Source organism: Coleofasciculus sp. E2-BRE-01, assembly GCF_040221695.1.
Taxonomy (GTDB): domain Bacteria; phylum Cyanobacteriota; class Cyanobacteriia; order Cyanobacteriales; family Coleofasciculaceae; genus Coleofasciculus.
This window is the reverse complement of sequence record NZ_JAVKEA010000174.1, coordinates 1-45309: the sequence shown is the minus strand read 5'-3', so window position 1 is coordinate 45309 and position 45309 is coordinate 1. Positions and strand designations below refer to the sequence as shown.

The 45309-nt window shown below is 45.9% G+C and carries 41 protein-coding genes and 2 pseudogenes; 20 read left to right on the top strand and 23 right to left on the bottom strand.

What is annotated here, in order from left to right; translation table 11 throughout:
* Positions 1-159 precede the first annotated feature (159 nt).
* Both RIG66_RS21475 and RIG66_RS21470 read right to left on the bottom strand, forming a co-directional pair.
* Positions 160-816 carry an AAA family ATPase gene (locus tag RIG66_RS21475; RefSeq protein WP_446380765.1) on the bottom strand — a complete coding sequence of 219 codons (657 nt, stop codon included), beginning with the start codon at positions 814-816 and terminating at the stop codon, positions 160-162.
* Between the two features lie 298 nt (positions 817-1114).
* Positions 1115-1906: an RNA ligase family protein gene (locus RIG66_RS21470; protein ID WP_446380764.1), complete on the bottom strand. Its 792-nt coding sequence runs from the start codon at positions 1904-1906 to the stop codon at positions 1115-1117.
* Between the two features lie 201 nt (positions 1907-2107).
* Here RIG66_RS21470 and RIG66_RS21465 point away from each other — a divergent pair, with 201 nt between their 5' ends.
* Positions 2108-2461: a DUF433 domain-containing protein gene (locus tag RIG66_RS21465; RefSeq protein WP_446380763.1), complete on the top strand. Its 354-nt coding sequence runs from the start codon at positions 2108-2110 to the stop codon at positions 2459-2461.
* Positions 2436-2798 (top strand): DUF5615 family PIN-like protein, encoded by a 363-nt coding sequence (locus RIG66_RS21460; RefSeq protein ID WP_446380762.1) that lies wholly within the window; start codon positions 2436-2438, stop codon positions 2796-2798. Before RIG66_RS21465 ends, RIG66_RS21460 begins: the two co-directional genes overlap by 26 nt.
* On the opposite strand, the pseudogene RIG66_RS21455 reads toward RIG66_RS21460, so the two are convergent.
* The 7 genes and pseudogenes from RIG66_RS21455 to RIG66_RS21425 form a co-directional block, all read right to left on the bottom strand.
* Positions 2792-2974: pseudogene (locus RIG66_RS21455) on the bottom strand (RNA ligase family protein); the annotation flags it as partial. The gene RIG66_RS21460 and the pseudogene RIG66_RS21455 overlap by 7 nt on opposite strands.
* Before the next feature lie 313 nt (positions 2975-3287).
* The gene (locus RIG66_RS21450; RefSeq protein ID WP_446380761.1) at positions 3288-3917 is read right to left on the bottom strand and encodes a hypothetical protein; all 630 of its coding nucleotides are present in this window, start codon (positions 3915-3917) and stop codon (positions 3288-3290) included.
* 231 nt (positions 3918-4148) lie between these two features.
* Positions 4149-5075 (bottom strand): hypothetical protein, encoded by a 927-nt coding sequence (locus RIG66_RS21445; protein WP_446380760.1) that lies wholly within the window; start codon positions 5073-5075, stop codon positions 4149-4151.
* 268 nt (positions 5076-5343) lie between these two features.
* Positions 5344-5448: pseudogene (locus tag RIG66_RS21440) on the bottom strand (fatty-acid oxidation protein subunit alpha); the annotation flags it as partial.
* 54 nt (positions 5449-5502) lie between these two features.
* Positions 5503-6147, bottom strand: coding sequence for a TIGR02646 family protein (locus tag RIG66_RS21435; protein WP_446380759.1), 645 nt, complete (start codon positions 6145-6147; stop codon positions 5503-5505).
* Complete coding sequence (locus RIG66_RS21430; protein ID WP_446380758.1) at positions 6131-7504, bottom strand: AAA family ATPase; 1374 nt, start codon at positions 7502-7504, stop codon at positions 6131-6133. Before RIG66_RS21430 ends, RIG66_RS21435 begins: the two co-directional genes overlap by 17 nt.
* Before the next feature lie 174 nt (positions 7505-7678).
* Positions 7679-7819, bottom strand: a complete 141-nt coding sequence (locus tag RIG66_RS21425) for an element excision factor XisH family protein (protein ID WP_446380767.1) — start codon at positions 7817-7819, stop codon at positions 7679-7681.
* Positions 7820-8001: 182 nt separating this feature from the next.
* Here RIG66_RS21425 and RIG66_RS21420 point away from each other — a divergent pair, with 182 nt between their 5' ends.
* Together RIG66_RS21420 and RIG66_RS21415 are read left to right on the top strand one after the other, a co-directional pair.
* The gene (locus RIG66_RS21420) at positions 8002-8859 is read left to right on the top strand and encodes a bile acid:sodium symporter family protein (RefSeq protein ID WP_446380757.1); all 858 of its coding nucleotides are present in this window, start codon (positions 8002-8004) and stop codon (positions 8857-8859) included.
* A 394-nt stretch (positions 8860-9253) separates the two neighbouring features.
* Complete coding sequence (locus tag RIG66_RS21415; RefSeq protein ID WP_446380756.1) at positions 9254-12370, top strand: poly(A) polymerase; 3117 nt, start codon at positions 9254-9256, stop codon at positions 12368-12370.
* A 358-nt stretch (positions 12371-12728) separates the two neighbouring features.
* On the opposite strand, the gene RIG66_RS21410 is transcribed toward RIG66_RS21415, so the two are convergent.
* On the bottom strand, positions 12729-13133 hold the full coding sequence (locus RIG66_RS21410) for a hypothetical protein (RefSeq protein WP_446380755.1): 405 nt from the start codon (positions 13131-13133) through the stop codon (positions 12729-12731).
* A 190-nt stretch (positions 13134-13323) separates the two neighbouring features.
* On the bottom strand, positions 13324-14667 hold the full coding sequence (locus RIG66_RS21405) for a CmpA/NrtA family ABC transporter substrate-binding protein (RefSeq protein WP_446380754.1): 1344 nt from the start codon (positions 14665-14667) through the stop codon (positions 13324-13326).
* A 69-nt stretch (positions 14668-14736) separates the two neighbouring features.
* On the opposite strand from RIG66_RS21405, the gene RIG66_RS21400 reads away from it, so the two are divergent.
* The gene (locus RIG66_RS21400) at positions 14737-14949 is read left to right on the top strand and encodes a hypothetical protein (protein WP_446380753.1); all 213 of its coding nucleotides are present in this window, start codon (positions 14737-14739) and stop codon (positions 14947-14949) included.
* A gap of 16 nt (positions 14950-14965) precedes the next feature.
* Here RIG66_RS21400 and RIG66_RS21395 read toward each other — a convergent pair whose 3' ends face one another.
* Together RIG66_RS21395 and RIG66_RS21390 are read right to left on the bottom strand one after the other, a co-directional pair.
* Positions 14966-15538 (bottom strand): hypothetical protein, encoded by a 573-nt coding sequence (locus RIG66_RS21395; RefSeq protein WP_006102018.1) that lies wholly within the window; start codon positions 15536-15538, stop codon positions 14966-14968.
* Positions 15539-15809: 271 nt separating this feature from the next.
* A complete protein-coding gene (locus RIG66_RS21390; RefSeq protein ID WP_446380752.1) occupies positions 15810-16580 on the bottom strand; it encodes a gamma-glutamyl-gamma-aminobutyrate hydrolase family protein in 771 nt (256 codons plus the stop codon).
* Positions 16581-16689: 109 nt separating this feature from the next.
* On the opposite strand from RIG66_RS21390, the gene purU reads away from it, so the two are divergent.
* A complete protein-coding gene (gene purU / locus RIG66_RS21385) occupies positions 16690-17559 on the top strand; it encodes a formyltetrahydrofolate deformylase (RefSeq protein WP_446380751.1) in 870 nt (289 codons plus the stop codon).
* 216 nt (positions 17560-17775) lie between these two features.
* On the opposite strand, the gene RIG66_RS21380 is transcribed toward purU, so the two are convergent.
* The gene (locus tag RIG66_RS21380) at positions 17776-17934 is read right to left on the bottom strand and encodes a hypothetical protein (protein WP_446380750.1); all 159 of its coding nucleotides are present in this window, start codon (positions 17932-17934) and stop codon (positions 17776-17778) included.
* Between the two features lie 225 nt (positions 17935-18159).
* Here RIG66_RS21380 and RIG66_RS21375 point away from each other — a divergent pair, with 225 nt between their 5' ends.
* Positions 18160-19095, top strand: coding sequence for an NAD-dependent epimerase/dehydratase family protein (locus RIG66_RS21375; protein ID WP_446380749.1), 936 nt, complete (start codon positions 18160-18162; stop codon positions 19093-19095).
* Here RIG66_RS21375 and pgsA read toward each other — a convergent pair.
* From pgsA to RIG66_RS21355, 4 genes are all read right to left on the bottom strand, one after another.
* Positions 19041-19598 carry a CDP-diacylglycerol--glycerol-3-phosphate 3-phosphatidyltransferase gene (gene pgsA, locus RIG66_RS21370; RefSeq protein WP_446380748.1) on the bottom strand — a complete coding sequence of 186 codons (558 nt, stop codon included), beginning with the start codon at positions 19596-19598 and terminating at the stop codon, positions 19041-19043. The genes RIG66_RS21375 and pgsA overlap by 55 nt on opposite strands.
* A 404-nt stretch (positions 19599-20002) precedes the next feature.
* The gene (locus RIG66_RS21365) at positions 20003-20638 is read right to left on the bottom strand and encodes a sugar transferase (protein ID WP_446380766.1); all 636 of its coding nucleotides are present in this window, start codon (positions 20636-20638) and stop codon (positions 20003-20005) included.
* A 748-nt stretch (positions 20639-21386) separates the two neighbouring features.
* Positions 21387-23117 carry a hypothetical protein gene (locus RIG66_RS21360; RefSeq protein WP_446380747.1) on the bottom strand — a complete coding sequence of 577 codons (1731 nt, stop codon included), beginning with the start codon at positions 23115-23117 and terminating at the stop codon, positions 21387-21389.
* A 429-nt stretch (positions 23118-23546) separates the two neighbouring features.
* The gene (locus tag RIG66_RS21355; RefSeq protein WP_446380746.1) at positions 23547-25898 is read right to left on the bottom strand and encodes a hypothetical protein; all 2352 of its coding nucleotides are present in this window, start codon (positions 25896-25898) and stop codon (positions 23547-23549) included.
* A 456-nt stretch (positions 25899-26354) separates the two neighbouring features.
* On the opposite strand from RIG66_RS21355, the gene RIG66_RS21350 reads away from it, so the two are divergent.
* From RIG66_RS21350 to cobT, 5 genes are all read left to right on the top strand, one after another.
* Positions 26355-27062 (top strand): Crp/Fnr family transcriptional regulator, encoded by a 708-nt coding sequence (locus RIG66_RS21350; RefSeq protein WP_044208048.1) that lies wholly within the window; start codon positions 26355-26357, stop codon positions 27060-27062.
* A gap of 134 nt (positions 27063-27196) precedes the next feature.
* Complete coding sequence (locus RIG66_RS21345; protein WP_446380745.1) at positions 27197-28030, top strand: DUF2232 domain-containing protein; 834 nt, start codon at positions 27197-27199, stop codon at positions 28028-28030.
* A gap of 211 nt (positions 28031-28241) precedes the next feature.
* Positions 28242-28745: a DUF4278 domain-containing protein gene (locus tag RIG66_RS21340; RefSeq protein WP_446380744.1), complete on the top strand. Its 504-nt coding sequence runs from the start codon at positions 28242-28244 to the stop codon at positions 28743-28745.
* A gap of 34 nt (positions 28746-28779) precedes the next feature.
* Positions 28780-29742 carry a cysteine synthase A gene (gene cysK, locus RIG66_RS21335; protein ID WP_446380743.1) on the top strand — a complete coding sequence of 321 codons (963 nt, stop codon included), beginning with the start codon at positions 28780-28782 and terminating at the stop codon, positions 29740-29742.
* A 41-nt stretch (positions 29743-29783) separates the two neighbouring features.
* Positions 29784-30890, top strand: a complete 1107-nt coding sequence (gene cobT / locus RIG66_RS21330) for a nicotinate mononucleotide-dependent phosphoribosyltransferase CobT (RefSeq protein ID WP_446380742.1) — start codon at positions 29784-29786, stop codon at positions 30888-30890.
* 13 nt (positions 30891-30903) lie between these two features.
* On the opposite strand, the gene RIG66_RS21325 is transcribed toward cobT, so the two are convergent.
* A complete protein-coding gene (locus tag RIG66_RS21325) occupies positions 30904-31323 on the bottom strand; it encodes a hypothetical protein (RefSeq protein WP_446380741.1) in 420 nt (139 codons plus the stop codon).
* A 430-nt stretch (positions 31324-31753) separates the two neighbouring features.
* Between RIG66_RS21325 and RIG66_RS21320 the strand changes: the two genes are divergently transcribed.
* Positions 31754-32947 (top strand): extracellular solute-binding protein, encoded by a 1194-nt coding sequence (locus tag RIG66_RS21320; protein WP_446380740.1) that lies wholly within the window; start codon positions 31754-31756, stop codon positions 32945-32947.
* Between the two features lie 60 nt (positions 32948-33007).
* Here RIG66_RS21320 and RIG66_RS21315 read toward each other — a convergent pair whose 3' ends face one another.
* From RIG66_RS21315 to RIG66_RS21305, 3 genes are all read right to left on the bottom strand, one after another.
* Positions 33008-34660 (bottom strand): pentapeptide repeat-containing protein, encoded by a 1653-nt coding sequence (locus RIG66_RS21315; RefSeq protein ID WP_446380739.1) that lies wholly within the window; start codon positions 34658-34660, stop codon positions 33008-33010.
* Between the two features lie 347 nt (positions 34661-35007).
* A complete protein-coding gene (locus RIG66_RS21310) occupies positions 35008-35151 on the bottom strand; it encodes a hypothetical protein (RefSeq protein ID WP_446380738.1) in 144 nt (47 codons plus the stop codon).
* Between the two features lie 103 nt (positions 35152-35254).
* Complete coding sequence (locus RIG66_RS21305; protein WP_446380737.1) at positions 35255-36040, bottom strand: hypothetical protein; 786 nt, start codon at positions 36038-36040, stop codon at positions 35255-35257.
* Positions 36041-36470: 430 nt separating this feature from the next.
* Between RIG66_RS21305 and zds the strand changes: the two genes are divergently transcribed.
* From zds to RIG66_RS21285, 4 genes are all read left to right on the top strand, one after another.
* Entirely contained in the window at positions 36471-37940 is a 1470-nt protein-coding gene (zds, locus tag RIG66_RS21300; protein ID WP_446380736.1) for a 9,9'-di-cis-zeta-carotene desaturase, read from the top strand.
* Positions 37941-38174: 234 nt separating this feature from the next.
* Positions 38175-38624, top strand: a complete 450-nt coding sequence (locus RIG66_RS21295; RefSeq protein WP_446380735.1) for an SRPBCC family protein — start codon at positions 38175-38177, stop codon at positions 38622-38624.
* A gap of 337 nt (positions 38625-38961) precedes the next feature.
* Positions 38962-39984, top strand: coding sequence for an acyltransferase family protein (locus tag RIG66_RS21290; RefSeq protein WP_446380734.1), 1023 nt, complete (start codon positions 38962-38964; stop codon positions 39982-39984).
* A gap of 160 nt (positions 39985-40144) precedes the next feature.
* Positions 40145-40381 (top strand): hypothetical protein, encoded by a 237-nt coding sequence (locus RIG66_RS21285; protein WP_446380733.1) that lies wholly within the window; start codon positions 40145-40147, stop codon positions 40379-40381.
* A 56-nt stretch (positions 40382-40437) separates the two neighbouring features.
* Here RIG66_RS21285 and lipA read toward each other — a convergent pair whose 3' ends face one another.
* Entirely contained in the window at positions 40438-41367 is a 930-nt protein-coding gene (gene lipA / locus RIG66_RS21280; RefSeq protein ID WP_446380732.1) for a lipoyl synthase, read from the bottom strand.
* Between the two features lie 302 nt (positions 41368-41669).
* Here lipA and RIG66_RS21275 point away from each other — a divergent pair, with 302 nt between their 5' ends.
* The 3 genes from RIG66_RS21275 to RIG66_RS21265 form a co-directional block, all read left to right on the top strand.
* Positions 41670-42224 carry a response regulator gene (locus RIG66_RS21275; protein WP_446371903.1) on the top strand — a complete coding sequence of 185 codons (555 nt, stop codon included), beginning with the start codon at positions 41670-41672 and terminating at the stop codon, positions 42222-42224.
* A gap of 36 nt (positions 42225-42260) precedes the next feature.
* On the top strand, positions 42261-43034 hold the full coding sequence (locus RIG66_RS21270) for a tryptophan-rich sensory protein (protein WP_446380731.1): 774 nt from the start codon (positions 42261-42263) through the stop codon (positions 43032-43034).
* Between the two features lie 179 nt (positions 43035-43213).
* Positions 43214-45309, top strand: a 2096-nt coding sequence (locus RIG66_RS21265; protein ID WP_446380730.1) for a CARDB domain-containing protein, incomplete at its 3' end; no start/stop codon positions are given.

The following is a 45309-nucleotide window of genomic DNA, read 5'->3' as shown; positions in this document are numbered from 1 at the left end:
TCAAACAGGTTCCGTTTAATACATAGCTCCCCAAAATTGCTCGCTTTCCCCCACACCCCACACCCCATACCCCACACCCAGTATCCTATCGTGGGTAATGTGGCTTAAGTTGACACCCATGGGCAATGCCGTGCCCCTACAGGTATAGCTTTCACTTATTCAGCAAGCCCTATCTACAACCCACTCTACCTGATGGGCTTCAGTCATATCTGGAACCTCTACGCGATCGCGCATCCGTTGCATCACTGCTTCCGGCACTTTGGTAGCGCGAGAACGATTGCGCCGCAGCAATTCTTCCCAAGCGGCTTCTAGGTAGACAATGCGAATCCGTCCATGGTAGGCAGAAAATAGATTAATCAGGGACGAACGCAGTTGGCGAGAGAGATTGGTCGCATTCCAAACAAAGGATTTTTCGGCTCTCATGTAGTCTTTCGCGATCGCTCTTGCTCGCTCTGCTACAGCAGCTTGGTTATCTGTAGGAGAAATCTTCATCGCTTGTCGCAGTTCATCCAGGGAGATTACTGTCCAATCGGGAAGATTCTCCTGAATCCAAGAGTCTTTACCAGCACCCGGTAAACCTGACATCAGGACAACCTCGAAGCGAGTGTCATCAAAAGCAGCATAGTTGGGATCGCGATCGTCTTTTTGGAAATAGACAAATCGACTATGATCTGAGGGGAACGGTCGGGGATCAACGAAGCAATTATTCTCTTGACAATATTCTCGAAAGAACTCAACCCGCTCCAGCAGTTCTAGCGGGTCATCACACAGGCGACCCCGAATATCCGCTTCTGCCAAGCGATTGAAGCCAGTCAAACTCAGCCTGAAGCGATGCCCAATCTAGCGTCCAGTCTGGAGGCGTGGAACACCAGGGAAATGACCAGGATAAGGATTGAGAAATAGAAGAAGTCATATAACATTACGTCTTAAGGTGAATGGCACTGACTTTAGAGTTTGTAGTAAGCGCTTCAGCGCTTCTGGCACTAAAGTGCCGACTACGAACCCAGCTTAAGTCAGTGGCATTCGTCTTAAGGTTAGGACACATCTTTAGCCGGAAACCCAATCATAGCTTACTGTTGCCTGTTGCCTATTGCCTGTTCCCTAGCGCGTAGCGCTATAACTGAAACAAATCGACGCCGGGACGTAGGAGATTGGGTACGATAGGACGGTTGAGCCAATGGCTATCCGATTGCAGTATGGTGGTTGAAAAGCTAGGACGGACGTATTTGTAACGAGCCGTTACAACTGTTTCCTCTTCGACCTTAATATACAACCCTTCCATTAGGGGACTGGGGTCTGTTTGTTTGAGACTTCGCTCCACATCCAATCCCTGTTCCTCACAGGCTTGGCGGAAGCGTTCTAAATGTCCTGACTCAATGAAATGCGAGTGACCCAGCAATCCCATTAGCTGCTTGTAGGACGTTAATACACCCGAAAACAGGACGGGTACGGAAACCAGGGGTAATCCGGCGAGTAACTCCTTCCGCCGTTGGGTACTGAGAAACTGCTGCTGTTCAACATCTAACACATCAAATTCTAAGAAATAATGGGGTAAGGCGTCGTAAAAGACGGTGTGTTTGGCATAGAGCCATTCGCCATAGAGGATATAGCGATCGCCCAGCACCTGCCAAAAGGTTCCAGTATGACTGTACGCCCATTGTTTGAACAAGTTAAAATGCTTTTCTCGCTCTCCTCCAGTTAAATAATGTCCCCGACTTTGCAACATCATTTGCCCATCAGGACTAAAACTGATGGCAGCATTGGCTCCATCTACTTTTTCTTCGACCACTACATATTGAGAGGCGATCGCGCTGAAAGGCACGTTATCCAAGTCTTCATCCCCCGGTTGGAGCCGTGAACCTTGGATATGAGGGGTGCGAGGGTATTTGTACATCTGCTGCTGCATCAATTGACTACCTTGAAGGGGCTGCTACCATTGGGTAACCTGAACCAAAATGCTGACACCGTTCCTGCAAAGCCTAAGATAATTGAGATTAGTGCAGAAATTATTGAAAAATGATATTGCTGTCGAACAAAGAAGATAGAGTATTTCAAAACGATATCGCTATCCTAGTATTATCCCCTATGAATCTATAAGCCTGGAACAATGCAATTAGAAGATTATTTTGATTTCCTCAGTCCTGATGACATTCGGATAAAAGGCACAAGAATAGGGATTGAAACTGTTTTATACGATTTCATCCATCGGTGTCGCACCCCAGAGGAAATTGCCCAGAGTTATCGAACCCTAGATTTAGAACAAGTCTACGCTACGATTCTATACTATCTGCACAACAAAGAAGCAGTCAGTACCTACCTCGCTAATTGGATTGAGCATGGTCGCAGGATGCGAGAGGAACAAAAACACAATCCTCCACCTGTTTCTGAAAAACTGCGGAAACTGAGAGCAGAAAGAGAAGCAATGAGGACAGCAAGTGGCACTGAAGTATCTTTTAGATGAGAACGTCGATCGACTTTATCAAACTCAACTTTTGCGGCAATATCCTGAATTAGTTGTTCTTATGGTAGGAGAGCCGGGTAATCCTCCCAAAAGCACGGCAGATCCTGAAATTTTATGCTGGTGTGAAGTCAATGGGTTTGTTTTGGTGACTAATAATCGTGCTTCTATGCCTGTACATTTAGCCGATCATCTTGCTCAAAATCGCCACATACCTGGTATTTTTATTCTCAATCCCGATCTAGGCATTGGTGGAAATCTCGAAGAATTAATTTTAGCTGCTCTTGCTTCCGAAGACGATGAGTATCAGGATCGGATTGTTTATTTACCTCTGCCATAGAGGATGTAGCGATCGCCCAGCACCTGCCAAAACGTTCCCGTATGACTGTACGCCCATTGTTTGAACAAGTTAAAGTGCTTTTCTCGCTTTCCTCCGGTTAAATAATGTCCCCGGCTTTGCAACAGTATTTGCCCATAAGGAGTAAAATTTATGGCAGCATTGGCTCCATTCACTTCTAGAACTTTCCTCTCTCCACAGGACTAAGTTGAAGGCTAGAATGCGATCGGAAAATTAGATTTCAAACTGTAAATCTAGCAGTCACACTTCACTCTCGAAGCATTGGTCGTACCTGCAATCTCTAAAAGTTCTAATTAGAATCTCCAATGATTAGCCTTCATTTGATTACAACCTGTCGCTTATGTTGCATACATAGCGTTCTAACGGTTCGGGTCAGCGGGGTCTTTGTATCCTACCCAAGCGGCTTCGGTCAATCCGCTGTACCCGAATTGTTAGCCTGCCGTCTATAACAGCATATGGTTAGGCATTACTTCAATCTAACTGTGCCTCTACCTTTTCCATTAGGCTTCCTAAAAAATTATTTACTCCATTCAAATAACGCTGCATATCTAACGGAACCTCCATCAGCTTTTCTCCCTTGTAGGGGGCGAAGTATGGAAATCCCTCCAACTTCTTTCCAACTGTTGGATTATGTTTAATGGCATTATTAACCACTCTGCACTCATTAGCATCCTGAAAGCTGTCACACGTAGAGAGGACAACACCCATGCTTGTATACTCCTTCTTAAAGTCATCCCATCCAGAGGGTGAAGAGACCGTGTCGGCATCAACGCTGGTTGTAACAGCAATATATGTTCTGTATATCTTCCCTAGAAATTGCTCTGCAAGCGCCCATAAACCTACAACGCACATCTGATCAATAAAACCAATCACACGCTTATTTTCTTGATCCTGAGCAATAATTGAATCTAAAATTCTTGTTTTCTGTAGTTCTTTGTCATACTCTTCTTCCGACAAATCAAGCGTTGAGCTTAATGTAAGTTCTCCCTTATTTTCCTGAGTAAAGCGAGTCAATCCTTCCTCAATATGCACTATTTCTTTGTACACAATTTGGTGCATACGGCAGAAATCAAAGAGCAACCACTGTAACTCAGAATACATTATTCCTAGATGACCTACAACCCAATAAGCATTGGGACTACCTGGGATTGCAGATGGATACTGAAAAGTTGAGTAGATTGGCTTTCTAGTCACAGAGTTAACAAGCAAACAGTTAACCTAAGTCTACCATCCTAACCCAGAGATGAGGCGGGCTAACGGTTCGGGTCAGCGGTTGCCGGAGTCTTTGTATCCTACCCAAGCGGCTTCGGTCAATCAGCTGCATCCGAATTGTTATCGGGCAAGGAAATCAAGCCCAAGAGGAGGTTTGGAGATAACTTCAAACTCAGTTTGTAGACATAAATCAACTGGGGAAGGAAGATTATTGGCAAAGATCTTCGCATACATAGTTAGCTCCTTACATTCCCTAGATCCAAGAAGAAATGGGACTTCCATGATAGACTGATAACCTGGCTGAATGTTTCCAAAGCGAACAGTCATTCGCCACTGGTCACCATGCACTTCAATATCAGGAGTAATGTGTGAATTCCACAATAAAGAGCGTTTGTAAGGCACTTTTTCAATGCGCCTTCGTACTGGTGATTGTGGTAACTCTTTTTCAACTTGAATACCACCTAATAATGATCCCTCTACTTCCAGTTTGACATTTTCGGCAAGTATAGTACTCGTATTGCGGATACCGAGAAAAACTGTCCTGAGTAGCGAGGAAGCTCGAACAAATTTCTCCTTATCTCTCATATACGAAGGATTTACCTCTTCCATACGTGGAACTGGTAGCGATAGACCACCGGAATAAGATGTCCGAGGTTGTTCAAGATTTGGGATTGGCTGTTTTGGTAGGTCATACGCTACTGACTGAAGCTTAATCTTCCTTCCAAGAGGCTTTCGCGATCCAGGTTCAAAGAACTGCAAATCCAAAACAGGAACGGACTCTCCACTATCAATTCCTAAGAACTGCTTTCTGACTCCAGCCATAGATGGAGAGTCGAGAATCACTGTAAGTCGTTCAAGATGAAACAACTCTAGCTTCAACGATGCTACTGTCTGCCTCAGTTGCTGCCTCTCCCTAAGTGACAGTTCTTGATTTGTTACGAATGCAATGCCACTGGGATCGTATCTCGTCGCCCCTGAAATATCGCCTTGCAGTTTGGTGGATATATCTGAAAAACTTTTTTGACCTCGAGGAAAGTAAACTGCCATAACCCACTTCTCCCCTTCATACGTACAGATAGCATCTCTGCCACCATCAGGTCCTCCTAAGGGATGGCTTGGGTCAATATTCTCAAATCCCTGGTTCAACAGAATCTGAGCAGCTAGGCGCTCGGAGGGAGCTTGACCATTAGTCCATTCCCGTAATCGATGCCAAGTTTCATCCCATCTAGTCAATTCCATATCAGGTCGATTAATATCTCTTACTCTACTTTGGCGTACTGGCTTAGTAACGTTTGAACGTACTCCCGATATTGAGCTACCTTGTCCATCGCACTATCACCTCATTAACTGGATCATACACAATTATCAAGACCTGATACCGTTGTACCGTAGTTTGAGTGAATTCGTATTGAAAAAACGTGTCAGCTTTTGGTTTTGCTTCCGAACTAATTCATAACCATTTAAAGAGTTGCTTTCAAGATTGAAGCCAACTTCGCAAGATATTAATTACCACTGGAGTAAAAGGTTCCATCTGACCCTGTTGGGGTTGGGATAGGTCATCGATTAACATCTCTAACAGTTCTTCATCCTCTAAGCCTTCATCAGGGTCTATACCGTTTGTCCATAATAAGGCATTAGACAATTGCTTGCGTTTTTCAATTAAGGCACGGTTATTTTTTTCGTGATCTCCCAGGTTTAAGACTTGAATCGTGACGATTGCTCGCTCGCTTAACCCTTCTACCCGACCACTAATTTTAAAGCGAAGTTCTGTTTCACATTCTGTCATCAGAGGAGTTAGGGGTAGGGGTTGGGATTTATGAGCATCACCACATTGATTAGAGGTATTACAACTGGCGACAATATTTGAAAAGTCAAGTGTGCGTCTAGGGTTCAACTTTTGAGCTTCTATATGCTCATTGTGGCAAGCATCAATGTCTTGGATGCGCTGGCATTGGATGCGCTGGCAGCAATAGGCACAAAGGTAGAATTGTTCTGCTAGAGCATGTTGCCGAATAGTTCGCCGAATATCTTCAGTTAACTGGTTGTAGCGTCCGTGAGGATTTGCTCGTTTCCAAACTGTCAAACTGGAGGGTTCAGTCCCTTTACGAATGGTTCGCATGACGCAATTCTTGTTTACGGAGCAGTAGTTTAGCTTTGATCAATTCGAGATGATTGGCGGGTAGTTCCTCAGTTAATTTGGCAAGTCGTTGTTGAGCCTCGGTTAGCTTTGAATCTTGTATGGCATCCAGCAGATCGTTCAATTCAGCATCGATTTTCTGATTACGGATGCTGGTGTCCATGACATCTAATAAGACAGTATTAGCATCTTGCCCATACTGAGAGGGCAATTGTCGCAATTCACCATTGGTTAAGGTGTAAACCAAAACATTTTGACAGTCGCTGATCACCAGAGGTGAATGAGTAGTCAGCACAAACTGACAATTTGGGAACGTTGCGATTAGGCGATCGCACAGGCTGCGTTGCCAAGAGGGATGCAGGTGCAAATCGACTTCATCAATCAAGACGATACCATCTCCTGCTAAAGGATTCTCTAGGGCAGGATTCAGCATGGCTAGACGGCGAGCAATATCACCAACCAGAGCCATGAGCGATTTTTCGCCTTGTGAAAGTTGGGCTACATTCAGAGTTTCACCGTTTTTATCAATCGCCATGTAGAGACGGGGTTTACGACGGACTCTAAGGTTGTCCATCTGGGGCATAAATCGGCGAATGGCGGTGCGAACTGCGGTTAATTGCCGATCTCTAGCCGAGGCATTGAATTCGTTTAACCGTTGCCATGCATCTTGATTAGTTTCAAATAGTGGTCTCAGTTGGCTCAACACATCTTCAGGAATTCCTGATTCATTTTCGGTATCTTCCCGTTCCCGAAACCACTCAAAAAAGCGGCGAAAGTCAACCCCCTGACTTAAAGAGTTGTCGTAACCATCTAGTTGTAAGAAAGTGTGCCTAGTCCTAATTTTTAGTGGAATATCAAGTACGACGCGCTCGACAGGATAAAACGCAATGATGGGAAGGCTAGTTTTGTCATCACGGGTAAGGGCATCACGGTAACGATTGGCTAAACGGGTGCAGTCGTTGAGATTGCTAGTGTACTGGGCTTTACGTCCTTTTCTGCTTTTTGCTAAAGTCCACTTGAAGTGATGCTCGAACTCGCTTTGATCAGGATTGTCTGATGCCCCAGAAGAATCACAAATGTCTATTTCAATACTGGCGGCGTTGGCGGTGTTGAGTATGGCATCTTCAGGGATAGGGTTACCACTACCCTTTTCTGTACGTAAACGAGCTGTAAACCAACTCAGGGAGGTTGCTAAGGCTTTCAGCACAGAGGTTTTACCCGCGCCGTTATTACCAACGAAGACAGTGATGTTGCTGGGATTTTGCTTAGTGGGTGCTAAAGGAATTTCCAGGTTTTCAAATAGCCCAATGTTATTTAAGATAACCCGTTGAATTTCCATAGCGGTAACGTTCAAACCTCTGAGGTTTCCGACATTGACAACAGTACCTCAAACGGCACTTGAAGGCACTTACCCCTATTATGGTCTCAAAACAGTTGCACGTAACCAGTTTCATGACTCGATTAGGCGATCGCACCAGAGTTGAGGTGGAGAAGCCGTGATGAGTGTCGGGTTTCATCCTTCAACCCAACCTACCAAATCGGGCGATCGCATACGCTCTGCACTCAGGTCAACCCGAAAGTTGACATTACCCAACTTAAACCTGAGCGGGTCATCAGTAATCACCCACTGCTCTTTTTGAAGCGCTCGTTTAATCTCTCAGACTGGAAGACAGGTTTTTATGCAAAAATACCGCTAGTTGTTGCAAAAGTTTACAGGCTTGCGAGTGTGTAGCACGGACATAAAGTGATAATTCTAGTGAAACTCACTCGTAGCAAACAGTGAAAAGTTTGCCTTATCTACGGGCGCTGTCAACTTAAGGAGTGTGTACAGGAGCAATGGAATCAAACGTTTTAACCGCAATTTTTCTTCCCTTAGCCCTATTTATCATCATGCTGGGTATGGGATTAGGGTTGACTGTCAGTGATTTTAAGCGGGTATTAGTTGAACCCAAAGCCGCAATTCTCGGACTCATTGCTCAGCTTATCATGCTGCCTACAGTAGGCTTTTTACTGGCTAGCCTTTTCCCGCTTTCTCCAGAATTGGCGGTTGGCGTAATGGTTTTAGCGGCTTGCCCTGGCGGACCCACATCCAACCTAGTAACCTACTTAGTACAGGGTAACGTTGCCCTATCCATTACGCTGACGGCAATTAGCAGCGTGATTACAGTATTTACAATTCCTTTGATCGTTAACCTAGCGATGCAGCGTTTTCTGGGGGAGGCTACTATCCTACAGCTACCCTTCTTGACGACAGTCATTCAAATTGCTGTCATTACCCTGATTCCAGTGACATTAGGCATGGTAATTCACCACTACGCTCCTCGTTTTGCCGCACAGGTGGAAAAATGGGTTAAGTGGCTCTCTCTATTCTTTTTAGCTCTAATTATCGTGGGTTTGTTGGCAGCAGAACGCGCTAATGTCGCCAGCTTCTTCTTGAAAGTGGGCTGGGTTACCCTCGCTTTAAACATGAGTACAATGCTACTGGGGTTTGCACTCGCCACCTTGGCTAAGCTAGATATCCGCAGCGCCAAAGCCATTACGGTAGAAGTCGGCATTCAAAACGGTACTTTAGCCATTACCATTGCCAGCGCACCAACTTTCTTAAACACGCCAAGCATGGCTATTCCAGCCGCCATCTATAGCTTAATCATGTTCGCAACAAGCGCCGTCTTTGCTGGGTTAGTGCGACGTTGACAAGCATCTTTTACGCCTGCGATACCACCTCAAACAAGTCATCTAAAGTCATCTAGAACCTGGGCTTGATTTTGCAAGCTATCATGTTGTTCAGCGATGCAGAAGTTATCGAAGTTATGGCTGAGGTGGAGAAGCAGTGATGAGTGTTGGGTTTCATCCCGCAACCTGACTGATAAGATCGGGCGATCGCATATTGGTTGCATGGGCATTGTTCAACGGCGACGTGATTATCTCAAGCAGTCAAGACCTGATACCGTTGTACCGCAGTTTGAGTAAATTCGTATTGAAAAAACGTTGTTTCGTTAACGCTAGATCGGACTTTGCCTTAGGCAAATCGTAGAACCGTTACTTCCAGAGGTACGAGGCAGTATCCATTACACCCCTTGGCGTAGCCATGTCAGAGCAAAGAGTCCAGAAGAAAAAAATGGCGACGATTCGCGAGATCTACGATCGCATTCTCTGGGATGCCCGTCTAGACCGCAGCGCCTTTGCCATCGGCTATACCGAGCGCAGGTCTGAAGAGGGTATCCGCGAAAAACCCTTTGCCTCTTGGTCAACGAATGGCGACATCCCCATGCACCGCATCCGTTATATCCGCTGCGGGGAGGAAATTGTTTGGGATCGCGACCAGCATTTGGATCGGTTCTCAGCCGGACAATTGCCTGATGCTGCCTTTCTAGCGCATCCACAAGAGGAGACACATTGGGCTACAGTCACACCCCCTGCACCAAACCAAGACCTACTATTCAACGCACGACCTGTCTACCAGTACAGTTCACAAGGTTGGCAACCGACTGATCAACCATCAACAGAGGCGACAATCGGTACACTGACCATTGCCAGTTTTAACGTGCTGTGCGATCGCTACGAGCAGGAGCGCATCCAGACCGCACAGCGCCTGCCTGTGATTGTAGAACATCTGCGCCGATGTGATGCGGACATTATCGCCCTACAAGAAGCGACGCCACCCCTACTAGATGTGCTGTTGGAACAGGATTGGGTACATTCTTACACCATTTCCGAATCACCAGCAGGACAAACTCTCAAGCCCTATGGTCTTTTGCTCCTATCGCGACTGCCGTTTACGCTAGTCGAGCATCAGTATTCAGCACACAAGCGGGTGCTGGTGGGGACGTGGGAGATTAACGGGCGATCGCTACATTTAGCCGTCGTGCATCTAACTAGCAATCGCGCCCGCAACGCCCTTGAAGTCCGGGCGCATCAACGTTCTGTATTGCTGAATTATCTCAAGACGCTGCCAGGAGACAGCTTCATTGTTGGAGATTTCAACAGTAGAGGGGATGAGCAAGAGGAGGAGTTGAGCCAAAGCGGTTTCGTCGATGTTTGGACACTGCTGCATCCTGATGATCCAGGCTACACCTTTAACCCAGAACGCAATTCGTTAGCCAAGCTGATGAGTTTGAGGGGTGAAGCGGCGCGGTTCGATCGCATCTTGCAGCGCAGTGAGGATGGGTGCTGGATGCCCCGTTCGATGGAGTTGTTCGCCTGCGAACCCTTACCGGATACCCAAAGAACCCTTTACCCATCCGATCATTTTGGCATCCGTGCCGTTTTGGACTACTCAACATCCACAACAGCAGCGTTGCAGGCAGTGCCGCCAGTCTATCGCAGTGCAGTTGTGGTGATTCCCTCGGCTGACGTCTTACCTGCCATTCAAGGGATTCGCCGCCGTTACGATCGCAGGTTTGACCGTTGGATGCCGCACATCAATCTGCTGTATGGCTTTGTGCCAGAGGAGTATTTTGAGGAAGCAGCGCACGCGATCGCACTTGCACTTGCCCAATGGCAACCCTTTGAGGTAACGCTCACCAGCTTCGAGACATTCAAGCACCGCTCTAGCTGTACGGCATGGTTGCGCCCGATTACCCAACCCCCAGATGCACTTCATCAGTTGCAAGCCGTTCTCCAGCAATTATTCCCACAGTGCGACGAGCAAAGCAAAAAGTCAGCAGCAGGGTTTACGCCGCATCTGAGCGTCGGTCAGTTTCCCACTGCACAAGAAGCCAAAGCCCAGCTTTCTTCCTGGCATCCGGTGAGCTTTCTCGTAGACTCCGTAGCGCTGATTAGCCGTCGCGGTGATCAGCCGTTTGAGGTGCGATACCGCATACATTTGGGGCAAGGGAGCAAGGATTGTAGAGACGCGCCATGGCGCGTCTGGGAAGCTGGGGAAGAGAAAACTAATCTAATGCAGCGACTGAATGATCTCGAACCCGATCTGAGTCAGGTGCAACGCCAGCATCGCGAAACAATTTTAGCGTTAGTCGAGCAAGCTTGTGCCGAGTGTTTAGGTTTCCCAGCATCGCTGCATCGAGTGGGTTCGGCACGTTTGGGCGTGCAGAGTCCGCAAAGTGATTTAGACGTTCTTTGCCTGATTCCGGCGTATCTGTCTGGGGAGGCGTTTTTGGCAAGCGTGGGACAGCGCCTGGAGGGGTTGTGCGATCGCGCCCAAGTCGTCTCATCCGCCAAGATCCCTCTGTTAAGGATGGGATTTGAAGGCGTGTCTGTCGATCTCCTCTATGCCCGTCGTCCTTCTGAACTAGGGACGCTTGACCCGTTAACAGAGGCAGCACAACCCTTTTTTGATCCAGTCAGTTGGAAAGCACTGGTGGGTTGTTTGGAAGCTGATATCCTTACAGATATAGTACGCCAGTATGTACCGCTAGAGTCTTTCCGAGCGCTATTGAGGACAGTGCGGGCATGGGCGAAGGTACGCCAAATTCACGGCAATGCTTGGGGGTTTCTGGGCAGCTTCTCCTGGGCATTGCTTGCGGCTTGGAGTTGCACTCGTTTTCCCCAAGCTGATGCGGATACAGGGCTTGAGGCATTACTTGCCCATTTTTTCCAGGTACTCAACCAGCATGATTGGAGTCAGCCTGTAGCCTTAACCCAAGCAGGTAGACAATACCGGAGGTTGCACTATGACTGGCTACCTGTGATCACCTCCATTGAACCCTGTCAAAACAGTACCCGTAATATCACGCGATCGACTGCACAGATTTTGCGCCGCGAATTGGAGCGAGGGGCGGCAATTTCAGAGCAAGTGTTGGCTGGCAAAATAGGTTGGGATGCTCTTTTCGAGTTAGCTGATTTACCGACGCAATCCGATTGGTTCTTGGTGCTGACAGCAACCTGTGAAAACAACGATCGCTTGTCAGCCTGCTGCGGTTGGTTGGAAGGTCATGCGATCGGATTGGTTATTGCTCTGGAACAGCGACTCAATATATACGTTAGACCTTGGACTGGAATTCGGAAAGGGCAAAACAGGATTTGCATGGTGCTGGGATTGAAGTGTTCCCAAGAGTGTGATTGTGTTGCGATTGAGCAGGTTGCTACAGATTTTCTCCTTCAGTTTAATGCTAATTCTGATGGCAGTATGTTGGAGTGCGTGGCGTGCGACATCCGTGTCAACTTAAGCTCAACCCCTCACCCCCAGGAGCAAGAAAAGCCGGTTCCCCTTCTCCCCACGGAGGGAGAAGGGGTTAGGGGATGAGGGGGAAAATGTTGAGGAGTAGATAGACACAGCTTAAAACCTTGCCAGCATTGACTTTCTCCTTAAGTTGACACTAATGAGTGTGCGATCGCTCCTCCAGAATCTTTTTTGAGGCAATTTCATGAATTGCCCCTACATCCATCTGTCATTGCCTCTAATTCTAGTTCGCATTGCCTAAACACATAATTTAGAGCTGCAAAAAGTTGTTCAAGATTATATATCGTATAGGCTACAAAATTCTTGGTAAAACGGTTGTTTTGGAGTTTGCCAAACTGCCAAAGCTGACCATTAGATACGATTCCATATATCGTCTGCTGTTCAGATTGGTCATTCATTTTCTGAATCGCCACCATTTCAGCTAAACATTGACCCCATCCCTTAATAAAATCATCCCGTTTAGCTTCAACAGCCACAAAACAAAAAATGGCTGATCAAATATTTCTTTGCCCAGAGGCGATCGTTTGGCTATGATATAGTCAGGTACACCTGATAATTTTTCATTATAAATCAGCGACTTATGGCTCCACAAAGTAAACTTATCTCGATAAAGGCAATAAAGCTCTTTCAGAACTGGAAAAATAATCGTTTCACAAACTGCATAGTCTGACTCCTCAAAGGTTAATTCTCGCAGACAAAACTCTAAATCCTCTCTAAATGATTCTCGAACATCAATTTCAGTTTCGATGATACAGTTCGTTTCCGAGGAATTAATTTCATACTCTTTTAAGACTTCGCCAATATTTTTGTAGAATTCAAAAGACACAATAACAGATTACCTCTTGGACTGTAACTTTACATTAAGTAGAATGTCACTGATTTAAGCTGGGTTCGTAGTAGGCACTTTAGTGCCAGAAGCGCTAAAGCACTTACTACAAACTCTAAAGTCAGTACCATTCACCTTAAGTAGAATGTCACTGATTTAATGTTGGTGGGTTGAGCGAAGTCGAAGTGGCTTATGCCTGAATCTCAAAATTATTCAGATAAGCAATCGGATCACTCGGATCAAACTGGCGTTGGTCAATAAAAACGGTAGCAGGTTCTACTTTCATCGGATCACTGGGTAGCTCAATTTTCAATGCCTCCGCCACTTCTGTATAAACGTCTAACGGATAAATTTCCTCCAATATTTCATCAGCATCTTTGGGATAATCTTGCTGCTCAATTTGACCCCAACGAATCATCTGAGTCAGCAACCACATTCCATGAGAACGCCAGGGATAATTGACTGGATTCGGCTTCTCTGGATCATCGCTATTGTCACCATAAAACTGATAAAAATTAGGAATCGTTTCCAGCCGTTCCTGGTTGTCAAACCCACCATAAGTATAGTTACCCAATAAAGCAGGTTCTATATAGTCCTGATCCGTGTCCAAATACCTGCTTTGGGCAATAATTTGGGCAACTTCGCGACGATTTTTGGCTTGTTCGCAAAACTGGCAGGCTTCTATAATCGCCGCCACTAAAGCCCTAGCGGTTGCGGGATGTTCGTCCACCCAAGCTTGCATCGTGGCTAGCACATTTCCCGGATGTCCCGCCCAAATATTCTGTGAGGTATTGCCGATAAATCCATTTCCCTGCAAAACCGTCTGTTGGTTCCACGGTTCACTGCTGCTATAGGCATCCATCACCCCGGCTTGAATTTTATAAATCATTTGGGAGGGGGCAATCTCCATAAATTCAACCTCACTTTCCGGATTAATTCCCATCGCGGCTAACCAATAGCGGCTAATGTAATAATCCATGGAAGCATTCGACTCAGTAGCAAAAATAGGCGGTTCCTGGAATTTGCGAACATACTCGCGATAGGAATCGGCAAACTCCTGAAAGGTGAAATATTCAATCGCTGGTCGAATTCCCGCATCCCAGGCTTTGGGAGATAAGGTAATGCTACTGCCATGGAGATTGAGTACCATCAGGGCAATCATGGGAGCGGCTTCTGCTCCTAATTGTGCTATCATTGGCATTCCATACAAAGCTTGAGCCGCATCTAACTGGTAGTCGAGTAAGCCATCCTGAATTTGCTGCCAATTCTCTTGCTTACTCAGGCTGACATTAAGTCCATAGCGAGCAAAAAAGCCTAATTCTTGGGCGATAACCAGGGGCGCACTTTCGGTAATCGGGATAATGCCGAGGTTTAGGTACGTTTTTTCGAGTTTGCCAAAGTCAACATTTGAGGCAGATGAGGACTCAGCAGAGTTATTCTTTTGGGAGGTGGACAGATTGCCAGAGTTACAAGCAGCAAAGGCTAATCCTGTGCTTGCCAGACTGGTGTATTTGAGAAAGTGGCGTCGCTTCATGGTCTTTTTCTCCTCACCCAATAAATTATAGATGCTGACTTGAATCTACCGCGTTTGGGGGACAAGGAGATGGGGAAGATGGGGAAGATGGGGAAGATGGGGAAGATGGGGAAGATGGGGAAGATGGGGAAGATGGGGAAGATGGGGAAGATGGGGAAGATGGGGAAGATGGGGAAGATGGGGAAGTCGGGGGAGAAAAATTCAATCTTGAATGTCAATAATAGCAAAATCCTTGTAGTGCGAGCATCTTGCTCGCTACTAATACCCAATTTAGATGCATGACCGCTTATCCGAACAATCAGGTATCGACTACCGTTTTACTAATCGGTTGACCTGTCCAAACGATAACCGATAAAAGTTGGCTACGTGGTTCAGCCTTAAATCCCCCAACCACGGGTTTAATTTCCAGGAAAAAGATTTCCCAGCAGGCGGGTTCCATGACCCACTGTACCGGGGTGTTTGGCAAATGTGTGCCGAATCGCTGGACTGATGATCCATAAATCGGGCGAATCGTTGAAGGACAAAACAATATATCAATAACGTTAGGGTTGAACCCATATTTACCCGCAAAATAGGTAACATCTTCCCATTGATAAATTAACTTGTCGTTAGCTCCTAAATAGTCATCATTTTCTGAACAATTTGCTCCAAGTAACCAAACTAATCTAGAGCAGATCACTTCCACCCGCAGGCGATCGCTCCTAAGTAGGTTTACCTCTTCAGGTAGCAAGATGGCATCTGATTTAGGCGACCAAATCTGGACGGAGGTATTGCCATCAATGGACACCTCTCTCAAGGTGAGATGGGGCGGATATCCGGCAGGATACGCAGGCGCAATCGCCAGTTCCTCCGGAATGAATCGATTAATCATATTACCTACTGCAATGTCTGCCACTCAATCGAGGAGTGTTCTACTTTGCAGTTTCTTATATTGAGGCATGAAATGAGGATAATCCATGCATTTTAAGAATAAATTCAATTCTATTACTGCATCAAATTAGCAATCATACCAAATCAGGGTTAACTACCCCCTTTATGAGTAGGGACAAGGCAACAGGCAAAAGTACCATTCGCTTCCTCTGCTCCCCCTGCTCCCCAAGCTTCCCCCGCTCTCCCTCACCACAACCCTGGTTCAGTCACCCCTATCCACATCCCCAGCCTGTCGTCTGCAAATGAAAACTATTCAGGTTTAATTCGTCTTGATCAAAGCTTGCGGCTTGAATCAACGCTTGGAAAATGGCGAAATGTCGGGAATCTGGGAGGGAGAGTTCCGGATGCCATTGCAGCGCGATCGCAAAAGGATGCTGTTTATGTTCTAATGCTTCAATTAAGCCATCTTCGGCTTTAGCGACAGTCTGCCAACCACAAGGTATTGTACGCACGGTTTGATGATGCCAAGAGACAACAGTAAGTTCTTCCTCTCCCATAATTCCAGATAGTTGGCTATCGGCATAAATCCGCACCGTATGCTGACTCGGTTTCAGCATTTCCTCGCGATGCAAGATATCCTCCCCAAATTCATCTGGTAAATGGGGGACTAAATCACCCCCACTCGCTACCATCAGCACTTCTAAGCCGCGACAAATCCCTAAAACAGGCTTGTGTTTCGCCAATGCTAGTTTCGCCAGTGCCAATTCAGCCTGATCTCGTTCCGGATCAGTGCCATAGATTGTCGGATGAGGGGAACCATTGTAGAAATCGGGATCGATATCACCCCCCCCTGTAAAAATTAACCCATCCACCTGATTCAGGATAACCGTAGGATCAGATTGAACAGGCGGAAGCAAAATGGGTATCCCTCCAGCAGACTGGACTGCCTGAGTATAACCTGCCGGGGAATAAAAATTTCCCGTTGGCTTATAGTTATAGGTGGTAATTCCAATGATTGGCGGTGTCATCGGCTTTGGATTCATCAAGGAAAGCGTTGATAAGGGTTTTCTGATTTAGCCTATACAATTTTTACGGAATAAATTGATAGAATCACTGCATTCTCAGCGATGAATTTCAGCTACAGGGAAAAAAATGAGCAAGGGAACGCATCAACCCCAAACGGCTACGCTGTTAATCTCCTGTCCTGATCAACCGGGATTAGTTGCCAAGTTTGCCAATTTTATTTATGCTAACGGCGGTAACATCATTCATGCAGACCAGCACACAGACTTTGACACCGGGCTATTTCTCACCCGCATTGAGTGGCAATTAGATAATTTTAACCTACCACGGGAGTTGATTGACCCAGCATTTGCGGCAATTGCCCAACCCCTAGAGGCAAAATGGCAGCTTCATTTCTCGGATAGCGTGCCTCGAATTTCCATTTGGGTGAGTCGGCAAGATCATTGTCTGTTCGATTTACTTTGGCGGCAAAAAGCCCAGGAGTTGGGGGCGGAAATTCCTTTAATTATTAGCAATCACCCCGATTTAAAACCGATTAGCGAACAGTTTGGCGCTGACTTTCACCACATTCCGATTACTCAAGACAATAAAGCCGAACAAGAAGTAAAACAGCTTGAACTGATACGTCACTATAATATCGATCTGGTGGTCTTGGCTAAGTACATGCAAATTATTCGTCCTGAATTTATTGAGCAATTTTCTCAAATTATCAATATTCACCATTCTTTTTTGCCTGCGTTTACGGGAGCAAAACCTTACCATCGTGCCTATCAACGTGGGGTAAAAATTATTGGGGCAACGGCTCATTACGTCAAACCCGAACTGGATGCTGGACCGATTATTGAGCAAGATGTGGTGCGAATTAATCATCGGGATAATGTGGCGGATTTGATTCGCAAGGGGAAAGATTTAGAACGGGTGGTATTAGCCAGGGCAGTACGCCTACATTTACAGCATCAGGTGTTAGTTTACGGGAATCGAACTGTGGTTTTTGCTTAAGTAAAATCTGTAGAGGGTATGGCTATGCCTATTTCCCTAGAACGTCTCATTTTTTCTGGCTAAATAAAGGTTATTTAGTCATTTAGTCGCGGCTAGTCATTGCACTGATAGATTAGGATTGTACTCTCTAATTTTAGAACTTTCTTTGGTTAAAAAAGTTTGTAGTAGGCACGAAGCGTGCCAGAAGCGCTAAAGCGCTGACTACGAACTCGTATTCTAGGGGTTATTAAACTGAAAAGGCGATCGCAGGTTTCCCGATGCATCCTGTTGCACATATATCGTCTCCGTCAGTTTGTCAAGCTTCCACCACTGTTCATAGACACCGCAAATCGATCGCAGGTAGTCGGTAAAATCGATAGAGTAGTCTTGAACCATGGCAATGCGGTAATCTAGGCAATACGATCGCTCTTCAACGAGGGCGATCAGATTACTAATTCTCTGGTGGTGGTTTGGATCAGGACTTTTGAGGTGACGGACTCTGGATGAAGGATGACAAATCTGTAACCAAGGACAGATGACAAACGACGAATAACATAAGACATAAGACGAATGACAAATACCTGTAAAATTTCCATACGGGATTAGACAGAAAGGATAATCATGCGAATTTTAATCATGGGTGGTACTCGCTTCATCGGAGTCTACTTAACCAAAATCTTGGTTGAACAAGGACATGAGGTGGTACTGTTCAACCGAGGGAATAAACCCGCCCCTGTTGAAGGGGTACAACAGATTCACGGCGATCGCAAAGACGCTACCCAACTCAAGGAAAAGCTGTCAGGAGAAGCGTTTGATGCCATTTTTGATAATAATGGGCGGGAACTCAGTGACACTCAACCCCTAGTGGAGATATTTAAAGACAAAGTACAGCATTTTGTCTATATGAGTTCGGCGGGGGTCTATTTACAATCTGACCAAATGCCCCATGTTGAAGGCGATCCCGTTGATCCCAAAAGTCGTCACAAGGGTAAACATGAGACGGAAACGTATCTAGACGCCCAAGGAATTCCCTTTACCGCGATTCGTCCAACCTATATCTATGGACCTCAAAACTACAATGACTTAGAAGCCTGGTTCTTTGACCGTATTGTTCGCGATCGCCCGATCCTAATTCCCAGTAGTGGTCTATATATCACACAACTGGGACATTGTAAAGATTTAGCCCGTGCCATGTCTCTGGTACTAGGGAACCAGCACGCCATTGGACAAGTTTATAATGTATCCGGCGATCGCTATGTCACCTTTGACGGCTTGGCAAACGCCTGTATTGTGGCGGCGGGTAAATCTCCAGAGGATTTTGACCTCTTACATTACAACCCCAAAAAATTTGATTTTGGCAAGCGCAAAGCCTTCCCCCTGCGAACCCAACACTTTTTTGCGGATGTCCATAAAGCTAAGACTCAACTCGACTGGGAACCGGAGTATGACTTGATATCAGGGCTGAAGGACTCGTTCCAAAACGATTACCTCGCATCTGGGCGTCACGAAGCGGAGGTAGATTTCTCATTGGATGACCAACTATTAGCCGCGAGTTGAGGCACAAGGTAAATTCCGCCAGAAATTAGGGTGAGGACAACCGATAACCAAAATAGGACAAGGGATGGCATCTCCCACACCGGAGGAAGTGGTGCAATTAACAGGGCAATTGCTGTAATTTGAGTTACGGTTTTGAGTTTGCCCCAAATATTTGCGCCACTAATTTCCTGGGTCAAATTGGGGTTCACTCGCCAACCCGCGATCGCTAATTCCCGCGCTAATATTAGAAACACACCCCAGGCGGGAACTTGACCCAATTCGATTAAGGCTAAAAGGGGGGCTAAGACTAATAATTTATCCACTAACGGATCAAGAAATTTGCCCAAATCTGTCACTTGATCCAGTTTTCGCGCCAGATAGCCGTCTAACCAATCCGTACCTGCGGCGATGAGAAAGATTGCCAGACAAATCCAGCGCGTCTGATCTGTGGGATCATGCAGTCCGTATAGAATAAAGGGCAGTCCCAGTAATCGAGAAAATGTAATCCATGTGGGTAGTGTCATCAGATTTATAAATCAGGGCGGGTTTTGTTGGGCTGTTACTCGGTGAGGAGGGCGGGTTTTGTTGTTCCGTTAATGGTGAGGAGGGCGGGTTTTGTTGTTCCGTTAATGGTGAGGAGGGCGGGTTTTGTTGTTCCGTTAATGGTGGGGCAGGGCGGGTTTTGTTGTTCCGTTAATGGTGAATAGCTGAATTTAGCCCCTAAACCCGCCCCTACGATTGTCCCTAAATCCGCCCCTACGATTGTCCCTAAACCCGCCCCTACAATTGTCCCTGAACATTATTTTTTTAGTTTAATCGAGTTAGGTTGAGAAAACTTTAATTGCTGGATGTTGTTTAAATATTAAGGATTGAAAAATTACAAAGAATTTTTTCAGCAATAGCAACTTAAACCGAGATACAGGTCGGTTCAATGCGCTCCTTGCTTCTTCAGAACTACAGCAATCGTTTTCAGAATGAGCTGGAAGTCATAGATAAGAGACCACTTGCGCTGATAAGCCAGATCCATCGACACAATATCTTCAAAATCAATCACACTAGAGCGACCATTGACTTGCCATTCTCCAGTCATTCCTGGCTTAGTTCTCAATCGTTGCCAATGATGCGGCTTGTAGTGTTGTACTTCATTCAGGGTGGGCGGACGAGTCCCGACTAAGCTCATCTCACCGTTAAGCACGTTCCAAAATTGAGGCAATTCATCCAAGCTGGTGCGCCGCAAAAACCGACCTACACGAGTGATGCGAGGGTCGTTGGTATTTTTAAAGATATGACCTTTTGCCTGATTTTGCACCAAATGTTGCCTGCGATCAGCATCTACAACCATTGAACGAAATTTCAAGATGCGAAAGGATTTACCTCGTAAACCACAGCGAAGTTGACGATAGAAAATAGGACCGGGATCGTCAATCTGGATCGCGATCACAATTGGTATGGCAAGAATTGCCGTCAGGATTAAACCAAATACGGCTCCCAGAATATCCATGAGACGTTTAATTTTGCAGGTTGCCGACTGATGCTGCACAATTAACCGAGAGAAACTTTGGATCTGGGAGGGATCACCCGGTAAGGGTGTGGAACAGTTTGGTGTAGTAAACACAGTGTAAGCTCAGTTGTATTACAAGTTGTAAGTTATTTAGCCGATTATTATGTTCTATATTATTGAGCGGTTTGCGAAAAAAAAATAGTCCGTAGGATACACTTCACGAATTCTTTACAATTCTATAGTGACTGAATGCAGTTTTTATGAAGATATGATGAAGATTAGGGATTGAGATGAACGAGGATTACCCAATCTCACAATTTCTAATCAAAGCTGAAAGCGCGATCTAGGGTTTAAGTAATGACTTTACTTTTGGCATCTATCCTAAGATATAGATTATAGAGTCATAGCCCGTTTAAATGAGGCGTGAAAATAAAAGGAGCTGAAACGCTTAGCCAGTGAGGGTTGCCATTTCACAATTGATTTAGAGGTTACTGAATAAGTAGGGGCTGCTGAATAAATCTTGTGGTGGGGAGAGGGAATGGGGAATAGGCAACACCTCGACTTCGCTCGGTAACACGCTCGGTGTGTCTGGGCAATGGTTTCGACCCCCTGTTGAGGGAACATTCGGCGCTTAGGTCGGCTTGCAATCCCAGAATGCAAGACGGTTATAGTGTAAAAACCTTGCACTTGTTGGGTAGGAAAATGGCTTGAAAGCCCTATCTGTTCTACCTTACACACTTGTGCAGCAAGCCCTATCTATGTTTCATAAGAAGACGCTATATGCAACGTCTCTAAAGTATGTTGATAGCTTTTATTTATAGAAATGATGAAAATTAATAATTAAAGGCTCATCAAAGCTTTGAGATAGACTGGATACAATCAGTTTAAGATATTGACGTAGACGCTCGTGTTGCTGGAAATTGGGACGATATAGCCGATCGCCTACGGGTGAAAACAGTTTGGCATCAGCTAGATCAGCATCAGGAAAATCTGGGAAAGAAGCGGAAGAGAACCCCTGTAGGCGATCGCGAGTTGGGATCAATCCTGACGGTAACTCACCGTGCAAAAACCCGATTAAACGTTCATCACAGGCGACTGTGTTGAGACCTTGACGTTCTAAGCGTTGCTTAATTTCTGCCAGAGTGTAATCCCGAATTCCTGATTCCTTCTCTGTCGGGGGAAACGCCTTAAGCAGTTCTAATAGCAGAAAGTAGTCACTATATTGCTGCTGAAAGCGATTAAAGACATGGGGATACAGGGGTAACCTCGCCAATCCAGTAGCGACCCAAGGCGGGGACGATACAGTATCCTGGATCAGTGCAGAATTAGGTAGTTTGTCCTGAAGCCACTGCTTCACCCTGTTTGACTTAGCGCTTCCTCCCGTACAGATAGCTTGACTGATCGCCTGTTGGGATTGTCCGGCTTGAATCAGTAGTCGGTTAACCTGTTGGTTGAGTTGTTCAATAAACGGTGTGATAATGGCACTGTTGAAGTCTTTTTGCTGCACCGTCCAGCGATACGCACCCAATTCCAGGGTAAATTCGGTTTTGTGTGGCAAAATCAGCTTCAAGTATTCAGCCGCTTTCAGTAGCGCCTGTCCTAACACCGAATGCTGTAACTCAAATAAAGCGCGATCGCGTCTTTTGGGGTCAGGTTGACCCGGTAAGGGGGGTTCTAAATCCTGGCTAAGATTCAGTTGTGCTAATTGCGCCTCAGACATCTGCGGGTAGATTAGCTGCCATATAATATCTTGATTAATCGCCTCACCTGCGTAAGACCAACTTTGAAGTTTAAAATCGGCGTAGGTTAATTGGCGGGGATTGTAAGGCAAATCCACTAATGCCAATTCCGTGGTGGTTGCGCCACTATCGATCACCAACGTCCAGCCACGCCCAAGTGTAGTAGATTCAGGCGTCAAGGGGGGAGAGGCGGGTTCAGGCGTGGGAAAAGCGGCTAAGAGGGACGCGATCGCATCTTCTAAGAAGACAATTTGTTGCGATTCCTTGACTAACTTGGCAGCCAATACTGCTTCCCGAACATTAATCTGGTAGGTATCGCCCCAATCGACTGGATAACTGACAATAACACCTGCCAGTTGTGCTAAAACGTCTGCCAGTACGTCTGATTCTAGACCCATCGCCCCTACCTGCAATGACACCTTGGTGCGAATAGTCTCTGGGGTTAAAGTGGCTAACATTGCCTGTAAGGATCGCCGCACCCAATATAGAGGAACCTGTCCATCCGGTAACACTAACATCGGTTCCCACTGACGACGTTCTGGGGAATAGTAAGGAATTGCCAAGGGTAAATAGGGTTTCACCGTGGACACCTTTATTCCTGCTGTTTTTGCCACGGTAGGACTCGCGGAGGTTTGTGTCGGTAAACGAAATACGCGATCGCCTGAATCATGATTGGTGGTTGACGAGTCCCGTTGCCAATATAAAGGGTAGTGCTGACCTGTGTTTTTGTTCAACACCACAGCCGACAGCCCCGTGGTGCCGAAATCAATTCCTAAGTACCAGAGAGGATTATTAGTATCCACTAGCCAATTCGATAATCAAGTCACACCACCTACCTACCTGTAGGGGTACGGCAGTGTCCATCCGCGTCAATTTAAGGTAGAAAACCAATGCTGGCAAGATTTTAAGCTGTGTCTATCTACTTCTCGACATTTCCCCCTCATCCCCTAACCCCAACTCCCACCCCCCTCGTTCCCCCCTACCACCCTCGTTCCCCCTACAAGAGGGGGGAGGACAGAGGATGCTTCGCGTTTTTTGCACGGGGGAGGACAGAGGATGCTTCGCTTTTGTTGCACGGGAGAAGGGGAACCGGATCTCTTGCTCCCCTCTTGATCTCTTGCTCCCCTCTTGCTCCCCTCTCCCAAGCTTGGGAGAGGGGCTGGGGGTGAGGGCTGGCGTGGGTGAGGGGTTAAGCTTAAGTTGACACCAATGGACACTGCCGTGTCCCTACTCTAATCCCTATTTTGTTCGCCATCCTCTAAAGACGTTTCTTGAGGTTGGCTCACGGACTGTTGATCAGGAGTCACAGAGTCTTCCAAGACATATTCTTCTACCACATTGTCTTGCTCTAAGTCAATCGATTCCTCAGACACATCATCAGAAACATCCTCCAATTCTGGGGATGGTGGTGGCGTCGTTTCCTCAGAGTCACTCACCAAGGGATCAGGTTCGCGAAAGTCTCGGTCAGTTGGGGTAGTCTGTTGCCAATCTGGGAAGATAACATCCTCTTGGGATAAGTCGTGGAGGGCAAATTCTTCCCAATCTTCTGCCAACAACTCCTCTGACATGGGCAATGACTGGATTGAGTCTAAATCGAAGTTTGGGGGTGAGACGATGCGATCGCGAGACGGGGACGGCTGAGGGACAATATTCAGATGGTCTTCGGCTTCAAAGCTGTGTAGGTCTTCACTAAGCTGCTGGAGGGTAGTTTGGTCTAGCCTAATCTCTTGACCGGAAAACTGTTGCGATTCATCCCTGACTAGCAAATCTTCATCGGGTGAGGCGGGAATATAGTGATCCTCAACTGAGGTAACGGGGGAATCAGTTTCTCCAGGGTGTTCCAAAAACCATTCTTCCTCACGAGTCGCCGCTATGGATGGGATATCGGCTACGGGGGGGGAATAACTTAACCCCATTTCATCGAGTAAATCGGTTAGGGCGGTAATTGTTTTAACGTCTTGAGACTCGCCGAACCTTTCCTGGTGAGGATAAGTGGCGGGTTCTGGCGTGGCGACTATCTCTGACTCAATCGGGGCGTCAGGTGTTGGCGTTTCAAATAATAAGGTTTCCCAGGATAGTTGATCAGGATTGATGCCTTCAATCCAGGGTTCGGCTGAATTTGTTTCATCAGCCGGATCAGTGAATCCGTCAAATAGATAATCCGCAATCTCCACCGATTCAGTCTCACCAAAAGCCTGATCCGGGGATCGGTCATCTTGCCAGTCCGTTGTAGTGATTGATGTCGCTGAGGTATCCGCATCCGTCACTTCGGCGGTATTGGCTGGAGGAGGGGTATTAGAGTCGGGGACAGCGTCTGTGCCAAATAGGGTATTATACAACTCATCAATTTCATGGTGGCGGTTCTCGACTTCAGTTTGATCGGCAACCTCTGGGTCTACGGGTTGCTTGGCGTCCGCCTGAGAGATTGGGGTTGAGGGGGATGATGATGGTGTGGACTCCGGCGTACTATCGATGCCTAAGAGGAAATCTAGGTCTTGAAATTCTGAATCCTTGTCTGAGATAGAGGTATCCATATCCCAGCCAATCAAGGCGTCTAGGGGATTGCCTCCTAAATTTTCTGTATCGAGTTCTTCCGTCCATTGCTGATCGGCAATTTTAGACGGCAGTTGAGCCTGGGTTGGTGGGGATGGGGTTAAGGCATTGGCAGATAGGGTCACATTGAATTCAGGCTGAGACACTGGATCAATGCCCACAAAAATGCCCTCTTGTTTTGACGTCGATGACGTTGAATCAGGCACTGACTGGGATAATTCTGTCACCTCTGACCAAGGTTGAGACGATTGCACCAAGGTTGAGGTTTCTCGTCCCAATAGCTGGGCGAGGCGATTGACCAGGGCTGTAAATAACAGCTCTCCTTGATTGCTCAAGCGATGCATTTTGTCAAGTCCTTGAGACAAAGACTGTTGATACCCCTGTAGATCCCGATCGAGTGCATCAAAGAGTGACCGTTGGTTGGCATCGAGATTGAGCAACATGCGATCGCTCTCTCGTTGCAGTTGCCGCAGTTGCTCTAAGCGTTCTTGAGGTAACATTATCCCAGAGGTAGGTTGCCCTGGTGATCCCGATGTCGATGCAGCGTTGAGCAGTTGGGCTTCTAAATTCAGTAAGATTTGAGCCAGTTGCTGGGTCAGGCGTTCGGTTGACTGGTGAATTAAATCCTGAGCAAATTCTGGGAGAGGTTGTTCTTGTCCCCTCCCTTTAGCGGTAACAGTATTTTGTAATTGCTGTTTCTTCTGCTCAAGGTGCTGAATTTCTTGAGTTAAGGACTCTCGCTGTTGACGTAATGCTGACAATTCAGCCTGCAAGGGTTCTGTCACCTGTTGGCGGATGCTCTCCATTTCTTGGGCAACCGCCTGCACAATCGGTGTAATGGCTGATTCGGGGGATGGCGACATTGCCATCTCCTCTGACTGCATCGACAGCAGATAGCGACGCACCCGTTCTAGGAGTTCGCGATCGCGGGCTAAATCGTTGGGTTTAGACCAAGGGAAACGGGAGCCAAACTTGGCAAGGAGACTGTCAATATCAGCAATCAGCGATTGGATTTTCTTCTGTTTAGTCACGGTGGAACGCCTGACAACTTATGTTCACGCTTCGCAGGAGGTATTGCGATCGCCTGCTTTTATTATGTAGGAACTTGAACGCTTGCCGTTAGCCTAGTCTGAAAACGTATTCTGGCTAACCGATGTCCTCTCAAGTCCTGATTACAGGCATCTAAGTTGTTAAATCTCCCTCAATATGCAGCATAATAGCTGTGTACCAATCTCCGGCTGATTAGCTTTAATTTCCAATAGGATTAGAATTGAAGGCACTTCGAGGGAGTATAGCGCCGTTCATCGATCAGGACATAAGTCCCTTGTATCTGCCATTATGGCGGGTCTGGATGGGGTGATGAGGGGCGCTTGTACCACAACGACTCAATTTTGTGTCTGTTGTGGAACAGGAAGGGACTTGCTTAAGTTTTTGAGGATAACAAATCGCCGTACTTGTCCACGGCGTATACAATGTGGTTTGGCTTCATGGATGATCGATACAGCTCACACGAAATGAACTCTAATGTTAATGAGTTGATTCGCACTGCTCCTTTATTTTCTGGCTTACCAGAAGCCAGTGTGAATCAAGCGACTTCTCATGTTGTTACTCGCAGCCACCCCAAGGATCGAGTTATTTTGCTGGAGAATGACTGGGGTGGCTCGGTTTACTTCATTTTGGAGGGCTGGGCAAAAATTCGTACCTATAACCTGGAAGGGAAAGAGGTGACCCTCAACATTTTAGGGAAGGGGGAAATTTTTGGCGAAATGGCGGCGCTGGATGAGGTGCCTCGTTCTACCGATGTGATTACCTTAACGCCCACGACGATTGGCAGTATACCTGCCCAGGATTTTATCCAGCTTATTCATGATGAACCTTTAGCCGGGGTTCGTTTGTCTCAGCTTATGGCAAAGCGCTTGCGCCAAGTTAATCGCCGTCTCCGCCTGAGAGAGTCGGATAGTACCTCACGAGTGGCAGATACGCTCCTGTTTTTGGCAGAGGGTCAGGGTAAACTCAAACAGCAAGGTACTGAGATTCCCAACTTACCCCATCGCGAGTTAAGCAGTTTGAGTGGATTGGCGCGGGAGACAGTGACGCGAGTTTTGACGAAGCTAGAAAAAAAAGGCTTGATTAAGCGAGAACACGATATTATGTTTATCCCGGATCTGGCGGCATTAGAACGCATTATTGCTTAGAAGTGTTATTTGTCTTATGTCCTTTGTCATTGGTAAGGTTTGAGGCAGATTTACCTACGCAAGGGGATCAGGCGATCATGTCGAGGTGAAAGGGGCGTTAAAGTGGAGGTTGATCAAGCGTTGATAAAAGCTGAATGAGCGATTCTTTTGAGGATGCCCAAGTGCCTCGCCCTAATCCCGATCAGAATACTGAATCCTCCTCGAAGGACTCAGAAAATGTTAATGACGAATGGGATTTGGTGGAGGAACTAGAGCCAGAGACGGAACCATCAACCAATACTAGACCTGAAAGGCTAATCCCTAATCAGGACAGAAATTCGGCGAGTCCCCAACAGCAGGCACAACAGCGACAATTCAATACCACTGTCGTCATGGTGGAAACGGCGTTCCTCGCCAGTACAGCGAGTTTGATTTGGCTAATTAATTATTATTTTCCCCTCGGTCCAGTCTTGAAGATGTTTTTCCCGGTGCCAATCGCCTTGGTGTATATGCGTCGGGGAAATCGAGCCTCTTGGATGGCGGCACTGGTTTCAGGGTTATTGCTGTCGGTGCTACAAGGACCAACCCGCAGTATCCTGTTTTTGATTCCCTACGGTTTGATGGGCGTTCAGTTGGGCGCGTTGTGGAAACGTCAAGCCAATTGGTTATTTTCGATTGGGATTGGTACGCTACTAGGAACTTTAGGATTCTTTTTTCGCTTTTGGTTACTCTCGATTCTTTTGAGTGAGGATCTGTGGGTTTATGTGATGACTCAAATTACCGAATTAGTGGAATGGGGGTTTGTCAAGCTGGGGTTGCTGGCTCAACCCAGTTTAACGTTAATTCAGTTGGTGGCAATTGTGGCAATTGTGATCAATAATGCCATTTATTTATTTGTGGTTCATCTGGTGGCGTTACTCATCTTTGATCGCCTGAAAAGTCCCATTCCTCGTCCGCCTCAGTGGGTACAAGTTTTGCTGGATTATTAATTTTTGTAAACACGCCTCAAACCCTTAGATAAGAAGAATGACGTAGCTTTCTTCTCAAGGGAGCGAGTATGATAAATGACGATTCCTACCATCAACTTTAATTTTGTCCGACTACTTATCTGTCAATATTGCTACAACAGGGTTGGCTCACCTGTTGATACGTTGGTAATTCGCTAAGATAACAGATTAAGTAGGTTACAGGTCACTAGATATGTCTTTATTGTTTATCATTCCCTTGGGGATTTTCCTCGTCACTGCGTATCTTTTTAAACAATTGGCTAATGAAATGGCTTATCTTGTCGCTGCCATTGCTTTAGTTAGCTTAGTTGTAACGTTATGTTTAGCACCCTGGCAAATTCAATTATTGCTGCTGGCATTAGTCATTTTTAGCAATCATAGACGCAGTTCTTCATCGTCTCAGCCCGCCACAGAGTCCTCATTGCTGGATGAGAATAACGTTAAGCTGGTTTATCGAGGCGTTAACTATGACCTAAGCCCTGCCCAGGTTGAGGTAACGGAAGATGAGGTGATCGGAAAATATCGGGGTCAGGCTTTGAGAGTTCACCATTTAGTGAAACCTCCGGCTACGTCAACTCTCTTACCCTTGAAATATCGAGGGGTTAGCGTTAGCGATCAAAAATCGCTGATACCTGTGGTAAAAGAACAGGAATTAACCCAAAACAGTAATTGGAGTAAAGGCGGTAGGATAGATTAACTCTGAAGTGACGAGTCGTTGATAAGGAGAAACTATGCGGATTGCTCATAATATCACAGAAGTAATTGGTCACACTCCCCTAATTCAGCTCAACCGGATTCCTCAAGCCGAGGGATGTGTAGGACGAATTGTGGTGAAACTGGAGGGAATGAACCCTGCCGCTTCTGTGAAAGATCGCATCGGGATGAGTATGATTCAGGCAGCAGAAGAAGCGGGTCAGATTCATCCTGGAAAAACGGTGTTAGTGGAACCAACATCGGGGAATACAGGTATTGCCTTAGCCATGGTAGCCGCCGCTAAAGGATATGAGCTAATCTTGACGATGCCCGATACGATGAGCATGGAACGGCGATCTATGCTGAAAGCGTATGGAGCCAAACTAGAGCTGACACCCGGAAGCGAGGGAATGAAAGGAGCAATTCGCCGAGCCAACGAAATTACCGAAAGCACTCCTGAAGCTTTTATGCTGCAACAGTTTCAGAATTCAGCTAATCCCAAAATTCATCGGGAGACGACGGCTGAAGAAATTTGGGAAGATACTGAGGGGCAGGTCGATATTCTTATTTCTGGCGTTGGTACTGGTGGTACGATTACTGGTATTGCCGAAGTGCTTAAGCAACGTAAACCCGATTTTACCGCGATCGCCGTTGAACCGACCAGTAGTCCAGTTCTCTCTGGCGGACAAGCTGGACCCCATAAGATTCAAGGGATTGGTGCTGGCTTCGTCCCTCAAGTTTTGCGTACAGACTTGATTGATGAAGTGGTTCAAGTCAGTGATGAAGATGCTATCGCTTTTGGTCGCCGTTTAGCACGAGAAGAAGGGTTGTTATCGGGAATCTCCTCCGGTGCCGCTTTATGTGCTGCAATTCGGGTGGCGAAACGTCCGGAGAATGCGGGTAAGTTAATTGTTATGGTACAGCCCAGTTTTGGCGAACGCTATTTGAGTACGCCTTTATTTCGAGAACTGGATCAATCCGAAACACCTGTCCTAGTTTAATGGTTATTGGTCATTTGTCCTTTGTCATTCGTCCTTTGTAATTGATCCGCATCTATACCCAGTTTGTTCAAGGAAATCAATGGTTGCAGCAGTATCGGGGACAACCGCCCCTACTCGCTTGCATTTTAGGATTTACGGCAACAGGGTTAATCCCCGGCATTTCTGCGGCTGGGGCAACTCCAGAGGATCGGAAGTATACTGCGATCGCGGATGCTGAATTCTTAGTTAATGGTTTTACTGCCAATCCTCAGTATCCTCTACCTCCCTTGGATGCTGGGGCGTCGCCTGTCCTGATTTCTCGTGCTGTCGTTGAAGCTTGTCACCTTCCGGTTTATCTATTCAATGCGGGTTTACCTCAACCGCCAGCCGTCCCAGCTATAGATTTAGGAGGTTTACCCGCTAACTGTTTAACCACCGGAAAAGCCTTGCCCATCAATACTGTAAAACAGCTATTTGAGCAAGGCTTAATTTGGGGTCAAAAGCTGGCAACTCTGACCCCAAACGGATATGTAATGATTGCTGAATGCGTCGTTGGCGGAACCACAACGGCTTTGAGCGTATTGACAGGGTTGGGTATTGCCGCCATGGGTAAAGTCAATAGCAGCCATCCGCACTGTAATCATCGCCAAAAAGCAGAAATCGTTCGGATTGGACTACAACAGGCAGACTGGGAAGAGAAACTGGCAGAATTCATTGATCCCTTCGAGTTAGTCGCCGCCGTCGGTGATCCCATGCAAATTACAGCCGCCGGAATGGTGATTGGGGCAAGTCAAAGCGTTGGTGTTTTGTTAGCTGGAGGGACACAAATGCTGGCGGTTTATGCACTAGCACGGGCGTTGGCGCTTCTTCGTCTTGATTCCTTACCATGGCAACCTAAGCAGGTGGTTGTCGGTACAACTCGCTGGGTGGCAGATGATCCCACGGGTGATACTGTGGGATTAGCACGAGCGATCGGTGATGTTCCCCTTTTGGCAACTGACTTAAGTTTTGCCCAGTCAAGTTATCCGCAGCTACGGGCTTACGAACAAGGATATGTCAAGGAAGGTGTCGGTGCGGGAGGATGTGCGATCGCCTCCCATCTTTACCAAGGATGGAACACTACTCAATTACTGCAAGCCATTCAAGCACTTCTGGCTCAACACCATTAACCCGGATTGATGATCAAGAGTGAATACGGCGGGCGAGAAGCTGTTCTTCTAAAGCCGCAATGCGATTGTAAGCGGCGGTCAATTGGGCGGTGAGACGTTGCACTTGCACATCAGCAGACAGGAAATTCTCTGAATTATGATTTCCGTTGTGATTCGTATGAAATTGAGCGACTTCACCGTTATCCTCGATCAGGATATCTTTATGTTCCATCCCAGAGTCCAGCAGTTGGGGATTCGCATAGACGGGGATGTCATTAACCTTTGCGGTTGATGCCTGTAGCTCAGAGTCTACAGTTGACATCGGTGGGACTTCAGGGAGACACTGGGATACCTTGTTGTTGAGTTGCTCAATACTTTGGTATATGGCATCAACTTTATAATTTAGGGCGTTGATTTGCTGTTGAACTGTATCCATCTGATTACCAATTTCCATAGCGAGTTCTATTTCATGCTAGTCAATTTACACTCAAAAGCTACCTTCCTGCGGATTCATTTAACTATTTGAGACAATTCATATCCCTATATCCGGCTAATTGTTCACAGCGCACAAGTTTCAACCATTAAGTTAACCCTCAAAATGTTTTATCTTGGGCTTTAATCACCTTTTTTTCTAGATTTTAGCTTTGTCTTCCTTACAATGTCGCCGATCTAACTATTTAATATTTTATTTACAATTGTGCCTTCAACTCAGTCCGAACTCTGGATAAGTTCCCAGATTTACTCAACGAGTTACGGAACACTGGTCACTTGTATAGCAGATGGATTCTTTGGCTGTCAGTCTCACAGAACACCAAAATTGTGTTAGTTTGTTGGGAGCAAGCGTATACAACATAGTATTTTTACTCAATTCAGCAGATTTTGGGATGAAACGACGCTCCTTTCTCATGGGCGCTAGCGCCCTAGCACTGGGGCAATTGGCGTCTGGGTGTGGCAATAGACAGTCAACGGCTTTAAATGTAGGACTGTTGCAAAATTCAATTCCGGTTCAGTTATTGGCTGAATTTCGCCGAACCCTGGAGTCACCCGTGAGGCTCAAGTTTGACCCACAAGCCCAACTTAAGGATATATACCAGAACCTTCGGGTGTGGAAACGACAATCAGAAAACCCAGAATCCTCGCCTGGGTTTTCCCTTCCTCTGATTAGTCGCAAACCTCCCGCGATCGCCAATTTGGTCACACTAGGAGATTATTGGTTAGAATCTGCTATCGGTGAGCAACTGATTCAACCCCTAAAACTGTCAACATTACCAGGATGGGAACAGTTACCCCCGCGTTGGCAAGGGATTGTCAGACGCAATCGCCAAGGACAACTTGACGAATCGGGATTAATCTGGGGCGCACCCTATCGCTGGGGGACGGTAGTAATTGCCTATCGCCGGGATAAGTTTGAGGAATTAGGGTGGACACCGACAGATTGGAGTGACTTATGGCGTCCAGAATTACGCGATCGCATTTCGTTACTTGATAGTCCGCGAGAGGTGATTGGGTTGACCTTGAAAAAATTAGGATTTTCCTATAATACCGCAAACTTGAGTCAAGTCCCCAATCTGAAAACTGAACTCTTAGACCTGCATAAACAGGTTAAACTCTACAGTTCAGATCACTATCTAGAACCCTTAGTGTTAGGCGATACCTGGTTAGCCGTGGGTTGGTCTACCGATATCCTATCCCTGCGCGGACGCGATCGCCAAATTCAAGCTGTCATTCCTCGTTCAGGAACCTCTCTTTGGGCAGATGTGTGGGTACAACCTGCTGTGAAGAAGACGGCTGCTGAATCGCCAGAACCAGAAACGTCCCAATCATTGACTCAGCAATGGATTGATTTTTGCTGGCGACAACAATCCGCGATCGATATTTCTTTATTAAGTCATGCGGCTTCACCGATACTGGTTACCCTGAATCCGGCTGAGTTACCTAACCCACTACGAAACAATTCGATACTTTTACCCGAATCCTTTGTTTTCAATAACAGTGAATTCCTGCATCTTCTACCTAACAGTACAAGTCAGCAGTATCAAGCTCTGTGGAAAAACATTCGTAGAATTCGATTGGTGTAACAGACTCAGTGTATTGATGCAACTTCTATTACTGATGATTCATTACGGGTCATCATATCATTACTCATATGAAGATTCCTCTGGAGAATTAACTTTATTTTCAACCTTAGTCTCAGACATGATTGTCCCCTTTAATTTAGCATCTTTCAAGTTAGTTCCTCCAAAATTTGCTCCTTCTAGATTTGCATCTGAAAGGTTTGCTTTTTCCAAGTTAGCGCCTGAAAGGTTTGCATCTGACAAATTAGCATCTTGGAGATCGGCTTTAAACAAAATAGCATCTTGTAGATTCGCACGATTTAAATCTACACCATTCAAAAGAGCTTCACTAAGATTTGCCCACTGTAAATCAACCTCACCTAGAGAATAGTTTCTTAGATCTGCACCATTTAAGTTACACTGTCGGCACTGGCGAGAACTTCTGAGCTTTCTCACATTTTCAGCTACCTCTTGGCTAACTGTTAAGCCTTTAGATGAAGGTTGCCAAGTTTTAATTTCACCCAAAGTACTACCAGTTACAAGAGTTTTACCGTCAGAACTGATAGCGATTTCTTCAACCCAGGACGAATTTCCTTTAAGAATACGAATTAAATCACCATTGCTGATATTCCAAATCTTTACGCTTCGATCCCTAGATCCAGCAAATAGTGTCTGTCCATCAGGGCTAAACGCCAGAGAATCAATGATACCTGTTGCCGCAGAAATAATTTGAACCTTCTCTTGAGAATTTATTGATTCTTTTATTCTCAAAAAGCGCTGTAAATCATTTGGCTTTTTAATTGTCAGATGCCAAAGTTCAACCGCTGTGTAATTTCCGCTAATGGCAAGCCATTGTCCATCATCATTAGCACCAAAGGCAATTTCTTGAACATCTGGAAACCTTCCTCTTAGGCTAGTCAACTTTTTGTTACTCCCTAAGTGCCATAAATCAACGCGGTTAGATTCCTCACTGGCAATTGCAACAAGTTGCTCTTTTAAATCGAAGGCGGCTGCACGGACTTTTCCTAATCCCCCTGTAAGGGGATCAAGGCGTTTATACTCTTTTTCAATAATCCAACGTTCTATTGTTTTTATGGTCTGTTCATCATTATCAGGGTTTTGTCGATGACCAACAGCAATTAAGGTTTGGTTGTCAGGGAATGCAACTAATTTAACCTCACTGGAATCGGGTTTAGCCTTACTGGAGTCTGGTTCAACCTCACTAGAATCGGGTTTAGCCTCACTAGAATCTAGCATAAATTCCTCAAAAGTTTGCAGTAAATTCCCTGTCTCAAAGTCCCACAACTTAACGGTTTTATCATCGGAACTACTGGCAATTCTTTTTCCATCAGGACTAATCGCAACTGAAGAAATTGCATCTGAATGTCCTCGCAGAGTCCGAATCAGTCTGCCCGTTTCTAACTCCCAAATTTTTACCGTCTGGTCATCAGCGCCACTAATCAAATGTGTCCCATCAGGGCTAATGACCAACGCGGTGATCCACTTTGTTCGACTAACGGCGTCTGAGATCGTCTGTTCAAGCTGAACATTTCGCCAAATTTCGGAGGCTTCAGTTGTCTCTGAATCAGGAAGTTCTGATTTTTTGGGAGTGGAGCGTGATTGGAACCACCAGTACAATCCAGCCAATGTTATCACAACAACAATCAGTGTTGTTAAGAGATTTCGGGATAGTGGTCTTGAGTTCATTAGAAGTCCGATAAATTCATCTTCTTTCAATTGAAACACGGACTGTCATATTCTTTCAGGCGTTGATACCGTCACATAGATGGAGCATCTTCCGAGTGGTAGGTTAGCTCAGATATTATCTGCTTTCACGCTCCATGTTCTCTTTGGGTTCAAGTACGTAGGCGGAGCCTCCTCGAATGGTAACTCAACTCCGATGAGAGCCTTTGGATTTCACGATCGCTCTACCCAACCGACAAGAACGTTTTGTGCTTGCCCTGACATACTTCCCAAGTAATTAGGGGCTGCTGAATAAGTGTTGTGGTGAGGGGGTCTCACCACAATTGCCCAAAGGCTCATACAACCTGGATTAACCGTAGAATAAGGCTTTCTACACTCTGTCAAAATTTCGGGTCGGTCAAAAATGCTCGAAACCTACTCCAGGCAAAGGTTTCGACGACTAAGATAGCAAAACTTTTGAGAAATGTGGGAGCAGAGGAAGCTGGTGGAGTAATGGTGCATTGTTCCGGGTTCGGTGATGCCATGATGCGTGAAGGATGCTACCAGATTTCCTGAAAAACAAGTAACTGTTAACACACATCAAAGTATTGATGGCTAAGGGTTTTGGAGTTGTGCAGCCAGCCCTAATTAATATCCCAGTTTCTGGTAATGACGTTTGAGCAGGCGTTGAGCTGCATCCGAGGAAATATTTACAGGTTCAAAGGCTTTAGCATCGAATCGGCTTGTGCTAATCGTCATCAATTGCCAATTGCCTTGCTCATGCTGGAGAATGGCATCTCCACCAAGCTCTTCCATCGCCCACGTTACAATCGCATAAGGTTCATCAATAGTGATTTCTAGAAACCGAACATTGTCGTGCCATTTATCCCAGTCATCTAGCAGCTTTTTTTCTAAATTATCTTTGCTTTCGTTAATAGTTATTTGCTGATGCTCGGTCAAAACCGGGGCTTTAACTAACAAGACGGTTAGCAAATTTAAGTGAATATTTAAATGATAGATCATCGCCCCCAAACGACGAATCGCATAGGCTAAATTTTCATCAACATTCTTTAGATCACGCGGATTATTGCTGTGTTGCAGTTTCTTGCGACGTTCCAGAGAATGATTATAATCTTCAACTAAACCGAATATGCTCGTTGTCTTGCTGTCAAGCATGTAGAGAACATACTCATCCACCAATAAATGTTGAGGCGGGATTTTATAAATAATTTTTTTTAATTGGTCTACATTGATTGGCTCAACCTGACTCTTCTCAAATGCTTGAATGTTGGGATGATCGAGTAAGCTCAGTTCATGGCGAATGACTTGATCCGCTTTACGAAGCTTCAAAAAAATCGTATCGACTTCAACCGCTAGGGAAGATAGTAATACTTTCTCTTCCTCTCTTTTAAGTTCTTTGTTGTTCAAACACATTTGAGTTGCATTAAGAATGATTGAGCAAAAACAGTGACATGAAAACTGCTATTGCCTGTCGGCTTGGTTAGGATTAGGCTCACGTCTAAGACCTTAACTCAGTAGAAGGACTTTGACTGGTGTTTTACCTTTGATTAGCAACCCTGATGTTCTGATTGAGTAACCTTGCCTGCTTTCTCTTTGGCGAGATATTCGCGTTACCCAATTTTTGTAGACTGGTAAGCCTGTAATACGTAATGTATAACATGTAAGACACTGTGTACATTCTAATTCCTATTGGCTGACATCAGCAAGTCGGTTTAGCCAACTTTATCAAGATTTCATCCCCGCAAACAAAACTGGGATCAACGGCGATCGCAAACCAATAAGCTGCATCTGGAACCCAAATTCTATTACAATCTGTAAAGAAAACTGAAAAGGAAGGGCTACGATGCGCGTTGCGATCGTTGGGGCAGGACTTGCCGGAATGGCGACGGCTGTAGAATTAGTCGATGCCGGACATGAAGTCGAAATCTTTGAATCCCGTCCATTCGTGGGCGGCAAAGTTGGCAGTTGGGTAGATGCCGAGGGCAATCACATCGAGATGGGGTTGCACGTCTTTTTTGGCTGCTACTACAACTTGTTTGACTTGATGCAGAAGGTAGGGGCATTGGAGAACCTACGTCTCAAGGAACATACCCATACCTTTATTAATCGGGGTGGGCGCACGGGGGAGCTAGACTTTCGCTTTATCACCGGAGCGCCGTTTAATGGACTCAAAGCCTTTTTTACCACCTCCCAGCTATCACCTCAGGATAAGCTACAAAACGCGATCGCACTCGGAACCAGTCCCCTAGTACGCGGCTTGATCGACTTTGACGGGGCAATGCAAACAATTCGCAACTTAGATAAAATCAGCTTTGCCGACTGGTTCCGCAAGCATGGGGGGTCTAACGGCAGCTTAAAGCGGATGTGGAATCCCATCGCCTACGCCCTCGGGTTTATCGATACAGAAAATATCTCTGCCCGTTGCATGTTGACAATCTTCCAGTTCTTTGCTGCAAAAACAGAAGCCTCTGTTCTCAGGATGCTGGAAGGTTCGCCTAATGAATACTTACATCAACCGATTATCAATTACCTGGAAGCGCGAGGGACAAAAATTTATACCCGGCGACGGGTGAGAGAAATCCTCTACACCGAGGCGGGAGACTCAACTAACGTAACAGGTTTAGTGATTGCCCAAGGTGAAAGCGAAGAAACCATTACCGCTGATGCCTACGTTTGTGCTGCTGATGTGCCAGGAGTGCAGCGTCTGTTGCCAGAATCATGGCGCAAATGGTCAGAGTTTGACAATCTCTATAAGCTAGACACCGTACCTGTCGCCACCGTACAACTGCGGTTTGATGGTTGGGTGACAGAACTCCATGATCCTCAAAAAAGGAAGCAACTGGCACAAGCGACGGGGATGGATAATCTCCTCTATACTCCCGATGCAGACTTCTCCTGCTTTGCCGACTTAGCCTTAACCAGTCCCGGTGACTATTACAAAGAAGGACAAGGGTCATTGTTGCAATTAGTGCTAACGCCCGGTGATCCATTTATCCGGCAAAATAACGAATCCATCGCCCACCATGTCCTCCAGCAAGTCTACGAACTCTTCCCCTCTTCGCGAGAATTGAATATGACCTGGTACAGTGTGGTTAAATTAGCTCAATCGCTTTACCGAGAAGCTCCAGGAATGGACCCCTATCGCCCTAACCAAAAAACCTCAGTGAGCAACTTCTTCTTGGCAGGGAGCTACACCCAACAAGATTACATCGATAGTATGGAAGGCGCGACCTTATCCGGGCGGCGTGCGGCTAAAGCAATTCTTGAACATGCACAAACACCTGTAGAACCAACTCTCGTTACCACGACTTAAAAGATATCTAAGAACCGGGGAAGCAGGGGTGTAGGGGCGGGTTTTACTGATAACATTCTGGAAGCAACCGATAACGTGACTAAACCCGCCCTTGCAGGGGAAGCAGGGGGAGAGAAACTACTATTATGATCTACAACTTGCTATGAATTATGAATTTGAATTACCTGTTCCCTGTTTCCTATTCCCTGACAAATGACAAATGACGAATGACGAATGACGAATGACAAATGACAAATGAAAAATAACTCTGACTGGCTAGAACACAGTGTACAAGTTGAAGTCGAGGTGCCAATGGAAACTGTTTGGAGCCTCTGGTCTGATTTAGAGCAAATGCCTCGCTGGATGAAGTGGATTGACTCGGTACAAGTATTAGAAGATAATCCAGATTTATCCCGTTGGAAACTCGCTAGCGGTGGCTTTGAATTTAGCTGGATCTCTCGAATTCTAAAATTAGTACCCCATCAGATTATTCAGTGGGAATCTGTTGATGGTTTACCGAATCGGGGTGCAGTTCGCTTTTATGATCGCCACGGTAGTAGTGTTGTTAAACTTACAGTGGCTTACGATATTCCCGGTATTTTGGGTAAGTTGATGGATGGTTTGTTTTTAGGTCGAATTGTCGAGTCTACGATTCAAGCCGATTTGGATCGGTTCCGGGACTATGCGCTTAAAATCCAAACTTAAGAACGTTGATTGTTGAGCAAGAGGAGGCGATTGAAATCGCTGCTACACAAACAAAGTCCGCCTGCGCGAACTGGGTTATAACGGGGTAGCGTTACCCGGATTGGGTATCACTCCTCGTTCCTGATTAACCATCTGTTTAGATCTGTTAAAATCTAACCTAAATCCCAAAATGTTTTATTTTCAGTATAATTAAACATTCCCATAGATATAGCGCTTTCTCAGCCTGTGAGGTACATCTAAATGGAGGGGCAATGTAGGGGCGCAAAGCTTGCGCCCTTAACGATGTATTACATCAAACTGGGAATTGCTATATGCACCCTGAGTTGAGGATTGGCTGATGGCTAATAACTCTAGACAGATCCAAACTCCATTAGCGACTAAACAGCGGGTGCAATGGGTTGATTATGCCAAGGGCATCGGAATATTTTTAGTCGTTTTTGGTCATACGCTCCGAGGTTTAGTTAATAGCTCCATACTTGAAACTTCAACAATAGTTGTCTCAATTGATCAGTGGATTTATTCCTTTCACATGCCACTATTTTTTTACCTTTCAGGATTATTTATTGAGCGTTCAGCCTCAAAACCGCTAAGAAAGTTTGTCGTCAGTAAGCTCAAAGTTATCGCCTACCCCTACTTGGTCTGGTCGGTGCTTCAGACTGTCCTGCAGGCTATAGCATCGAGTTATACCAATAGTTCAGTTTCCTTGAGTAACTTGTGGCGAATTATCTACCAACCTGTGATGCAATATTGGTTTCTCTACACATTGTTTGTCATCATGGTGGTCTACGCAATTATCCACAAGCTCAATGTTTCTTCCAGAGTATTTTTAATTTTGGCGATCTTGTTTTACTTGACGCAAATTGCTGATGTTGGCTTGGGTTCGTGGAGGGTTTTATATTCAGTCCGCGGCTATGCTATCTACCTCGCCTTGGGTGCGGTAGTAGGCAGTAGTCGATTAATGTCACAGTTGAGTCAATGGAAAACCCAAACTTTGCTCATGGTTACAAGTGGTGGATTTTGGGCTGTGGGATTAGCGGTTGGGTTCAATTTGATGGCGGTCAAATTACTGACACCTATAGTGGCTATCTTTGGCATCACCGCCTCAGTTGCTTTGGCGATTCTCTTGGATCGGTTTAATCAAATTGACGTTGTGAAACAGTGGGGAAGCTTGTCGCTAGAAATATTCGTGGCTCATACAATCGCTTCGGCATCACTACGAATTTTCCTCCAATATGTCTTCGGGTTTACCAATCCGATCGCGCACCTTATCCTTGGCACAGCCCTAGGTATTTATGTGCCGATCGCACTGTATCGGATCTGCCAACCAAGTCGGCTTCGATATATGTTTCGCCTCGTTTAATACCCGTTGTGCCGTTCGCCCGGTATCTGAGTCAAGACTATTTTCTCAAAACCAAATCACGATCGAGACTGATGAATTTTCATCCTATTTGCAGATTCGATTAACTCGACTCTTAAGATAGGTTGCAGTTATAGATAGTCGCAGAATTCACAGAACTATTATGGCTGATATGACACCTAAAGCAAACAACGAACTCAATCCACAAGAAGCCGGAAATCTTTCCGATGTACCCATCGAAGATACTGACCTGGTTTCGGATACACCTGTAGACGATGAAGATACTGAGGAACCCGTTATTTCCAACCTACCCCAGGAAGTGACTGAATCTTATGGAACTGGTGTTCCTCTTGATCCAGCGTTGAATGTCGGTGGACGAACCACACACGATCAGGCTTGATGAATCCAATCACTATTCCCTGTTTCCTTGTCCTCCTAGTGAATCCCATTTTTCGGTCACTCGCCCGCGTGGTAGGAACTGCGAACCAAGGGACCCGAACGGACATGAGTGAAACCCATGTCTTTGGCGATCGCACCCAGTCGCTCAAATTCCTCTGGTGTCCAATAGCGTTGCACTCTCAGGTGTTCCAGGGAGGGACGCATATATTGCCCTAGGGTGAGGCGATCGCATTCAGCACGGCGTAAATCCTCCATGGCTTCGATTACCTCAGCTTCCGTCTCTCCATGTCCTACCATTAATCCTGACTTCGTGGGAATTGTCGGTTCAAGGGCTTTGACGATGCGGAGAACATCAAGCGATCGCTCATATTGGGCACCCCGGCGCACTCGCCCTTGCAATCGCTTGACGGTTTCAATATTGTGGTTATAACAAGCGGGATGCGCCTGAACCACCGTTTTCACCCGTTGACACTGCAACTCGGTTGGCGTTTGGTTCTCCTTACCTCTCCCGCCCCAAAAATCTGCCGTTAGTACCTCAATTTGGGTCTCTGGATTCAGTCCCCGGATGGCATCCATTGTGGCAACAAACCAACCTGCACCCTGATCGGGTAAATCATCTCGCGCCACTGATGTCAGTACCACATACCGCAATCCCAATAACTGAACTGATTCGGCAATTTTCTGAGGTTCTTCCGGGTCAAGAGGCATCGGAGCATGACCCTTATCCACTTGACAAAACGCACAAGCACGGGTACAAGTTTGACCCATTAGCAAAAAGGTCGCCGTTTTGTTGGCATAACACTCCCCGCGATTGGGACAGCGCCCCTCTTCACAGATCGTGTGAATTTGCCGTTGTTTCACAATGCGCTGCACCGTAGAGATATCACTGGCATTACCAATGGGGCGTCGTAACCAACTGGGTAGGGCAGTAATTTCCTCTCGCCAAAGGTTTTTAGCAGACAGATTGGGTTGAGTCGGCAAATCCATAATAATTGTGGTGAGCTATCAGCAACAGTGTTACTCTGTACGATAAAAATGGTAAAGCATTTTACTCTGACTCTGATTTGATCCGAGTTTTGCTCTCAACCAACCAAGCAGATTACTCTAGAATCATGGACAACGAGTGCTTTTGGGTTCAATCTCAAAACAGCAAAAGAGTTACAGGTGTCGGTCGGTCATCCGTTTTTTTCCCGCAAACAGACTCTATGAGGTCTGTCTGAGTGGAGTTATGGGGTCTGGTCTACCTGGGCTGAAGACGTTTTTCTTTTACCTTTCCAAAGGAGTCAGTCGTGGCAAGCCATAAAATATTAGTTATTGATGACAGTAGAGTTATCCGGATGCGTGTTAAAGAAATGTTGCCGCCCGGTAACTTTGAAGTGTTAGAAGCCAAAGATGGTATTGAAGGTCTTAATCAGATCCGTCAGGAGCATCCCAACCTAATTATGTTAGATTTTCTGCTTCCTAAAATGAGTGGTTGGGATGTTTTTCAACAAATTCAAAGTGACGGTACTCTCCAGAGTATTCCTTTAGTATTAATGTCAGGTCGTAAGGAAGAAGTAACCGAGAAGATACCGGAGCCGTTTGAGTATTTTGCCTTCGTCGAAAAGCCCTTTGAAAAGAAGCAACTGGTTGATGCGATTAAGGAAGCGATGGCGAAGGCGAAAAAACGCCCCGTCATGGCTCCGCCCCCGAAAGAAGAAGCCCCTGCGGGTGAAGCTCCTGGTGTTTCATCAGACGAAGTTCAAGCATTAAATGCAAAAATTGAACATTTACAGTCAGAAGTTGATGGGTTGAAAAAACAAATGGGACAACTCGTGTCATTTATTAAGCAAAAACTCAAGTGACCTTCAGCATAACCGAGATTTGAACTCGGTGAGACTATGAAACGGCTCAATTCCTATTTAAACTCAGATCGCCTCCGGCAAGTTCTCACATTGAGTGCGATCCTTGCCGCTTTTGGTATTAATGTCTGGGCAAATATCGCGCCGATTGGTGGACTAACAATCGGCGAAATCTCCAATACTCTCTTTGGGGAAATTAAGATTATCCCAGCCAGCTATGCTTTTGCTATATGGGGGATCATTTATCTGGGTTTGATTAGTCTGGGGATCTATCAGGTATTGCCCAACCAGCGGCAAAATACTTATCTGCGTCAGATGGGTTATGGTTTAGTGCTGGCGAGTGTTGCCCAGATTGTTTGGGTATTTTTGTTCCAGTATCGCCAGTTTGCGCTGTCGCTGGTGGCGATGCTGGGGATTTTAGTGCCACTGATTCGAGTGTATTGGCGGTTGGGTATTGGTTCTGTCAAGGTGTCTCGGAAAGAGAAATGGTATGTTCACATTCCCGTGAGTATCTATTTGGCGTGGATCAGCGTCGCCACAATTCTGAATGTGGCAATTGTACTCTATGACCTTGGCTGGAATGGCTGGGGGATTGACCCCTCGGTGTGGACAGCAATTGTCCTACTTGTCGGGGCGGCGATTGCAGCAACGGTGATTATTCAGCGAGTGGATCTTGCTTTTCCCCTCGTGATTGCTTGGGCTTATAGTGCGATCGCGGTGCGTCATGCGGATACCTTGCTGATTTCTGGAGTCGCTGGAGGATGTGCGATCGCGTTTATTCTATTCGCTGGGTTGAAACATTACCGCAACTGACAGATTGGGGATTATTGATAGCTGTTTGATGTCAATTTGTCAAGTAAAAATAAACTTTTGTAAAAGGTAAATTTCCATACAAAAAACTGCATAAGGGTCAACTCCTGAGAGACACAAGAGGGCAGAGAGGTCAACATCTGACATCTGCACACAATTTTCCCTACACAGGAGAGACTCTTATGGCATCTCACGACGAATCCTTCTCCACCTCCACCGAATTAGCTCTGATGTTTGGTAATTTCTTTGGTGTAGCAGAAGCCGAGAATTTGTCGCTTGACACAGATAGTTCGAGTACGGCAACTGAGAATTTTGATCAGACACCTCAAGCAAGCATCGTTTCAAGTAGGCAAAAACACTTAGATTTCCCGAACAACGGGACTCAACAGGCAGAATCAACGACAACGCCAAATCTGTTAGCCGCTCAGACTCAAACCTCTACAATCAACGTTAACTATAACGGTTTTTCCACCGAAGCTCAAGCGGCATTTGAATACGCGGTTGATATCTGGGAAAACCTGATTGTTTCGCCAGTTCCGATTGAGATTGAAGCCAATTGGACTCCTTTAGGAAAAGATACAAATATTCTCGGTTCTGCTCGAGCCAATGACTATGACTACAACTTTGCCAACGCTGCTTACGCCAATACCTGGTATCCAAGCGCTCTCGCCAATAGTCTGGCTGGCGTCGATTTAGATACCACTGCCCATGATATTGATGTTAACTTCAATAGCAATTACTCGAACTGGTATTTTGGTACTGATGGCAATACACCAACAGAAAAGACTGATTTTGTTTCTGTTGTATTACATGAGTTAGGTCATGGCTTGGGGTTTCTGGGTAACATGACCTATGACTCCAACATTGAACAAGGGAGTTGGGGGAGTCAACCCGTAATTTACGATCACTTTACAGTGAATGGTTCGGGTCAAAAACTTATCGATACATTTCCGAATAACTCTGTTGCTTTAGGCGCTCAACTCACCAGCGATAACCTATTCTTCAATGGGAGTAATGCGGTTGCTGCCAATGGTGGCACAAATCCCAAGCTGTACGCTCCGAGTATATGGGACTCTGGTTCTAGCTATGCCCACTTGGATGGAGCGACTTATGGAAGTGGAAGTTCTAATGCTTTGATGACACCTTCCATTGCTCCGGGAGAGGCGCACCATGATCCGGGTGCGGTGACATTAGGAATTTTTGAGGATTTAGGTTGGATAATCAATTTTCAACCTCAAGCTGATTTGTGGGGGTGGGACTTTAATGTTACTCCACAACCCCTCGATGCCGATGATAGTTTTGACATTGATTTTTCCATTATTAATACGGGTGGTAGCGCTGGTGCTTTTGATGTTTCTTTCTACCTTTCTAGTAATAACTACATCAGCACCGTGGATCATTTCTTAGGTAGTACCACGATTAATGGGTTAGCCGGAAACAGCCCAGGCTCCTTTACCACTAGCTTAAACTTGCCTGGTGTTGGTGATTCCTTCTGGGATTTATATGGAGATGATACCTATTACATCGGGATGCTGGTTGATTCGGGAGCCGATGTTACCGAAACTAATGAAACCAACAATTCTAATGTCGGCTTTTTGTACGACTACGATGATGTGGTAATCAACAATACCCAATTAGCTGATTTGTGGGGGTGGGACTTTAATGTTAATCCAGAACCCCTCGATGCCGATGATAGTTTTGACATTGATTTTGATATTACCAACACAGGTGGCAGCGCTGGTGCTTTTGATGTGTCTTTCTACCTTTCCAGTAATAACACGATCAGCACTATGGATCATCTGTTAGGCAGTACCACGATTAATGGGTTAGCCGGGAACAGCACGGATTCTTTTACAAAAAGCTTAAACTTGCCCGGAGTTAATGATTCCTTCTGGAATGGTGATGGCACATACTACATCGGGATGATGGTTGATTCGGGAGCCGATGTTACCGAAACTAATGAAACCAATAATTCTAATTTCGGCTTTTTGTTCGACTACGATGATGTGGTAATCAATAATACCCAATTGGCTGACTTATCCGGGTCAGATTTTAATGTCACTCCACAACTCCTAGATGCAGGTGATAGTTTTGACATTGATTTTGACATTACCAATACGGGAAGCAGCGCGGGTGATTTTGATGTTTCCTTCTACCTTTCCAGTGATAACACGATCAGCACCACTGATTATTTGTTATATAGTGGCATGATTAATGGGTTAGCTGGGAACAGTACAGACTCCTTTACCGCTAATTTAAACTTACCCAGTGTTAATCA

Excerpts from the sequence above, each read along its gene's own strand:
- RIG66_RS21470 (WP_446380764.1), bottom strand. The coding sequence starts at position 1,906 with ATGCAGCAGCAGATGTACAAATACCCTCGCACCCCTCATATCCAAGGT.
- RIG66_RS21465 (WP_446380763.1), top strand. The coding sequence starts at position 2,108 with ATGCAATTAGAAGATTATTTTGATTTCCTCAGTCCTGATGACATTCGG.
- RIG66_RS21450 (WP_446380761.1), bottom strand. The coding sequence starts at position 3,917 with ATGTATTCTGAGTTACAGTGGTTGCTCTTTGATTTCTGCCGTATGCAC.
- RIG66_RS21445 (WP_446380760.1), bottom strand. The coding sequence starts at position 5,075 with ATGGCAGTTTACTTTCCTCGAGGTCAAAAAAGTTTTTCAGATATATCC.
- RIG66_RS21435 (WP_446380759.1), bottom strand. The coding sequence starts at position 6,147 with ATGCGAACCATTCGTAAAGGGACTGAACCCTCCAGTTTGACAGTTTGG.
- RIG66_RS21430 (WP_446380758.1), bottom strand. The coding sequence starts at position 7,504 with ATGGAAATTCAACGGGTTATCTTAAATAACATTGGGCTATTTGAAAAC.
- RIG66_RS21420 (WP_446380757.1), top strand. The coding sequence starts at position 8,002 with ATGGAATCAAACGTTTTAACCGCAATTTTTCTTCCCTTAGCCCTATTT.
- RIG66_RS21415 (WP_446380756.1), top strand. The coding sequence starts at position 9,254 with ATGTCAGAGCAAAGAGTCCAGAAGAAAAAAATGGCGACGATTCGCGAG.
- RIG66_RS21405 (WP_446380754.1), bottom strand. The coding sequence starts at position 14,667 with ATGAAGCGACGCCACTTTCTCAAATACACCAGTCTGGCAAGCACAGGA.
- RIG66_RS21400 (WP_446380753.1), top strand. The coding sequence starts at position 14,737 with ATGGGGAAGATGGGGAAGATGGGGAAGATGGGGAAGATGGGGAAGATG.
- RIG66_RS21395 (WP_006102018.1), bottom strand. The coding sequence starts at position 15,538 with ATGATTAATCGATTCATTCCGGAGGAACTGGCGATTGCGCCTGCGTAT.
- RIG66_RS21390 (WP_446380752.1), bottom strand. The coding sequence starts at position 16,580 with ATGAATCCAAAGCCGATGACACCGCCAATCATTGGAATTACCACCTAT.
- purU (WP_446380751.1), top strand. The coding sequence starts at position 16,690 with ATGAGCAAGGGAACGCATCAACCCCAAACGGCTACGCTGTTAATCTCC.
- RIG66_RS21380 (WP_446380750.1), bottom strand. The coding sequence starts at position 17,934 with ATGGTTCAAGACTACTCTATCGATTTTACCGACTACCTGCGATCGATT.
- RIG66_RS21375 (WP_446380749.1), top strand. The coding sequence starts at position 18,160 with ATGCGAATTTTAATCATGGGTGGTACTCGCTTCATCGGAGTCTACTTA.
- pgsA (WP_446380748.1), bottom strand. The coding sequence starts at position 19,598 with ATGACACTACCCACATGGATTACATTTTCTCGATTACTGGGACTGCCC.
- RIG66_RS21350 (WP_044208048.1), top strand. The coding sequence starts at position 26,355 with ATGGATGATCGATACAGCTCACACGAAATGAACTCTAATGTTAATGAG.
- RIG66_RS21345 (WP_446380745.1), top strand. The coding sequence starts at position 27,197 with ATGAGCGATTCTTTTGAGGATGCCCAAGTGCCTCGCCCTAATCCCGAT.
- RIG66_RS21340 (WP_446380744.1), top strand. The coding sequence starts at position 28,242 with ATGTCTTTATTGTTTATCATTCCCTTGGGGATTTTCCTCGTCACTGCG.
- cysK (WP_446380743.1), top strand. The coding sequence starts at position 28,780 with ATGCGGATTGCTCATAATATCACAGAAGTAATTGGTCACACTCCCCTA.
- RIG66_RS21325 (WP_446380741.1), bottom strand. The coding sequence starts at position 31,323 with ATGGAAATTGGTAATCAGATGGATACAGTTCAACAGCAAATCAACGCC.
- RIG66_RS21320 (WP_446380740.1), top strand. The coding sequence starts at position 31,754 with ATGAAACGACGCTCCTTTCTCATGGGCGCTAGCGCCCTAGCACTGGGG.
- RIG66_RS21310 (WP_446380738.1), bottom strand. The coding sequence starts at position 35,151 with ATGGCATCACCGAACCCGGAACAATGCACCATTACTCCACCAGCTTCC.
- RIG66_RS21305 (WP_446380737.1), bottom strand. The coding sequence starts at position 36,040 with ATGTGTTTGAACAACAAAGAACTTAAAAGAGAGGAAGAGAAAGTATTA.
- zds (WP_446380736.1), top strand. The coding sequence starts at position 36,471 with ATGCGCGTTGCGATCGTTGGGGCAGGACTTGCCGGAATGGCGACGGCT.
- RIG66_RS21295 (WP_446380735.1), top strand. The coding sequence starts at position 38,175 with ATGAAAAATAACTCTGACTGGCTAGAACACAGTGTACAAGTTGAAGTC.
- RIG66_RS21290 (WP_446380734.1), top strand. The coding sequence starts at position 38,962 with ATGGCTAATAACTCTAGACAGATCCAAACTCCATTAGCGACTAAACAG.
- RIG66_RS21285 (WP_446380733.1), top strand. The coding sequence starts at position 40,145 with ATGGCTGATATGACACCTAAAGCAAACAACGAACTCAATCCACAAGAA.
- lipA (WP_446380732.1), bottom strand. The coding sequence starts at position 41,367 with ATGGATTTGCCGACTCAACCCAATCTGTCTGCTAAAAACCTTTGGCGA.
- RIG66_RS21270 (WP_446380731.1), top strand. The coding sequence starts at position 42,261 with ATGAAACGGCTCAATTCCTATTTAAACTCAGATCGCCTCCGGCAAGTT.